71 protein-coding genes, 1 pseudogene and 1 other annotated feature (1 of these 73 running past the window's edge) are annotated in these 54,284 nt (G+C 56.6%); of the genes and pseudogenes, 69 read left to right on the top strand and 3 right to left on the bottom strand.

The features are described from left to right. From radA to pssA, 3 genes are all read left to right on the top strand, one after another. Window positions 1-130 carry the final stretch of a DNA repair protein RadA gene (radA, locus tag IDH44_RS06085; protein WP_190915709.1) on the top strand. It extends 1,238 nt beyond the left edge of the window, so only the last 130 of its 1,368 coding nucleotides appear in the window; the start codon falls outside the window, past its left edge; its stop codon occupies window positions 128-130. 14 nt (window positions 131-144) lie between these two features. Continuing rightward, entirely contained in the window at window positions 145-1,227 is a 1,083-nt protein-coding gene (gene disA / locus IDH44_RS06080) for a DNA integrity scanning diadenylate cyclase DisA (protein ID WP_190915708.1), read from the top strand. Window positions 1,228-1,368: 141 nt separating this feature from the next. Next, a complete protein-coding gene (pssA, locus tag IDH44_RS06075; protein ID WP_190915706.1) occupies window positions 1,369-2,112 on the top strand; it encodes a CDP-diacylglycerol--serine O-phosphatidyltransferase in 744 nt (247 codons plus the stop codon). A gap of 114 nt (window positions 2,113-2,226) precedes the next feature. Here pssA and IDH44_RS06070 read toward each other — a convergent pair whose 3' ends face one another. After that, window positions 2,227-2,622 carry a nucleoside triphosphate pyrophosphohydrolase family protein gene (locus IDH44_RS06070; protein WP_190915705.1) on the bottom strand — a complete coding sequence of 132 codons (396 nt, stop codon included), beginning with the start codon at window positions 2,620-2,622 and terminating at the stop codon, window positions 2,227-2,229. A gap of 157 nt (window positions 2,623-2,779) precedes the next feature. On the opposite strand from IDH44_RS06070, the gene IDH44_RS06065 reads away from it, so the two are divergent. The 63 genes and pseudogenes from IDH44_RS06065 to IDH44_RS05760 all read left to right on the top strand — a co-directional run bounded on the left by IDH44_RS06065 (window position 2,780) and on the right by IDH44_RS05760 (window position 50,547). Next, complete coding sequence (locus IDH44_RS06065; RefSeq protein ID WP_317890122.1) at window positions 2,780-3,880, top strand: PIN/TRAM domain-containing protein; 1,101 nt, start codon at window positions 2,780-2,782, stop codon at window positions 3,878-3,880. Between the two features lie 50 nt (window positions 3,881-3,930). After that, a pseudogene (ispD, locus tag IDH44_RS26425) lies at window positions 3,931-4,701 on the top strand (2-C-methyl-D-erythritol 4-phosphate cytidylyltransferase); the annotation flags it as partial. A 72-nt stretch (window positions 4,702-4,773) separates the two neighbouring features. Next, window positions 4,774-5,256: a 2-C-methyl-D-erythritol 2,4-cyclodiphosphate synthase gene (ispF, locus tag IDH44_RS26420; protein ID WP_223869430.1), complete on the top strand. Its 483-nt coding sequence runs from the start codon at window positions 4,774-4,776 to the stop codon at window positions 5,254-5,256. A gap of 40 nt (window positions 5,257-5,296) precedes the next feature. Then, a complete protein-coding gene (gltX, locus tag IDH44_RS06055) occupies window positions 5,297-6,754 on the top strand; it encodes a glutamate--tRNA ligase (protein ID WP_190915701.1) in 1,458 nt (485 codons plus the stop codon). Between the two features lie 534 nt (window positions 6,755-7,288). Further along, window positions 7,289-7,981, top strand: a complete 693-nt coding sequence (cysE, locus tag IDH44_RS06050; RefSeq protein ID WP_190915699.1) for a serine O-acetyltransferase — start codon at window positions 7,289-7,291, stop codon at window positions 7,979-7,981. Then, a complete protein-coding gene (cysS, locus tag IDH44_RS06045; protein WP_190915697.1) occupies window positions 7,978-9,396 on the top strand; it encodes a cysteine--tRNA ligase in 1,419 nt (472 codons plus the stop codon). Before cysE ends, cysS begins: the two co-directional genes overlap by 4 nt. Next, entirely contained in the window at window positions 9,393-9,872 is a 480-nt protein-coding gene (locus IDH44_RS06040; RefSeq protein ID WP_190915695.1) for a Mini-ribonuclease 3, read from the top strand. Before cysS ends, IDH44_RS06040 begins: the two co-directional genes overlap by 4 nt. Next, a complete protein-coding gene (gene rlmB / locus IDH44_RS06035; protein ID WP_190915693.1) occupies window positions 9,869-10,639 on the top strand; it encodes a 23S rRNA (guanosine(2251)-2'-O)-methyltransferase RlmB in 771 nt (256 codons plus the stop codon). Before IDH44_RS06040 ends, rlmB begins: the two co-directional genes overlap by 4 nt. After that, on the top strand, window positions 10,636-11,178 hold the full coding sequence (locus IDH44_RS06030) for an NYN domain-containing protein (RefSeq protein ID WP_190915691.1): 543 nt from the start codon (window positions 10,636-10,638) through the stop codon (window positions 11,176-11,178). Before rlmB ends, IDH44_RS06030 begins: the two co-directional genes overlap by 4 nt. Window positions 11,179-11,313: 135 nt before the next feature. Beyond that, a complete protein-coding gene (sigH, locus tag IDH44_RS06025; RefSeq protein ID WP_190915689.1) occupies window positions 11,314-11,964 on the top strand; it encodes an RNA polymerase sporulation sigma factor SigH in 651 nt (216 codons plus the stop codon). A 315-nt stretch (window positions 11,965-12,279) separates the two neighbouring features. After that, window positions 12,280-12,429: a 50S ribosomal protein L33 gene (rpmG, locus tag IDH44_RS06020; RefSeq protein WP_081666981.1), complete on the top strand. Its 150-nt coding sequence runs from the start codon at window positions 12,280-12,282 to the stop codon at window positions 12,427-12,429. Window positions 12,430-12,468: 39 nt separating this feature from the next. After that, window positions 12,469-12,660 (top strand): preprotein translocase subunit SecE, encoded by a 192-nt coding sequence (gene secE / locus IDH44_RS06015; protein ID WP_223869428.1) that lies wholly within the window; start codon window positions 12,469-12,471, stop codon window positions 12,658-12,660. Window positions 12,661-12,683: 23 nt separating this feature from the next. Continuing rightward, a complete protein-coding gene (gene nusG, locus IDH44_RS06010; RefSeq protein ID WP_190915685.1) occupies window positions 12,684-13,217 on the top strand; it encodes a transcription termination/antitermination protein NusG in 534 nt (177 codons plus the stop codon). A gap of 36 nt (window positions 13,218-13,253) precedes the next feature. Further along, the gene (rplK, locus tag IDH44_RS06005) at window positions 13,254-13,679 is read left to right on the top strand and encodes a 50S ribosomal protein L11 (RefSeq protein ID WP_190915683.1); all 426 of its coding nucleotides are present in this window, start codon (window positions 13,254-13,256) and stop codon (window positions 13,677-13,679) included. 126 nt (window positions 13,680-13,805) lie between these two features. Next, entirely contained in the window at window positions 13,806-14,498 is a 693-nt protein-coding gene (gene rplA / locus IDH44_RS06000) for a 50S ribosomal protein L1 (RefSeq protein ID WP_190915682.1), read from the top strand. A gap of 13 nt (window positions 14,499-14,511) precedes the next feature. Continuing rightward, window positions 14,512-14,659 (top strand) — a sequence feature (ribosomal protein L10 leader region). Between the two features lie 149 nt (window positions 14,660-14,808). Further along, window positions 14,809-15,318 carry a 50S ribosomal protein L10 gene (gene rplJ / locus IDH44_RS05995; RefSeq protein WP_190915680.1) on the top strand — a complete coding sequence of 170 codons (510 nt, stop codon included), beginning with the start codon at window positions 14,809-14,811 and terminating at the stop codon, window positions 15,316-15,318. Between the two features lie 78 nt (window positions 15,319-15,396). Further along, window positions 15,397-15,759 carry a 50S ribosomal protein L7/L12 gene (gene rplL, locus IDH44_RS05990; RefSeq protein WP_190915678.1) on the top strand — a complete coding sequence of 121 codons (363 nt, stop codon included), beginning with the start codon at window positions 15,397-15,399 and terminating at the stop codon, window positions 15,757-15,759. Between the two features lie 86 nt (window positions 15,760-15,845). After that, complete coding sequence (locus tag IDH44_RS05985) at window positions 15,846-16,448, top strand: class I SAM-dependent methyltransferase (RefSeq protein ID WP_190915676.1); 603 nt, start codon at window positions 15,846-15,848, stop codon at window positions 16,446-16,448. Between the two features lie 343 nt (window positions 16,449-16,791). Further along, window positions 16,792-20,355: a DNA-directed RNA polymerase subunit beta gene (gene rpoB / locus IDH44_RS05980; RefSeq protein ID WP_190915674.1), complete on the top strand. Its 3,564-nt coding sequence runs from the start codon at window positions 16,792-16,794 to the stop codon at window positions 20,353-20,355. A gap of 62 nt (window positions 20,356-20,417) precedes the next feature. After that, window positions 20,418-24,044: a DNA-directed RNA polymerase subunit beta' gene (rpoC, locus tag IDH44_RS05975; protein WP_190915672.1), complete on the top strand. Its 3,627-nt coding sequence runs from the start codon at window positions 20,418-20,420 to the stop codon at window positions 24,042-24,044. Window positions 24,045-24,264: 220 nt separating this feature from the next. Then, a complete protein-coding gene (locus IDH44_RS05970) occupies window positions 24,265-24,495 on the top strand; it encodes a ribosomal L7Ae/L30e/S12e/Gadd45 family protein (protein ID WP_190915670.1) in 231 nt (76 codons plus the stop codon). Window positions 24,496-24,639: 144 nt separating this feature from the next. Next, window positions 24,640-25,059: a 30S ribosomal protein S12 gene (rpsL, locus tag IDH44_RS05965; protein WP_190915668.1), complete on the top strand. Its 420-nt coding sequence runs from the start codon at window positions 24,640-24,642 to the stop codon at window positions 25,057-25,059. Window positions 25,060-25,109: 50 nt separating this feature from the next. Further along, window positions 25,110-25,580 (top strand): 30S ribosomal protein S7, encoded by a 471-nt coding sequence (rpsG, locus tag IDH44_RS05960; protein ID WP_190915666.1) that lies wholly within the window; start codon window positions 25,110-25,112, stop codon window positions 25,578-25,580. A 27-nt stretch (window positions 25,581-25,607) separates the two neighbouring features. Further along, on the top strand, window positions 25,608-27,683 hold the full coding sequence (fusA, locus tag IDH44_RS05955; RefSeq protein WP_190915664.1) for an elongation factor G: 2,076 nt from the start codon (window positions 25,608-25,610) through the stop codon (window positions 27,681-27,683). 122 nt (window positions 27,684-27,805) lie between these two features. Next, window positions 27,806-28,996, top strand: a complete 1,191-nt coding sequence (gene tuf, locus IDH44_RS05950; protein WP_190915663.1) for an elongation factor Tu — start codon at window positions 27,806-27,808, stop codon at window positions 28,994-28,996. A gap of 244 nt (window positions 28,997-29,240) precedes the next feature. Further along, window positions 29,241-29,549 (top strand): 30S ribosomal protein S10, encoded by a 309-nt coding sequence (gene rpsJ / locus IDH44_RS05945; protein ID WP_006037947.1) that lies wholly within the window; start codon window positions 29,241-29,243, stop codon window positions 29,547-29,549. A gap of 45 nt (window positions 29,550-29,594) precedes the next feature. Further along, window positions 29,595-30,218 carry a 50S ribosomal protein L3 gene (gene rplC / locus IDH44_RS05940; protein ID WP_190915661.1) on the top strand — a complete coding sequence of 208 codons (624 nt, stop codon included), beginning with the start codon at window positions 29,595-29,597 and terminating at the stop codon, window positions 30,216-30,218. A 27-nt stretch (window positions 30,219-30,245) separates the two neighbouring features. Continuing rightward, on the top strand, window positions 30,246-30,869 hold the full coding sequence (rplD, locus tag IDH44_RS05935; protein WP_190915659.1) for a 50S ribosomal protein L4: 624 nt from the start codon (window positions 30,246-30,248) through the stop codon (window positions 30,867-30,869). Next, window positions 30,869-31,162, top strand: a complete 294-nt coding sequence (gene rplW, locus IDH44_RS05930; protein WP_190915657.1) for a 50S ribosomal protein L23 — start codon at window positions 30,869-30,871, stop codon at window positions 31,160-31,162. The genes rplD and rplW overlap by 1 nt, the downstream gene beginning before the upstream one ends. Window positions 31,163-31,175: 13 nt before the next feature. Beyond that, entirely contained in the window at window positions 31,176-32,006 is an 831-nt protein-coding gene (rplB, locus tag IDH44_RS05925; RefSeq protein ID WP_190915655.1) for a 50S ribosomal protein L2, read from the top strand. Window positions 32,007-32,087: 81 nt separating this feature from the next. Then, window positions 32,088-32,369: a 30S ribosomal protein S19 gene (gene rpsS / locus IDH44_RS05920; RefSeq protein WP_190915653.1), complete on the top strand. Its 282-nt coding sequence runs from the start codon at window positions 32,088-32,090 to the stop codon at window positions 32,367-32,369. Window positions 32,370-32,412: 43 nt separating this feature from the next. Continuing rightward, window positions 32,413-32,748: a 50S ribosomal protein L22 gene (gene rplV / locus IDH44_RS05915; RefSeq protein WP_190915651.1), complete on the top strand. Its 336-nt coding sequence runs from the start codon at window positions 32,413-32,415 to the stop codon at window positions 32,746-32,748. A 13-nt stretch (window positions 32,749-32,761) separates the two neighbouring features. Further along, window positions 32,762-33,427 carry a 30S ribosomal protein S3 gene (gene rpsC, locus IDH44_RS05910; protein WP_190915650.1) on the top strand — a complete coding sequence of 222 codons (666 nt, stop codon included), beginning with the start codon at window positions 32,762-32,764 and terminating at the stop codon, window positions 33,425-33,427. A 2-nt stretch (window positions 33,428-33,429) separates the two neighbouring features. Further along, complete coding sequence (rplP, locus tag IDH44_RS05905) at window positions 33,430-33,864, top strand: 50S ribosomal protein L16 (protein ID WP_190915649.1); 435 nt, start codon at window positions 33,430-33,432, stop codon at window positions 33,862-33,864. After that, window positions 33,854-34,054, top strand: a complete 201-nt coding sequence (rpmC, locus tag IDH44_RS05900) for a 50S ribosomal protein L29 (RefSeq protein ID WP_190915648.1) — start codon at window positions 33,854-33,856, stop codon at window positions 34,052-34,054. The genes rplP and rpmC overlap by 11 nt, the downstream gene beginning before the upstream one ends. Before the next feature lie 51 nt (window positions 34,055-34,105). Beyond that, complete coding sequence (rpsQ, locus tag IDH44_RS05895; RefSeq protein ID WP_190915647.1) at window positions 34,106-34,369, top strand: 30S ribosomal protein S17; 264 nt, start codon at window positions 34,106-34,108, stop codon at window positions 34,367-34,369. 63 nt (window positions 34,370-34,432) lie between these two features. Next, window positions 34,433-34,801 carry a 50S ribosomal protein L14 gene (gene rplN, locus IDH44_RS05890; RefSeq protein ID WP_190915646.1) on the top strand — a complete coding sequence of 123 codons (369 nt, stop codon included), beginning with the start codon at window positions 34,433-34,435 and terminating at the stop codon, window positions 34,799-34,801. A gap of 69 nt (window positions 34,802-34,870) precedes the next feature. Continuing rightward, window positions 34,871-35,221: a 50S ribosomal protein L24 gene (gene rplX, locus IDH44_RS05885; RefSeq protein ID WP_223869420.1), complete on the top strand. Its 351-nt coding sequence runs from the start codon at window positions 34,871-34,873 to the stop codon at window positions 35,219-35,221. Window positions 35,222-35,251: 30 nt separating this feature from the next. Beyond that, on the top strand, window positions 35,252-35,794 hold the full coding sequence (gene rplE, locus IDH44_RS05880) for a 50S ribosomal protein L5 (protein ID WP_190915645.1): 543 nt from the start codon (window positions 35,252-35,254) through the stop codon (window positions 35,792-35,794). Window positions 35,795-35,817: 23 nt separating this feature from the next. Then, complete coding sequence (locus IDH44_RS05875; RefSeq protein ID WP_013312154.1) at window positions 35,818-36,003, top strand: type Z 30S ribosomal protein S14; 186 nt, start codon at window positions 35,818-35,820, stop codon at window positions 36,001-36,003. Between the two features lie 33 nt (window positions 36,004-36,036). After that, the gene (rpsH, locus tag IDH44_RS05870) at window positions 36,037-36,435 is read left to right on the top strand and encodes a 30S ribosomal protein S8 (protein WP_190915644.1); all 399 of its coding nucleotides are present in this window, start codon (window positions 36,037-36,039) and stop codon (window positions 36,433-36,435) included. Between the two features lie 31 nt (window positions 36,436-36,466). Further along, window positions 36,467-37,009 (top strand): 50S ribosomal protein L6, encoded by a 543-nt coding sequence (gene rplF, locus IDH44_RS05865; RefSeq protein WP_190915643.1) that lies wholly within the window; start codon window positions 36,467-36,469, stop codon window positions 37,007-37,009. 85 nt (window positions 37,010-37,094) lie between these two features. Further along, entirely contained in the window at window positions 37,095-37,460 is a 366-nt protein-coding gene (rplR, locus tag IDH44_RS05860) for a 50S ribosomal protein L18 (protein WP_190915642.1), read from the top strand. Window positions 37,461-37,490: 30 nt separating this feature from the next. Further along, window positions 37,491-37,988 carry a 30S ribosomal protein S5 gene (rpsE, locus tag IDH44_RS05855; protein WP_190915641.1) on the top strand — a complete coding sequence of 166 codons (498 nt, stop codon included), beginning with the start codon at window positions 37,491-37,493 and terminating at the stop codon, window positions 37,986-37,988. A 13-nt stretch (window positions 37,989-38,001) separates the two neighbouring features. Then, entirely contained in the window at window positions 38,002-38,187 is a 186-nt protein-coding gene (rpmD, locus tag IDH44_RS05850; protein ID WP_190915640.1) for a 50S ribosomal protein L30, read from the top strand. A gap of 51 nt (window positions 38,188-38,238) precedes the next feature. Beyond that, complete coding sequence (gene rplO / locus IDH44_RS05845; RefSeq protein WP_190915639.1) at window positions 38,239-38,679, top strand: 50S ribosomal protein L15; 441 nt, start codon at window positions 38,239-38,241, stop codon at window positions 38,677-38,679. Then, window positions 38,680-39,978: a preprotein translocase subunit SecY gene (secY, locus tag IDH44_RS05840; protein WP_190915638.1), complete on the top strand. Its 1,299-nt coding sequence runs from the start codon at window positions 38,680-38,682 to the stop codon at window positions 39,976-39,978. 92 nt (window positions 39,979-40,070) lie between these two features. After that, window positions 40,071-40,724 (top strand): adenylate kinase, encoded by a 654-nt coding sequence (locus tag IDH44_RS05835; protein ID WP_190915637.1) that lies wholly within the window; start codon window positions 40,071-40,073, stop codon window positions 40,722-40,724. After that, window positions 40,721-41,473: a type I methionyl aminopeptidase gene (map, locus tag IDH44_RS05830; protein WP_190915636.1), complete on the top strand. Its 753-nt coding sequence runs from the start codon at window positions 40,721-40,723 to the stop codon at window positions 41,471-41,473. Before IDH44_RS05835 ends, map begins: the two co-directional genes overlap by 4 nt. A gap of 4 nt (window positions 41,474-41,477) precedes the next feature. Then, a complete protein-coding gene (locus tag IDH44_RS05825) occupies window positions 41,478-41,768 on the top strand; it encodes a KOW domain-containing RNA-binding protein (protein ID WP_190915635.1) in 291 nt (96 codons plus the stop codon). Window positions 41,769-41,771: 3 nt separating this feature from the next. Continuing rightward, window positions 41,772-41,987, top strand: coding sequence for a translation initiation factor IF-1 (gene infA, locus IDH44_RS05820; RefSeq protein WP_190915634.1), 216 nt, complete (start codon window positions 41,772-41,774; stop codon window positions 41,985-41,987). A gap of 40 nt (window positions 41,988-42,027) precedes the next feature. After that, window positions 42,028-42,141 (top strand): 50S ribosomal protein L36, encoded by a 114-nt coding sequence (rpmJ, locus tag IDH44_RS05815; protein ID WP_003333770.1) that lies wholly within the window; start codon window positions 42,028-42,030, stop codon window positions 42,139-42,141. A 23-nt stretch (window positions 42,142-42,164) separates the two neighbouring features. Continuing rightward, window positions 42,165-42,533: a 30S ribosomal protein S13 gene (gene rpsM, locus IDH44_RS05810; RefSeq protein WP_190915633.1), complete on the top strand. Its 369-nt coding sequence runs from the start codon at window positions 42,165-42,167 to the stop codon at window positions 42,531-42,533. Window positions 42,534-42,552: 19 nt separating this feature from the next. Next, the gene (gene rpsK, locus IDH44_RS05805) at window positions 42,553-42,948 is read left to right on the top strand and encodes a 30S ribosomal protein S11 (RefSeq protein ID WP_190915631.1); all 396 of its coding nucleotides are present in this window, start codon (window positions 42,553-42,555) and stop codon (window positions 42,946-42,948) included. A gap of 127 nt (window positions 42,949-43,075) precedes the next feature. Then, on the top strand, window positions 43,076-44,020 hold the full coding sequence (locus IDH44_RS05800) for a DNA-directed RNA polymerase subunit alpha (protein ID WP_190915629.1): 945 nt from the start codon (window positions 43,076-43,078) through the stop codon (window positions 44,018-44,020). Between the two features lie 68 nt (window positions 44,021-44,088). Then, window positions 44,089-44,460 carry a 50S ribosomal protein L17 gene (gene rplQ, locus IDH44_RS05795; protein ID WP_190915628.1) on the top strand — a complete coding sequence of 124 codons (372 nt, stop codon included), beginning with the start codon at window positions 44,089-44,091 and terminating at the stop codon, window positions 44,458-44,460. A 126-nt stretch (window positions 44,461-44,586) separates the two neighbouring features. After that, window positions 44,587-45,354, top strand: coding sequence for a tRNA pseudouridine(38-40) synthase TruA (gene truA / locus IDH44_RS05790; protein ID WP_190915626.1), 768 nt, complete (start codon window positions 44,587-44,589; stop codon window positions 45,352-45,354). A 203-nt stretch (window positions 45,355-45,557) separates the two neighbouring features. After that, window positions 45,558-45,995 carry a 50S ribosomal protein L13 gene (gene rplM / locus IDH44_RS05785; RefSeq protein WP_190915624.1) on the top strand — a complete coding sequence of 146 codons (438 nt, stop codon included), beginning with the start codon at window positions 45,558-45,560 and terminating at the stop codon, window positions 45,993-45,995. An 18-nt stretch (window positions 45,996-46,013) separates the two neighbouring features. After that, on the top strand, window positions 46,014-46,406 hold the full coding sequence (gene rpsI, locus IDH44_RS05780) for a 30S ribosomal protein S9 (protein WP_190915623.1): 393 nt from the start codon (window positions 46,014-46,016) through the stop codon (window positions 46,404-46,406). A 142-nt stretch (window positions 46,407-46,548) separates the two neighbouring features. Then, window positions 46,549-47,241, top strand: a complete 693-nt coding sequence (locus tag IDH44_RS05775) for a phosphoadenylyl-sulfate reductase (RefSeq protein ID WP_190915621.1) — start codon at window positions 46,549-46,551, stop codon at window positions 47,239-47,241. Window positions 47,242-47,257: 16 nt separating this feature from the next. Beyond that, window positions 47,258-48,424: a sulfate adenylyltransferase gene (gene sat, locus IDH44_RS05770; RefSeq protein ID WP_190915619.1), complete on the top strand. Its 1,167-nt coding sequence runs from the start codon at window positions 47,258-47,260 to the stop codon at window positions 48,422-48,424. 180 nt (window positions 48,425-48,604) lie between these two features. After that, window positions 48,605-49,369, top strand: a complete 765-nt coding sequence (gene cwlD / locus IDH44_RS05765) for an N-acetylmuramoyl-L-alanine amidase CwlD (RefSeq protein WP_190915618.1) — start codon at window positions 48,605-48,607, stop codon at window positions 49,367-49,369. A gap of 86 nt (window positions 49,370-49,455) precedes the next feature. Then, on the top strand, window positions 49,456-50,547 hold the full coding sequence (locus tag IDH44_RS05760) for an Mrp/NBP35 family ATP-binding protein (protein ID WP_190915616.1): 1,092 nt from the start codon (window positions 49,456-49,458) through the stop codon (window positions 50,545-50,547). Window positions 50,548-50,601: 54 nt separating this feature from the next. Here IDH44_RS05760 and gerD read toward each other — a convergent pair whose 3' ends face one another. After that, complete coding sequence (gene gerD, locus IDH44_RS05755) at window positions 50,602-51,261, bottom strand: spore germination lipoprotein GerD (RefSeq protein ID WP_223869418.1); 660 nt, start codon at window positions 51,259-51,261, stop codon at window positions 50,602-50,604. 208 nt (window positions 51,262-51,469) lie between these two features. On the opposite strand from gerD, the gene IDH44_RS05750 reads away from it, so the two are divergent. Continuing rightward, the gene (locus IDH44_RS05750) at window positions 51,470-52,096 is read left to right on the top strand and encodes a KinB-signaling pathway activation protein (RefSeq protein WP_190915615.1); all 627 of its coding nucleotides are present in this window, start codon (window positions 51,470-51,472) and stop codon (window positions 52,094-52,096) included. On the opposite strand, the gene pdaB is transcribed toward IDH44_RS05750, so the two are convergent. Continuing rightward, window positions 52,097-52,885, bottom strand: a complete 789-nt coding sequence (gene pdaB, locus IDH44_RS05745) for a polysaccharide deacetylase family sporulation protein PdaB (protein WP_190915613.1) — start codon at window positions 52,883-52,885, stop codon at window positions 52,097-52,099. 138 nt (window positions 52,886-53,023) lie between these two features. On the opposite strand from pdaB, the gene IDH44_RS05740 reads away from it, so the two are divergent. Further along, window positions 53,024-53,641 carry a stage II sporulation protein M gene (locus IDH44_RS05740; RefSeq protein WP_190915611.1) on the top strand — a complete coding sequence of 206 codons (618 nt, stop codon included), beginning with the start codon at window positions 53,024-53,026 and terminating at the stop codon, window positions 53,639-53,641. Window positions 53,642-53,729: 88 nt separating this feature from the next. Then, the gene (locus IDH44_RS05735; RefSeq protein WP_190915609.1) at window positions 53,730-53,969 is read left to right on the top strand and encodes a hypothetical protein; all 240 of its coding nucleotides are present in this window, start codon (window positions 53,730-53,732) and stop codon (window positions 53,967-53,969) included. Window positions 53,970-54,284: the final 315 nt, after the last annotated feature.

The following is a 54,284-nucleotide window of genomic DNA, read 5'->3' as shown; positions in this document are numbered from 1 at the left end:
AGCGCAAAAGCTCGGCTTTGGACGCGTCATCATGCCGGAAAAAAGCTTGAAGGGTTGGAAAAAGCCGAAAGGCATCGAGATTGTGGGCGTGAGCACCGTATCAGAAGCGCTCGCAGCCGCGCTTGGATAGGGGGCCATTGAAGAATGAACGGAGAAGAACCGACCAAACAGGAAATTACGAACCAACTGCTGCAGCAGGTTGCGCCCGGCACGGCATTTCGGGCGGGATTGGAAAATGTACTGCGGGCCAAAACCGGCGCGTTGATTGTCGTCGGGTATAGTCCTGAGGTGATGGCGGTGGTGGACGGGGGATTTTCCATCAATTGCGATTTCTCCCCCAACTATTTATATGAACTGGCGAAGATGGACGGGGCGATTATTTTGAGCGAAGACTTTCGCCGGATTTTGTTCGCCAACACCCAGCTGATCCCCGACAGCTCGATCGCGTCCATCGAGACGGGCATTCGTCACCGCACGGCGGAGCGGGTCGCCAAGCAGACGGGTCAGCTCGTCGTCTCGATCTCCCAGCGTCGCAATATCATTACGTTGTATCAAGGCGACCTGCGGTACTCGCTCAAGGAGATGGGCGCGATTCTCACCAAGGCGAACCAGGCGATTCAAACGCTGGAGAAATACAAGGCGGTGCTCACCCAGGGCTTCACCAACCTGTCGGCAGCCGAATTCGAGGAGCTCGTCACCTTGCAGGAGGTCGCCGGCGTCATGCAGCGCGTCGAGATGGTGCTGCGCATCAAGACCGAGATCAAACGCTATGTCAACGAGCTCGGCACGGAAGGTAGGCTGATCAGCATGCAGATGGAGGAGCTGGTGGGCGGTGTCGAGGAGGACGCGTGGTTCCTGATGAAGGATTATGCCCGCGACAATCATGACGACAAGCTGCGCGACATTCGCGCCGGCCTGAAGCGCTCGAGCTCGGAGGAACTGCTCGATATCCACCACATTATCCGGCTGCTCGGCTATCCCTATTCCAGTACGATATCCGACGAGGCAATCCAGCCGAGAGGCTACCGCATGCTGCACAAAATTCCTCGTTTGCCGGTTATTATCATGAACAATCTGGTGGAACGCTTTCTTCATCTGCGGCAGATCGTCGCCGCCTCGATCGAAGAGCTGGACGACGTCGACGGCATCGGCGAGGTCCGCGCGCGCGCAATTCGCGAAGGCTTGAAGCGGATCCGAGAGCAGGTATTCATTGACAGACAAATTTAAATCCCATACAATGTTAGAATGCTTGCGCTTTCGCGCGGTTATCAGGCGTCTTGCTGCGCGATGCGAACGGGATAAGCGAATTTGGCCGGTTCATGCTTGTGCGGCCGAATTTGGGGTAAAGTAAAGATGAGGTGGAATCCGATGATCACAAAGTCGATCCCGAGTCTTTTTACGGTAGGCAACTTGTTTCTCGGCGTGCTTGCCATTATTCTCGTCTTCGACGAGAAGCCGGACATTGCGGCGATGATGGTCATCGCAGCGATGCTGTTGGATGGCGTGGACGGGCGAGTGGCGCGTGCGCTGGGCGTACAGAGCGAATTTGGCAAGGAGCTCGACTCTTTGTCGGACGTGATCTCTTTCGGCGTAGCGCCGGCTTTTATTATGTATGTGGTGGCTTTTCAAGACCTCAGTCCCGCAGCGGCCTGGATTGTGACGGCGTTGTTTCCGATTTGCGGCGCGTTGCGCTTGGCCAGATTCAACGTCATTTCCGGTACGCCGGGGTATTTTATCGGACTTCCGATTCCGGCGGCAGGCGGGGTGCTCAGCACGCTGGCCTTATTTTATGAAGAGATTCCGGTGGCGGTGCTGCTCGGGAGCTCGCTCGTGCTTTCCTTCCTGATGGTTAGCAATATCAAATATCCAAATTTCAAAAAAGTCGGCATCCCCCGCGGCTCCGTTTGGGTTATTCCTCTCATTGTCGTCGTTACGGTCGTGCTCGGCATCGTTTTTCGCAACCACTTGTCTAAAATCTTGTTTGTGCCGCTTGTGCTTTATGCGCTCTACGGGCTAAAAAAAAACGGTAGGCGGCGGCTGTTCGGCAAAGGGCGGAAGCGCCGCAAGGCGACGGCGCAAGATGAGGAGCCTCAGTCGGAGCACAGCGCATAAGCCGCGAACCGACCAGCATGCAACGCCAAAAACAGGAGTCGTGCCTTCCACTGCGAAGGGCGGCTCCTGTTCGCATGCACATCATGCATCTTCATCATTAATAATAGCCGAATCTTACGTCAAATTGAACAAGCCGAGGGTCGAGCATTTTTTGGACTCGTCTTGTACGACCTCGTCAAGACTGATGTTGAGCAAGTTGCAGAGCGAGGACATGTAAAACAAATTCTTGCCCAGCTCGGCCTTCAACACATCCTTGCAATTTTCGCACAAGTCGCCTTGCATGTGGGTTTCCAGCGAATGCTTGGCCTGCTCCAATTCAAGGTGTTCGGTATACTCCTGGCGCTTGGCATTCAGCTCGATGCAGCCGCACTCGGTGACCGCTTTGGTCACGGCACGGTTGACGGCGGCACCCGTCTGGCCATACTTGGACAGGACATCCAGCAGACTGCGGTGACGCAGCAGTAATTCCGATACTTGATGCTGCAATTGCTCCAACGTGGGGGCGCTCATCGATTCCACCTCGTTTCCTGATTTGCTTGCACCTCCTCATTATAATTCATCGTCTCGTCAAATTACAAAAGGCTTTGGGATCAGATTGCCTTAAAATTCCTTCTCTCGCGATTAGGTTCCAGTGAATTGGATCATAATTGTAATGGAGGTGAATCCCGTGGAAAAGAAATGGATACAAGTACTGGGTCTGATCGCGGGCGGGTGGGTAGGTGCAGAGTTTAGCGCCGCGCTTCGTCCGACGGTGTCATGGATGGAATCGTCACAACCTTTTTTCCAGCAATCCGGAGCCTATTATTCGGGAATCGCGCTCGGCGCGGTGGGCGGCCTGGCGGCGGCAACGGCGCTGGCGGGCCCGCTGACACGTCAGTTGCGGCGTGTTGCGGAGCGCGCAGCCGCGCAGCCGACAGCCGATCTGATTAGCGGCGGGCTGGGACTGTTGTGCGGTCTGGCAATCGCGGCGCTTCTCGTGCCGGCTGCAGGTGGGCTCGGCGGGGGGATCGGCGCGCTGCTGTGGGCGGTGTTGACGTTGTTGTGCGGGTATATGGGCTTGCGTATCGGCTTGCTCAAAAAGGACGAATTGGCCGCTGGCTACGCGGCTTATGTCAAAGCGCATGTCGCTCCCGCCCCTGCGGAGGAGGAGCGCTGGTTCGAGGAACACAAGATCCTCGACACAAGCGTCATCATCGACGGCCGAATCGCCGATATTTGCAAGACGGGCTTCATAGAGGGGACGCTCGTCATCCCGGAATTCGTGCTGGAGGAGCTGCAGCATATCGCCGACTCCTCGGATCTGCTCAAGCGCAACCGCGGCCGGCGGGGGCTCGACATCCTCAACAAGATTCAGAAGGAGCTGGACGTGCGCGTGTTGATTTACGAGGGCGACTTCGAGGAGATCGGCGAGGTGGACAGCAAGCTGGTTAAGCTCGCCAAGGCGCTGCAAGGCAAGGTCGTGACCAACGACTTTAACCTGAATAAGGTGTGCGAGCTGCAGGGCGTCTCCGTGCTGAATATCAACGATCTGGCCAATGCCGTCAAGCCGGTCGTATTGCCCGGCGAGGAGATTGTCGTCCAGGTTATCAAGGACGGCAAGGAGCACGGCCAGGGCGTCGCTTATCTGGACGACGGGACGATGATCGTCGTCGAAGGCGGCCGCGACTACATCGGCACGATGATGGAGGTGCTGGTGACGAGCGTGCTGCAGACATCCGCCGGCCGAATGATTTTTGCCAAGCCCAAGCTGCTGGAGAAGGCGCAGTAGCGCCGGCCGGAGCTGCCGGGGCGAGGAAACCCATATAGAGCTGGGGCCCGATGTATGATAGGATTAACGAGAATGGCCGTTGCGTGCAGCGGCTCATTTTCGCGGGCGGCGGCGCCATCTCGGGCCGGGCCCAGCATGCAGACGAGGCGGGTAAGGGCATGGACAAGCAGGCTTGGGGCGCGGTGGTGGTGGCTGCGGGTCGCGGCACGCGCATGGGGACCCCGGTAAGCAAACAATATCTGGAGCTGCTCGGCAAGCCGGTGCTGCTGCACACGCTCGCCATCTTCGAGCGTATGCCGGAAATTACCGAAATCGCGCTGGTCGTCGGCGAAGGCGATCGCGCGCGCTGTGCGGCATGGAGCGCGGACGAGGGGCTGACCAAGCTGCGGTACGTGCTGGCCGGCGGCGCGGAGCGCCAGGATTCGGTGCGCATCGGCGCGCAGGCGCTGACGACGCCGTGGGTGCTCGTGCACGATGGCGTGCGTCCGCTCGTCAGCGAGGCTGCGGTGCGGCGCTGCTGCCAGGCGGCGCAGGCGCGCGGCGCAGCCGTATTGGCCGTGCCGGTCAAGGATACGATCAAGCAGGTTGACGAGGCAGGGACAATCATCGCTACGCCGGACCGGCGCAGCCTGTGGGCCATTCAGACGCCGCAGGCTTTTCGGCGCGCCGATCTGCAGGAGGCGCACACGCGGGCGCTCCGCGACGGCTTCGTCGGCACGGATGATGCGGCCGCGGTGGAGCGCATGGGCATTCCGGTGGCGGTAGCCGAAGGCGAGTATACGAATCTGAAGATTACGACGCCCGAGGATCTGCCGCTGGCTGCGCTGTGGCTGGACGAGGCCGCTCGCGCCGCCGCGGACGGAGATACGGCGAAGACAATAGGGGGTCAAGGCATGATACGAATCGGACAAGGCTATGATGTGCATCAATTGGTCGAAGACAGGCCGCTCATTGTCGGGGGCGTGACCATTCCGCATGAGCTGGGCTTGCTCGGGCATTCGGATGCGGATGTGCTGCTCCATGCGGTGGCCGACGCCGTGTTGGGCGCGCTCGCGCTCGGCGACATCGGCCGGCATTTTCCGGATACGGACGAGGCGTTCAAGGATGCGGACAGCCTGCACTTGCTGGAGCGGGTGTGGTCGATGGCGCGGGAGCGCGGCTACCGGCTCGGCAATGTCGATGCGGTCATCATCGCGCAGCGACCGAAGATGGCGCCGCATATCCCGCAGATGGTGGACAAGATCGCCGGCGCGCTGGGCGGCGACGCCTCGTGCGTCAATGTGAAGGCGACAACGACCGAGCGGCTCGGATTCGCCGGGCGCGGCGAGGGAATCGCGGCGCAGGCGGTTGTCTGTCTGATTCGGGATATGGTATGATGGGGAGCAAACTTGAGGAGAGCGGGAGGAAAGACAAGCGATGAGCAATGACGTGCGTGTGCGCTATGCACCGTCCCCTACAGGGCATCTGCATATCGGCAATGCAAGAACGGCCTTATTCAATTATTTGTTCGCTCGCAGCCAGGGCGGGCGCTTCATCGTGCGAATCGAGGATACAGATACAAAGCGCAATGTCGCCGGCGGCGAGGAGAATCAGCTGGCCTATCTGAAATGGCTCGGCATCGATTGGGACGAGAGCATCGATATCGGCGGCGGCTACGGCCCGTACCGCCAGACCGAGCGGCTCGAGCTATACCGGGCCAGCTACGAAGAGCTGCTGGAGCGGGGCCTGGCCTACCGCTGCTACTGCACGGAGGAGGAGCTCGAGCAAGAGCGCGAGGCGCAGCTCGCCCGCGGCGAGACGCCGCGCTATTCCGGCGCGCACCGCAATCTGAGCGACGAGCAGCGGACGGCGTATGAAGCCGAAGGACGAGTGCCGAGCATCCGCTTCCGCGTGCCCGACGGCAAGGCGTACGCCTTCGACGACATGGTCAAGGGTACGATCCGCTTCGAGGCCGGCGAATTCGGCGACTTCGTCATCGTCAAGAAGGACGGCATCCCGACGTACAACTTCGCGGTGGCGGTCGACGATCATCATATGAAGATTTCACACGTGCTGCGCGGCGAGGATCACATCACGAATACGCCCCGGCAGCTCATGATCTACGAGGCGCTGGGCTGGGAGCCGCCGCGCTACGGCCACATGACGCTGATCGTCAACGAGCAGCGTAAAAAGCTCAGCAAGCGCGACGAATCGATCATCCAGTTCATCGAGCAGTACGACGAACTGGGCTATCTGCCGGAGGCGCTGTTCAACTTCATCGCGCTGCTCGGCTGGTCGCCGGAGGGCGAGCAGGAGGTCTTCACGCGCGAGGAGCTGGTGCAGGCCTTCGACGCGGCCCGCCTGAGCAAGAGCCCGGCGGTATTCGATACGAACAAGCTGGCCTGGATGAACGGCGAATACATCAAGGCCGCCGATCCGCTGCGCATCGCCGAGCTGTGCCGGCCGCATCTGCAGCGTGCCGGCCGGATCGGCGCGGAGCAGGATGCCGGGCAGCGGGCGTGGACGGACGAGCTGGTGGCGCTGTATCAGGACAAGCTGCGCTGCGCGGCCGACATCGTGCCGCTGACGGCGCTGTTCTTCGCGGCGGAGACGACAGACGAGCCCGAAGCGCGCGAGGTGCTGGGCGAGGAGCAGGTACCGCAGGTGCTGCGCGCCTTCCTGGCGCAGATCGAGCAGGCGACGGCGCTGGCCGAGGGCGATGTGAAGGCGATGGTCAAGACGGTGCAGAAGGAAACCGGCTGCAAGGGCAAGCAATTGTTCATGCCGATCCGCGCCGCCGTGACCGGTCAGACGCACGGGCCGGATCTGAACCGGACCATCGCGCTGCTGGGCGCGGACAAGGTCGCGGCCCGGCTGCGCGCCCGACTGGCCTGAGCCGGACATCCCCGGCGGGCGTCTGGAAGCATAGTGGAAAAGTGCCGGGGTGGCCGAAAATGCGTTGGAAAACCACGTAGGCTGCCGCGCCTTGTCAAGCGCGGCGCCGCGGCGTATACTGGATAGCATAAGAAACGGCGTTGAACAGGAGCGTGCAGCTCTGAAGCGGAACAACCAGAGAAGACAATCTACGCGCCGCTCGTACTCGGGCGGCGCGAATGGCTGAGAATTGTCTTGTCCCGCATGCGGCACGTTGCGCCTGGGAGCCGTGCTCCGAGCCAGCGGCACGGAAGGCGCTTCGCGCGGCAAGCCGCGCGCGAAGCGACGGTCCGGCTGCCTGGGGTAGGCGGCACCGTGTGCCCGCGTTAAGGGCTTAGTCAGAGTGGGTGCCGGCTGTCGTCCGGGCAGCGGCGCCAAGCAGAGTGGGACCGCGTATACTACGTCTCTGCAGCCAGCGAGCTGCAGGGATTTTTTTGATTGCGGGCGCACCGCCGCCGTCACGGCCGGAGCGCAGCCGCAAGAGGGGGGGCAACGATGGGCAGCCATTTCAAATCGGATATTCGCGCCGTGTTCGAAAACGATCCGGCCGCGCGCAGCGTGTTCGAGGTCGTCTTCACCTACTCGGGCCTGCACGCGATCTGGGCGCATCGCATCGCGCATGCCTTGTTCCGCAAGCGCTGGTTCACACTGGCGCGCATGATCGCGCAGGTGAGCCGCTTCTTCACGGGGATCGAGATTCATCCCGGCGCCCGCATCGGCAGCCGTCTGTTCATCGACCACGGCATGGGCGTGGTCATCGGCGAAACCTGCGAGATCGGCGATGACGTGGTGATCTACCAGGGCGTGACGCTGGGCGGGACCGGCAAGGAGAAGGGCAAGCGGCATCCGACGATCGGCAACAACGTCGTCATCGCCTCGGGGGCGAAGGTGCTCGGCTCGTTCCGGGTGGGGGACAATTGCAATATCGGCGCCAATTCGGTCGTGCTGCGACCGGTGCCGGACGGCAGCACGGTCGTGGGCATTCCGGGACGGATCGTCAAAACGAACGGGCAGCGGGTGGGAGATCGGCTTGACCATACGAAGCTGCCGGATCCGATCATCGAGATGTTTCGGACGATGCAGCGCGAGATCGACGCGCTCAAGGCGGAGCTGGAGCGCACCCGCCGCGCCGCCGAGTCGGCAGACGGCAGGCAACCGGTAGGATACGGAGGCGAAAAAGGACAATGACAGTGCACATTTACAATACGCTATCGCGTGAAAAAGAAGCTTTTGTGCCGCAGGAGGCGGGCCGGGTCAAAATGTACGTCTGCGGGCCGACGGTGTATGACTACATTCATATCGGCAACGCGCGGCCGGTCATTTTTTTCGACGTCGTGCGCCGTTATCTGGAAGCGACGGGGCTGGATGTCGATTATATCGTCAACTTCACGGACGTCGACGACAAGCTGATCCGCAAGGCCGAGCAGACCGGCATGACGGTGCCGGAGGTGGCGGAGAAATATATCGACGCCTTCAACTCGGACATCGAGGCGCTCGGCGTGCGGCCGGCAACGCGCAATCCCCGCGTCACCGAGCATATCGACGAGATTGTCGGCTTCATCCAGGGGCTCGTCGACAAGGGCTTCGCGTACCCGAGCGGCGGGGACGTGTACTTCCGCACAGCCCGATTCGACGACTACGGCAAGCTGTCGCACCAGAACCTGGAGGAGCTGCAGTTCGGAATCCGGATCGGCGTCGACGCGCGCAAGCAGGACGCTCAGGACTTCGTGCTGTGGAAGGGCGCCAAGCCGGGTGAGATCAAATGGGACAGTCCGTGGGGCGAAGGGCGGCCGGGCTGGCACATCGAGTGCTCGGCGATGGCCCGGGTCTACCTCGGCGATACGCTGGATATTCATGGCGGCGGGCATGATCTGACCTTCCCGCATCACGAGTGCGAGGTGGCACAATCCGAGGCGCTCACCGGCCGGCCGCTGGCCAACTATTGGATGCACAACGGCTACATTCACATCAACAACGAGAAAATGTCGAAATCGCTCGGCAACGGCATCACCGTGCAGGAGCTGCTGAAGCGGGTCAATCCGCGCGCCGTGCGTTACTTCATGCTGGCGACGCACTATCGCAGCCCGCTTAATTTCAGTGCCGACACGGTTGCGCAAGCGGAGAACAGCGTCGAACGAATCCGCAATTGCGCCGACAATTTGCGTCACCGTCTCGGTGCGTTGCCGCCGGAGCCGCTGCAGCCTTCGGGCGAGGCCGAGGCCGCGCTCGGACCGCGGCTCGCGGCGCTGAGGACGCGCTTCCACGAACGGATGCGCGACGATTTTGCCACGCCGGACGCCATTACCGTGTTGTTCGAGCTGGTCAGCGAGGCCAATCAGTACCTGCAGCGCGACGCAGTCCGCGGGGAAGCGCTGCAGGCGCTGCTCGAGTTGCTGGGCGAGCTCGACGACGTGCTCGGCCTGCTGCCTGTCGCCGAGACAGCGGAATTGGCAGACGCGCACGTCGAGCAACTGCTCGAGGAGCGCGCGGCCGCCCGCAAGGCCAAAAATTGGGCCCGCGCCGATGAAATACGGGATCTGCTGACTGCGCAAGGCATCGTCCTGGAAGATACGCCGCAAGGGCTGAGGTGGCGGCGCAAATGACAGTGAGGCAAACCGGCGGCGAGCATGCCGGCGCTGCGCCTGATGAGTCGGGGCGGGGGCTGTGGCACTACGACCCGGGTAAGCCGCCCGAGCACATGAATCCGGTGGCCCTGGCTTATCTGGGCGACGCGGTATTCGAATTGCTGGTCCGTCAATATCTGCTTTCCAGGGCCAACCATCGGCTGCATGAGCTGCATCGTCAGGCGACAAGCTATGTCTCGGCGAAGGCCCAGGCCGAGCTGCTGCGGCGCTGGCAGCCGCTGCTGACGGAGGAGGAGGCGGACCTGGTGCGACGCGGCCGTAATGCCAAAAGCGGCGGGCCGACCAAAAACGCGGATCCCGCGGCGTACCGTCTGGCAACGGGGCTAGAATGCCTGGTGGGCTATTTGTATTATCATAAGCGCAGCGAGCGGCTGCACGAGCTGCTGGAGCTGGCCTTTGCCGGCGAGCAGCCCGAGAAGGAGGATGAAAGGTGAGCGATCACGATAACCGGGAGGAATGGATTGCGGGGAAGCACCCGGTCCTGGAGGCGTTGCGCTCCGGCCGGGAGATCAACAAGCTATGGGTAGCCGAAGGTGCACAAAAAAACATGCAGCCCCTGCTCGGCGAAGCCAAAAAGCAAGGCATCGTCGTGCAGCAGGTGGACAAGCGCAAGCTGGATCAGCTGGCGCCCGGCATTCAGCATCAAGGGGTGCTGGCGCAAGCGGCGCCGTACCGCTATGCGGAGGTGGATGAACTGCTCGCGCGCGCCCAGTCGCGCGGAGAGACCCCGCTGCTGCTCGTCCTCGACGAGATCGAGGATCCGCACAATCTGGGTTCGATTATTCGGACTGCCGAATGCACCGGCGTGCACGGCGTCATCATTCCGAAACGGCGCTCGGCGATGCTGACCGCGACGACACTCAAAACATCGGCCGGTGCCGCGGAGCACGTGCCCGTCGCCCGCGTCACGAATCTCGTGCAGACGATCGAACGGCTTAAGCAGGACGGGGTGTGGATTGCAGGGGCGGATGCAACCGCGCCGCAGAATGTCTATCAGACCGATCTGCAGCTGCCGCTGGCGATCGTGATCGGCAGCGAGAGTAAGGGGCTTGGCCGATTGATTCGGGAAAAATGCGACTTCCTCGTGCGGCTGCCGATGCGGGGGCGGCTCAATTCGCTGAACGCTTCGGTCGCGGCCGGCGTGCTGATGTACGAGGCGCTCCGCCAGCGCGAGGCAGCGGCCGCGAGCGGCCAAGGATGACCGGGCGTCGCGGCGGCCATGGCGATGTGCTGCTGGTGGACGGCTACAACATCATCGGCGCATGGCCGGAGCTGCAGCGGCTCAAAGAGCTGGGGCTGGAGGAGGCGCGCGACCGCCTGCTCGATCTGCTCGCCGACTATCAGGGTTTCACCGGCATGGAGGTCATCGTCATTTTTGACGCGCACCAGGTGCCGGGGCTGGGCAAGACGTTTCGTCAGCACAAGCTCACCGTGCTCTACACGAAGGAAAAGGAGACGGCGGACGAATGCATTGAGCGCCAGGTCATCGCGATGGCCCGGCGCAGCCGGGCCATTTACGTGGCCACGTCGGATCTTGTCGAGCAGCATGTCGCATTCGGCAAGGGGGCGCTGCGCATCTCCGCCCGCGAGCTGCTGATCGGCATTCAGCAGAATCGGCGCGCCATCGAGCGCCAGGTGGAGGCCGAGCAACGGGCGCAGGCCAGGCGGAATCCGCTGGACAGCAAGCTCGGCGACAGCGTCCGCGAGCGCTTGGAGCGGATGCGGCGAGGCGAGGACTGAAGCGTCGCGAAGGCAGCCCGCGCAATTACAGTCGTTGTTGACGGTGTCAGATTACATAATGTATACTGATTCTATGTTTCAGCGACTATGCCGGAATCTAGCAATGTACGCCTAAGCAGGCCGGGGGGAATAATCTTGAGCATCGACCTCAAAGATATGTTATTGCACGGCTACGACTGCAGGACGGACGAAGACGTAGTGGATGCGGTCCGCGAAGGCGACGGAGAAGCTTTGGAGTATCTGATCAACAAGTACAGAAACTTTGTACGCGCCAAAGCCCGCTCCTATTTTTTGATCGGGGCAGACCGCGAGGATATTGTGCAGGAAGGCATGATCGGCTTGTACAAGTCGATTCGCGATTTCAAAGGGGACAAGCTGGCCTCCTTCAAGGCATTCGCCGAGTTGTGCATCACCAGACAAATCATTACCGCGATCAAAACCGCCACCAGGCAAAAGCATATTCCTCTCAATTCTTATGTGTCCCTGGACAAGCCGATCTACGACGAAGATTCGGACCGCACGCTGCTGGACGTCATCTGCGGCTCGCGGGTGTCGGACCCGGAAGAATTGATTATCAACCAAGAGGAATTTGTCGGACTCGAGGACAAGATGTCCGAGATATTGAGCGACTTGGAGCGCAAGGTGCTCATGTTGTATCTGGACGGACGATCATATCAAGAGATTGCAGTGGATCTAAGTCGTCATGTGAAGTCGATCGACAATGCCCTTCAACGCGTAAAGCGCAAGCTGGAGCGGTATTTGGAAGTGCGGGATATCAGCGGTTAACGGCAGCGGCAGCGTCCATGAAGGCTCCTTGGCGAGTCTTTTTTCACCGTCGGAATTGATAACGCTTACAAATCAACTGCCCCACACGCGGTTTGAAAGCGGCGCGGACTGGCAACAATGAAAAAGACCGTCTCGATCCCGATGGTTCCCTCAGACAGCGCGCTGCCCGCGTTCCAGCCGTCCGTCCATCAATAAATTTCGTTGACACCCAATATCGCGTGTGCTAAAGTGTTTTAGGTAGGCCTTAAAATTGCGTACGGTATATGCATCGCTACCCGTGTGCGACGAATAGGTTAGTCCGGGAGGTGTACATCAATGCGGGTAATCATTACGTTGGCTTGCACGAACTGCAAACAGAGAAACTACACGACCAACAAGAACAAACGGAATCACCCCGACCGCATCGAGATGAAGAAGTTCTGCAAGTTTTGCAACGAGCATACTCCTCATCGCGAGACCCGATAGTAGTGTAATGGAGGTGTGGACGTGGCGATTTTGTCGAGGATGAAGCAGGGCTTTGGCTCGGCCTTCGCTTTCTTTGCGGACAGCTGGGCGGAGCTCAAGAAGGTGCGTTGGCCCACGCGCAAGGAACTGACAAGCTATACAATCGTCGTTATGGTGACGATTGTGTTTGTGACGATTTACTTCTGGCTTCTTGACATCGGGATCTCGGAACTGGTCGAACTGATTGTTTAAGAAGGGTCCAAAGGTGGCTTGTTATGGAAAAAAGATGGTATGTCGTGCATACGTATTCCGGATATGAGAACAAGGTGAAAGCCAATCTGGAAAAGCGCGTAGAATCGATGGGCATGGAGGATAAGATTTTCCGCGTGCTCGTGCCGATGGAAGAAGAATTGGTGAACAAGGACGGGAAGAAAAAAACCGTCATGCGCAAGGTTTACCCTGGCTATGTGCTTGTCGAGATGGTCCAGACGGACGATTCCTGGTACGTCGTGCGCAATACGCCCGGTGTGACGGGGTTTGTCGGATCTACCGGCTCCGGCTCCAAGCCGACGGCGTTGCTGCCGGATGAGGTCGAGCAGATTCTCAAGCATATGGGCATGGAAGAACCAAAACCGGTCATGGAATTCGATCTGAAGGAAACCGTTCGTGTCAAGGTCGGGCCTTTTGCCAACTTTGTCGGCACCGTCGAAGAGGTGCTGCTCGACAAAAGCAAGCTGAAGGTCCATGTCAACATGTTCGGGAGGGAGACGCCGGTCGAACTGGATTATACCCAGGTTGAAAAGGTGTAGCCCGAGTCCTTACTCTAGGGCAAGGAGGTGTGCAACATGGCAAAAAAAGTGATGAAATTGGTGAAGCTGCAGGTACCGGCTGGCAAAGCGAATCCGGCACCGCCTATCGGTCCCGCGCTGGGTCAAGCAGGCGTCAACATTATGGCGTTCTGTAAAGAGTTCAACGCGCGTACCGCCGATCAGGCAGGTCTCGTCATCCCGGTCGTCATCTCGGTATTCGAGGACCGTTCGTTCACGTTCGAGACGAAGACGCCTCCGGCCGCAGTGCTGCTCCGCGTAGCTGCCGGCATCGAAAAAGGCTCCGGCGAACCGAACAAAAAGAAAGTTGCCTCGGTTCCGCGTGCAAAAATCCGCGAAATCGCCGAGCAAAAAATGCCCGATCTGAATGCAGCGTCCGTTGAAGCGGCGATGCTGATGATTGAGGGCACGGCCCGCAGCATGGGCGTCACGGTTACCGACTAATCCGGCATTATGCCGGCAGGGACGCATGATGCGTTCCGCTCGCATGGACATTCGTCCGGGCGAAGGTGGGAGGATCATCCGAAACGGAGGATTTTCCGCTAGTACCACACAAGGAGGAGAAGACAATTGGCTAAGCATGGCAAGAAGTACCAAGACGCTGCCAAGCAATTTGACAGCGAAGCGACGTACGAGCCGTTGCAGGCGATCGAGCTTGTGAAAAAGACGGCATCGGCCAAATTCGACGAGTCCGTCGAAGTCGCAGTACGCCTCGGCGTGGACCCGCGCAAGCAAGACCAAGCCGTGCGCGGCGTAGTCGTCCTGCCGCATGGCACAGGTAAAACGAAACGCGTGCTCGTATTTGCCAAAGGCGATAAAGTGAAGGAAGCGGAAGCGGCCGGAGCGGATTACGTCGGAGATGCGGACATGATCAACAAAATTCAACAAGGCTGGTTTGAATTCGACGTTTGCGTCGCGACGCCGGACATGATGGCGGAAGTGGGCAAGCTGGGTCGGATCCTCGGCGGCAAAGGCCTTATGCCGAACCCGAAAGCCGGCACGGTTACGTTTGACGTATCCAAAGCCGTGCAGGAAATCAAAGCGGGTAAAATCGAGTACCGCCTTGACAAAGCAGGTCAAATCCACGCGCCGATCGGCAAAGTGTCGTTTGATGCAGACAAACTCAACGAGAACCTCAAAACGTTGGTTGATGCATTGAACCGGGCGAAGCCGGCCGCTGCGAAAGGCATTTACCTGAAAAACATTGCAGTTTCCTCGACGATGGGGCCGAGCGCTCGCGTGAGCACGGCGGTTTACCGTTAAGGTTTCTTGCGCCAACACTTGAATATGCATGCCGTAGACAGTAGGTGCCGCAAGGCTTAATTTCCTACCGAGGTGTTATGATATAACGTTATCCCGCGATCGGGATAAAGGAATCATGGCCTTCGCACGGAATCTGCGCGAAGGCCTTTCTCATGAAAGTATAGAATGTATATGATTTCGCCTATATTTGTCTAACTTTCTCGGAACGAAATTCGCATCGCCGTCAAAAAAACGGCGATAGCCGTTTCACCTTACTCGGCTACGGATCACGCTTTACGGGATGCAGATTAATCTACAGGAGGTGTAAAGTTTGGCAAACGCAAAGGTCATCGAAAGTAAGCAGCAGGCAGTCGAAGAAATCGCGCAAAAGCTGCGCGAAAGCAATTGTGCCGTCGTGGCGGACTATCGCGGTCTGAATGTTGCGCAAGTGACGGAGCTGCGCAAGCAGCTGCGCGAAGCGGGCATCGAGTTCCAAGTACTGAAAAACGGACTCGTTCGCCGCGCAACCGAAGCGACCGGGTTGACCCAGCTTGACGAGGTGCTGGTCGGACCGACTGCCATCGCATTTGGCAAGGACGATGTGGTCGCACCGGCCAAAATTTTGAACACTTTTGCCAAGAGCAACGATGCGCTGGAGCTGAAGGGCGGCGTGCTGGAAGGGCAAGTCGTCGGCGTAGCGGAGATCAAAGCGCTGGCGGACCTCCCTTCGCGCGACGGTTTGCTCTCCATGCTGCTCAGCGTGCTGCAGGCACCGGTTCGCAATTTCGCGCTCGCGGTCAAAGCGGTCGGGGAAAAGCAAGAGCAAGAACAAGGCGCGTAAACAGCGTTTGCACGCTGGCTAACCGGCATTGAAAATAAGGAAACCCAATATCCTATACCCAATAATGGAGGTTTAACCATGAGTAAAGAGCAAATCCTTGAAGCCATCAAAGAGATGAACGTGCTTGAGTTGAACGAGCTTGTTAAAGCAATCGAAGAAGAATTTGGCGTCACAGCTGCTGCACCGGTAGCAGTAGTTGGCGGCGGCGGCGGCGCGGAAGCAGCCGAGCAAAGCGAATTCGACGTCATCCTGACGAGCCCCGGCGGTTCGAAAATCAACGTCATCAAAGTCGTGCGCGAAATCACGGGTCTCGGCCTGAAAGAAGCAAAAGAACTGGTTGATAACGCACCGAAACCGATTAAAGAAAAAGTGGCGAAGGAAGACGCCGAAGCGGTCAAAGCGAAGCTGGAAGAAGCAGGCGCTTCTGTCGAAGTGAAGTAAGACGGCTCGATTCCTGTCAAACCCCTTGAAGCGCTGCTTCAAGGGGTTTGTTCAAATTATAAAGCGTATAAAAAAGGAGCGAAAGCATGGCGGATCATTATTACTCGCGTCAGCCGCAGACGGACAGCGCGCGCCGTGTTGTCGAAATGCAGCTGCGCGGCTTGCGGCTGCGTCTGGCGACCGACAGCGGCGTTTTTGCCAAAGCCGGTGTCGATTACGGCAGCCGCCAGCTCATCGAAGCGATGGTGATTCCTCCGGGTGCGCAAGTGCTCGATGTCGGTTGCGGATACGGACCGATCGGCATCAGTGCCGCGTTGTTGGAGCCGAGCAGTTCCGTCACGATGGTGGATGTGAACGAGCGCGCGGTCGAGCTCGCCTCCGAAAATGCAGCAAATAACGATGCGCGCAATGTCGAGGTGCTGCAGAGCGATCTCTTCGAGTCGGTGCAAGGCAGGCAATTTGACGTCATTGTAACGAACCCGCCCATTCGGGCGGGAAAAGCGGTCGTCCATCGCATTTTCGAGGAAGGGGCTTCGTTGCTGACGGCGAACGGGAGCATGTGGGTCGTCATTCAAAAAAAACAAGGCGCCCCCTCGGCCAAGGCCAAGCTGGAACGGTTGTTCGGCGAGGTGGAGGAAGCGGCGAAAGCCGGCGGCTACAAGGTGTTGCGGGCAAGCCGCAAGAAGTGAAGGGCGCTTCGGCGAATGCTAGAAAATTGATGGATTAAGGTTGACTTGGGCGCAGCTCTGTGATATTATTGTAAAATGTCAGCCTTAAAAAGGCGAAAAAGATCTTTAGTGCATTAAAATGTCAAGCGATTTTTTTCGTTGCAGCATGCATAGAAATATCGGGTTTGACGTATAATGTTTAGATTTTGGGCAAAATTACTTGATATGAGGAGAGATGCGGCCGCAGGCCGGATCGAACGCCGGGAACACGCTCTTTTTTCGAATCGCTTCGATAAGGGCTTTTCTTTATTGTGTCAAACGCTCGGGGGCAGGTAGTACGGGCTCCTTGCGCGTTGAAGCAGATATGAGGGGTGAGGTAAAGTTGGCAGGACAACTTGTTCAGTATGGTCGGCGCACACGCAGAAGCTATGCCCGCATTGATGAAGTGCTCGACGTTCCTAACCTGATTGAGATCCAGCAAAAATCGTATGAAAAGTTTTTGGAGCGCGATTTGCTTGAGCTATTCCAGGACATTTCACCGATTCAGGATTTCACGGGCAACTTGTCGCTTGAATTTATCGACTACAGTCTTGGCGAGCCGAAGTATTCAGTGGACGAATCGAAGGAACGCGACGTCACGTATGCGGCACCGCTGCGCGTCAAGGTGCGTCTTATCAACAAAGAGACGGGTGAAGTGAAGGAGCAGGAAGTGTTCATGGGCGACTTCCCGCTAATGACCGAGACCGGGACCTTCATTATCAACGGCGCCGAACGGGTTATCGTCAGTCAATTGGTACGCTCGCCCAGTGTCTACTTCAGCACGAAGGTTGACAAAAACGGCAAAAAAGCGTACACCGCGACTGTCATTCCGAACCGCGGCGCATGGCTCGAGCTGGAGACAGATGCGAAGGATATCGTCTATGTCCGCATCGATCGCACGCGCAAAATTCCGGTAACGGTGTTGCTGCGCGCACTCGGCTTCGGTACAGATGCCGAAATTATCGATTTGCTCGGAGACGACGAGTACATTCGCAACACGCTCGACAAAGACAATACCGACTCGACGGAGAAAGCGCTGATTGAGATCTACGAGCGCCTTCGCCCGGGCGAGCCGCCGACGCTCGACAACGCCAAGAGCTTGCTCGTGGCGCGCTTCTTTGATCCGAAGCGCTACGATCTGGCGAATGTCGGACGCTACAAAATGAACAAAAAGCTTCATATAAAGAACCGCTTGTTCAACCAGCGCCTCGCTGAGACGCTCGTGGATCCGTCGACGGGCGAAATCATCGCCGAGAGCGGGCAAATGATCGACCGCAGATTGCTCGACGAGATCTTGCCGCTATTGGAGAACAACGTCGCGTTCAAAACGTATCATGTCGCCGGCGGCGTTATGGATGCCAGTAGTATTCCACTACAAACCGTAAGTATATTCTCGCCGGATGAAGACGGCAAGATCATCAAGATCATTGCGAACGGTCAGATTGACAAGGCCGTCAAGCATATTACGCCGGCGGATATTATCGCTTCCATTAATTACTTCCTGAATCTGCTGCGCAGCGTGGGAAGCACCGACGATATCGACCATCTGGGCAACCGCCGCCTGCGTTCGGTCGGGGAGTTGCTGCAGAATCAGTTCCGGATCGGCCTCTCGCGCATGGAGCGCGTCGTGCGCGAGCGGATGTCGATTCAGGACGCCAATGCGATCACGCCACAGGCGCTGATCAATATTCGGCCGGTCATCGCTTCGATCAAGGAGTTCTTCGGCAGCTCGCAGCTGTCGCAGTTCATGGACCAGACGAATCCGTTGGCCGAGCTGACGCATAAGCGCCGCTTGTCCGCGCTCGGTCCGGGCGGTCTGACGCGGGAACGCGCAGGCTTCGAGGTGCGGGACGTGCATAACTCGCACTACGGCCGCATGTGTCCGATCGAGACGCCTGAGGGACCGAATATCGGGCTGATCAACTCGCTGTCTTCCTTCGCCCGGATCAACGAATACGGCTTCATCGAAGCGCCGTACCGCTGGGTCGATCCGAAGACCGAGACGGTCACGGGCCAGATCGCGTATCTGACGGCCGACGAAGAAGACAATTACGTCATCGCGCAGGCCAATGCCGAGCTGACCGACGAGGGCAAATTCGCCGACGATTCCGTCATTGTCCGGTACAATAAGCAAAAGGACAACATTCTGACCATGCCGAGCAGCCGCGTCGATTACATGGACGTCTCGCCGAAGCAGGTCGTATCGGTCGCCACGGCGCTCATTCCGTTCTTGGAGAATGACGACTCCAACCGCGCGCTCATGGGATCCAACATGCAGCGGCAGGCCGTGCCGCTCCTGATTCCGAAGTCGCCGCTCGTCGGCACCGGCATGGAGCACAAGTCGGCCAAGGATTCGGGCGTCTGTATCGTTGCCAAGCACGACGGCATCATCGAACGCGTCACGGCCGACGAAGTATGGCTGCGCCGCGTCGAGGAAATCGACGGCAAGCAGGTGACGGGCGATCTGATCAAGCACAGGCTGCACAAGTTCATGCGCTCGAATCAGGGCACTTGCATCAACCAGCGGCCAATTGTCGGCAAGGGTGAATTCGTGCGCAAGGGCACGATTCTCGCAGATGGTCCGTCCACCGAGCTGGGCGAGCTGGCGCTGGGACGCAACGTCGTCGTCGCCTTCATGACCTGGGAAGGCTACAACTATGAGGATGCGATCCTGCTGAGCGAAAAGCTGGTCAAAGAGGACGTCTATACCTCCATCCACATCGAGGAATACGAATCCGAAGCCCGCGACACGAAGCTCGGACCGGAGGAAATTACGCGCGATATCCCGAACGTCGGGGAAGAAGCGCTGAAAAACCTCGATGAGCGCGGCATTATCCGCGTTGGTGCAGAAATCAGCGCGGGCGACATCCTCGTCGGCAAGGTGACGCCGAAAGGGGTCACGGAGCTGACGGCCGAGGAGCGCCTCTTGCACGCGATCTTCGGCGAGAAGGCGCGCGAAGTGCGCGATACGTCGCTGCGCGTGCCTCACGGCACCGACGGCATCGTCGTCGATGTCAAGGTGTTCACGCGCGAGAACGGCGATGAGCTGCCGCCCGGCGTCAACCAACTGGTGCGCGCCTATATCGCGCAGAAACGGAAAATTTCCGAAGGCGACAAAATGGCCGGACGCCATGGCAACAAGGGCGTCATCGCGCGCATCCTGCCGGAAGAAGATATGCCGTTCCTGCCGGACGGCACGCCGGTCGAGGTCGTGCTCAATCCGCTCGGCGTACCGTCGCGGATGAACATCGGGCAGGTGCTCGAGGTCCATCTCGGGATGGCCTGCAAGCAGCTCGGCATTCATGCCGCCACGCCTGTATTCGACGGCGCGCGGGAGTACGACGTCTTCGATACGATGGAAGAAGCCGGCATGCAGCGCAACGGCAAGACCCGCCTATTCGACGGCCGCACGGGCGAGTCGTTCGAGCGCGAGGTCACCGTCGGCGTCATGTACATGATCAAGCTCGCGCACATGGTCGACGACAAAATCCATGCCCGCTCCACCGGGCCGTACTCGCTCGTCACCCAGCAGCCGCTGGGCGGCAAGGCGCAATTCGGCGGACAGCGGTTCGGGGAGATGGAAGTATGGGCGCTCGAGGCCTACGGCGCCGCCTATACCCTGCAAGAGATTCTGACTGTCAAGTCTGACGACGTCGTCGGACGCGTCAAAACGTACGAATCGATCGTCAAAGGCGAGAACGTGCCGGAACCGGGCGTGCCGGAATCGTTCAAGGTTCTGATCAAAGAACTGCAAAGCCTGGGGATGGACGTCAAGATCCTCACCGAAAACGAGGAAGAGATCGAAATGAAAGAAATTGACGACGAAGACGACGGCACGAGCGACAAGCTCAACCTGAATCTGGAAGGCGCGGAAGTCGGCGTGGAATAGTGGCGGGCACCGCTGCCGTCCGTAAGGATAAGGATTGACACAGAATTAAGGAGGGCTGCTCCTTGTTGGACGTTAACAACTTCGAGTATATGAAAATCGGTTTGGCTTCGCCGGACAAAATCCGTTCGTGGTCGCGCGGAGAAGTGAAGAAGCCGGAAACCATTAACTATCGTACGCTGAAGCCGGAGAAGGAAGGGCTTTTCTGCGAGAAAATTTTTGGGCCGCAAAAGGACTGGGAGTGCCATTGCGGCAAGTACAAGCGCGTGCGCTACAAGGGCGTCGTCTGCGATCGCTGCGGCGTCGAAGTGACGCGGGCCAAAGTGCGCCGCGAGCGGATGGGACACATCGAGCTCGCCGCTCCGGTCTCGCACATCTGGTACTTCAAGGGCATCCCGAGCCGGATGGGGCTGGCGCTCGACATGTCGCCGCGCTCGCTGGAGGAGATCATCTACTTCGCCTCCTACGTCGTTACCGATCCGGGCGAGACGCCGCTGGAGAAAAAGCAACTGCTCTCCGAGAAGGAATACCGCAGCTACCGCGAGAAATACGGCTACGGCTTCCAGGCCGGCATGGGCGCCGAGGCGGTCAAGCGTCTGCTGCAGGACATTGACGTCGAGCGCGAGCTGGCATCGCTGAAGGAAGAACTGCGTACGGCCCAAGGCCAGCGCCGCAACCGCGCCATCAAACGGCTGGAGGTCATCGAGGCCTTCCGCAACTCGGGCAACGAGCCGGAGTGGATGATCCTCGACGTGCTGCCGGTCATTCCGCCGGAGCTGCGGCCGATGGTGCAGCTCGACGGTGGACGCTTCGCCACGTCCGACCTGAACGACCTGTATCGCCGCGTCATCAACCGCAACAACCGCCTCAAGCGGCTGCTCGATCTCGGCGCGCCGGACATCATCGTGCAGAATGAGAAGCGCATGCTGCAGGAAGCGGTCGACGCGCTGATTGACAACGGCCGTCGAGGTCGTCCGGTCACAGGGCCCGGCAATCGTCCGCTCAAGTCGCTCAGCCATATGCTGAAGGGCAAGCAAGGTCGATTCCGTCAAAATTTGCTCGGCAAGCGCGTCGACTATTCCGGCCGCTCCGTTATCGTTGTCGGACCGAGCCTGAAGATGTACCAGTGCGGCCTCCCCAAGGAAATGGCGCTGGAGCTGTTCAAGCCCTTCGTCATGAAGGAGCTCGTCAACAAGGGCCTGGCGCATAACATCAAGAGCGCCAAGCGCAAGGTCGAGCGCGTAAGCGCCGAAGTGTGGGATGTGCTGGAGGAAGTGATCAAGGAGCATCCGGTGCTGTTGAACCGGGCGCCTACGCTTCACCGTCTCGGTATTCAGGCATTCGAGCCGATCCTGGTGGAAGGTCGTGCGATCAAGCTGCATCCGCTCGTCTGTACCGCCTACAATGCCGACTTTGACGGCGACCAGATGGCCGTGCACGTGCCGCTGTCCGCGGAAGCGCAGGCCGAGGCGCGCCTGCTCATGCTCGCTTCGGGCAACATTCTTAATCCGAAGGACGGCAAGCCGGTCGTCACGCCTTCGCAGGATATGGTGCTGGGCAGCTTCTATCTGACGATGGACAACAACGAAGCGCAAGGCAGCGGCTCCGTGTTCTCCAACATCAACGAAGCGATCTCCGCCTACCAGCGCGGTATCGTCTCGCTGCATGCGCGCATCTTCATTCCGACCAAGGTGCTGGGCAAAAAGACGTTCACCGAGGCGCAGCAGGAAGCGCTGCTGTCGACGACGGTGGGCAAGGTCATCTTCAACGAAATTTTCCCGGATTCGTTCCCTTACATCAATGAAGCCACCAAGGCCAACTTGATGGGCGGAACGCCGGACAAATATTTTGTGCATGAGAAGGGCGCCGATCTGCAAGCCTTCATGGATGAGATCGCGACGGCGAGCGCAGTGGGCAAGGAGTACCTCGGCACGATCATCGGCGAGTGCTTCCGCTTGTACCATACGACGCAGACGTCGGTCATTCTCGACAACATCAAGCAGCTCGGTTTCACGTATTCGACGAAGGCCGGCATCACCATTGCCGTCTCCGACGTCATCGTGCCGCAAGAGAAGCAAAAAATTCTCGACGCGTCGGATGAGAAGGTTAAAGTCGTGTCGAATCAGTATCGCCGCGGCCTGATCACCAACGACGAGCGCTACGATCGCGTCATCGGCATCTGGAGCAAGGCGAAGGACGAGATTACTGATATCCTGATGAAGTCGATGGATCGCTATAATTCGATCATGCTGATGGTCGATTCCAAGGCGCGGGGCAACAAGTCGCAGATCACACAGCTCGGCGGCATGCGGGGCCTGATGGCGAATCCGTCCGGTCGCATCATCGAATTGCCGATCAAGTCGAACTTCCGCGAGGGGCTGACCGTCCTGGAGTACTTCATCTCTACGCACGGCGCGCGGAAAGGTCTGGCCGACACCGCGCTGCGGACGGCGGATTCGGGCTACCTGACCCGCCGCCTGGTCGACGTCGCGCAGGACGTCATCGTACGCGAGGACGACTGCGGGACAGACAAAGGCTTCACGGTAGGGAAGATTCAGGACGGCAAAGAGGTCATCGAGGATCTGTTCGACCGCATCGAGGGCCGTTATTCCTTCGAGACGGTGCGGCATCCGAAGACGAAAGAAGTCATCGTGAACCGCAACGAGCTGATCGATTCCAACAAAGCCGACGCAATCATCGAGGCGGGCATCGAAAAGCTGCAGATCCGCTCCGTGCTGAGCTGCCGCGCCCGTCACGGCGTATGCAAAATCTGTTATGGCCGCAATCTGGCCACCGGCAAGCACGTCGAGATCGGGGAAGCGGTTGGCATCATCGCCGCGCAATCGATCGGCGAGCCGGGAACCCAGCTGACGATGCGCACGTTCCATACGGGCGGCGTCGCCGGCGACGATATTACCCAAGGTCTGCCGCGGATCCAGGAGCTCTTCGAAGCCCGGAATCCGAAGGGGCAGGCGATCATCACCGAGCTCGAAGGGGTGGTCAAGGAAATCCGCGAGGCGAAGGACCGCCGCGAGATCGAGGTGCAGGGCGAAGCCGAATCCAAGGTGTATTCGGTCACGTACGGCTCGCGCATCCGCGTCGCCGTCGGCCAGCAGATCGAGGCCGGCGACGAGCTGACCGACGGCTCGATTGATCCGAAGGATATGCTGCGCATCAAGGGCATCCGCGGCGTGCAGAACTACATCCTGCAAGAAGTGCAGCGGGTCTACCGCAACCAGGGCGTAGAGATCAATGACAAGCACGTCGAGGTCATGATCAAGCAGATGCTGCGCAAAATCCGCATCGTCGATGCCGGCGGCACGACGCTGTTGCCGGGCGCGTTCGTGGATATCCACGAATACGAATCGGCCAACGGCGAAGCGATCTTCTCCGATCGGGAGCCGGCTGTCGCCAAGCCGGTGCTGCTCGGCATCACGAAAGCTTCGCTGGAGACCGACTCGTTCCTTTCGGCGGCCTCCTTCCAGGAGACGACGCGGGTATTAACCGATGCCGCCATCAAAGGCAAGGTCGATCAGCTGCTCGGCCTCAAGGAGAACGTCATTATCGGCAAGCTGATTCCGGCGGGCACGGGCATGAACCGTTACCGCAGCATCCGTTTTGCCGGTATGGAAGAGGAAGAGCTGGAGCAGCAGGAAGATCAGCTGGAGACGGTGCCGGTCGAAACGACCTGATTGGATGGCACAGGCACGAGGGGGCGGCTGCCGCATACAGCGGCAGTGCCGCCCCCTTTTTCTTGCGTCGCCAAAGGACGGCTTGCCCGTTTCGCCTTGGTGTAAAAAGCAAGCGAACGTGCTTGACACATAGGCTAGCGGAGTGCTACTATATCTGAGTGCGCCTGCATGATAGGCTGTATGTCTGGGTCAAATCTGCTTGTTCAAAGGATGCGATTCCATGCCGTACAAGATTGGCACGAAGCAGACGACGAAGATGGTAGAGCAAGGCCTGGCTACCACCGTCTATGTGGCTGAGGATGCAGATTCGCGGATTACGGAAAAGATTGTCCAGCTGTGCACAAGAGCGGGCGTCGATGTGACCTGGGTGGACACGATGGCTAGTCTCGGCAAGACCTGCGGGATCGATATCGGAGCTGCCATGGCCGCATATGTTCCGGATCAACCATAAGTATGCGCGTTTTTACAGACCGGGAGACCGGTCGGTAAAAATTTTTGTTTGCTTCTTTATGAACCGCCTGGATCTGTGGGCTTAAAAAAAGAAGAACCGAAATGAAATGCGCAGTGAACAAACGCAAGGGAAGGAGGTGGCAGCATGCCAACAATCAATCAGCTCGTACGCAAAGGTCGTCAGGCGAAAGTCGTAAAATCGAAATCGCCGGCTCTGCAACGGGGCTTCAACGCGCTCAAGCGCGAGGAGACCGGACAAAGCTCGCCGCAAAAACGCGGCGTGTGCACGCGTGTAGGCACGATGACGCCGAAAAAACCGAACTCCGCACTGCGGAAATACGCGCGGGTACGTCTGACCAACCGTGTCGAGGTTACCGCTTATATCGGCGGGATCGGCCACAATCTGCAAGAGCATAGCGTCGTACTCGTACGCGGCGGCCGGGTGAAGGATCTTCCGGGTGTCCGTTACCACATCGTACGCGGCGCGCTCGATACCGCAGGCGTCAACAACCGGATGCAAGCTCGTTCCAAATACGGCACGAAGCGTCCGAAAGCGAAAAAATAAGACCCGTCTCCGGGCTCTTGCACCATCATTAACAGGAAAGGGGGATAACCATGCCACGCAAAGGTCCAGTTACAAAACGCGATGTGCTGCCGGATCCGGTGTATAACAGCAAGCTTGTAACCCGTTTGATCAACCGCATCATGATCGACGGCAAACGCGGCGTCGCGCAGACGATCCTGTATGACGCCTTCAACATGATTCAAGAGCGCACCGGCAAGGAGCCGATGGAGGTGTTCGAAGCCGCCATCAAAAACATCATGCCTGTACTCGAGGTCAAAGCTCGCCGTGTCGGCGGCGCCAACTATCAGGTGCCGATCGAGGTGAAGCCGGAGCGCCGTACGTCGCTCGGTCTTCGTTGGCTCGTGAACTACTCCCGCAACCGCGGCGAGAAGACGATGGAAGAGCGGCTCGCCGCCGAAATCATCGACGCGTCCAACAACACCGGCGCTTCTGTGAAGAAGCGGGAAGACACGCACAAAATGGCGGATGCCAACAAAGCGTTTGCCCATTACCGCTGGTAGGATTGATACTAGGAAGGAGACAAATTCATGGCTAGAGAGTTCTCCTTGAAAGATACGCGCAACATCGGGATCATGGCGCATATTGACGCCGGTAAAACGACCACGACGGAGCGAATCCTGTTCTATACGGGCCGTACCCACAAAATCGGCGAGGTGCATGACGGCGCCGCGACGATGGACTGGATGGAACAGGAGCAGGAGCGCGGTATCACAATTACGTCTGCCGCGACGACCGCTGAGTGGAAGGGTCACCGCATCAATATCATCGATACCCCGGGTCACGTTGACTTCACCGTTGAAGTCGAACGCTCCCTGCGCGTACTTGATGGAGCTGTAGGCGTGTTCAGCGCAAAAGAAGGCGTCGAGCCTCAATCCGAGACGGTATGGCGTCAAGCCGACCGTTACGGCGTACCGCGCATCGCCTACATCAACAAAATGGACATCATCGGCGCGGACTTCCTGAATGTCATCAAAGACATGCGCGAGCGTCTGCAAGCCAACGCCGTAGCCATCCAATTGCCGATCGGCGCAGAGAACGACTTCGTCGGTCTGATCGATCTGGTCGAGCAAGTGGCTTACCGCTACAAGGACGACCTGGGTAAAGAGCCGGAGCAAATCGAGATTCCGGAGGAATACAAAGCCCAGGTCGAAGAACTGCGCAGCGAGCTGGTCGAGAAGGTCGCCGAGCTGGACGAGGACCTCACGATGAAGTACCTCGAAGGCGAAGAGATCACGATCGACGAGCTCAAAAAAACGCTGCGCAAAGGCGTCTGCGACGTCAAAATCTTCCCGGTCATCTGCGGCTCGTCCTATCGCAACAAGGGCGTGCAAATGATGGTCGACGCCGTCGTCGACTATCTGCCTGCTCCTGTTGATGTCCCGGACATCAAAGGCATGCTGGAGGACGGCACGGAAACGACTCGCAAATCGGGAGACGATCAACCGTTCGCCGCGCTGGCCTTCAAAATCGCCACCGACCCGTTCGTCGGCAAGCTGACCTTCTTCCGCGTCTACTCCGGCGTGCTCGCTTCGGGCTCGTACGTGTTGAACGCTACGAAGGGCAAGCGCGAACGCGTAGGCCGGATCCTGCAGATGCACGCCAACAGCCGTCAAGAAATCGCGGAGGTCTACTCCGGCGATATCGCGGCCGCTGTCGGACTGAAGGATACGATTACGGGCGATACGCTCTGCGACGAGAAGTCGCCGGTTATCCTGGAATCGATGAACTTCCCGGAGCCGGTCATCCAGATTGCGATCGAGCCGAAAACAAAGGCCGACCAAGACAAAATGGGCGTCGCGCTCTCGAAGCTGTCTGAGGAAGATCCGACCTTCCGTGCCTACACGGACGAGGAGACGGGCCAAACGATCATCGCCGGTATGGGCGAGCTTCACCTCGAGATCATCGTAGACCGCATGGTTCGCGAGTTCAAGGTCGAGACGAGCGTCGGCAAGCCTCAGGTTGCTTATCGCGAGACGTTCCGCACACCGGCCAAGGTCGAAGGCAAGTTCGTTCGTCAGTCCGGCGGACGCGGCCAATACGGCCATGTCTGGATCGAGTTCGAACCGCAAGAAGCCGGCGAAGGCTTTACGTTCGAGAACAAGATCGTCGGCGGTGTCGTACCGCGTGAGTACATTCCGGCCGTACAGGCAGGTATCGAGGAAGCGATGAAAAACGGCGTGCTCGCCGGCTATCCGCTCGTCGATATCAAAGCCCGTATCGTGGACGGTTCGTACCATGACGTCGACTCCTCGGAGATGGCGTTCAAAATCGCCGGATCGATGGCGCTCAAGGCGGGTAAAGACAAGTGCAACCCGATCATCCTCGAGCCGATCATGAAGGTCGAAGTTACGGTGCCGGAAGAGTACATGGGCGACGTGATGGGCATGCTCAACTCCCGTCGCGGACGCATCGAAGGCATGGATGCGCGCGCAGGCGCGCAAATCATTCGTGCGAAGGTGCCGCTCGCAGAAATGTTCGGCTACTCGACGACGCTTCGTTCGGGTACGCAGGGCCGCGGCGTATTCGCCATGGAACTGTCGCACTACGAAGAAGTGCCGAAGTCGATCGCCGAAGAGATCATTGCCAAAAACAAAGGCGCCTAAGCCAGGCTCCCGACACGTACCAAGCATGGTTTCCGGCCAGTCTCGGTCCGGGTTCGCTCCGGCGGACACGAGCCGCTGGCCAACACATATAATTTCCATTTGATTAAGGAGGAATAAGTTCAATGGCTAAGGCAAAATTTGAACGTACAAAACCGCACGTTAATATCGGTACGATTGGTCACGTCGACCATGGTAAAACGACGCTGACAGCTGCCATCACCACTGTACTTTCCAAAAGATATGGCGGCGCAGCAGTCGCATTCGACCAAATCGACAAAGCGCCGGAAGAGCGCGAGCGCGGCATCACGATCTCGACGGCACACGTCGAGTACGAAACGCCGAATCGTCACTACGCGCACGTCGACTGCCCTGGTCACGCCGACTATGTGAAAAACATGATCACCGGCGCAGCGCAAATGGACGGCGCCATCCTCGTCGTCTCCGCTGCTGACGGCCCGATGCCGCAAACGCGCGAGCACATCCTGCTCTCCCGCCAAGTCGGCGTACCTTACATCGTCGTATTCCTGAACAAATGCGACATGGTGGAAGACGAAGAACTGCTCGAGCTGGTCGAAATGGAAGTACGCGACCTGCTGTCCGAGTATGAATTCCCGGGCGACGACACGCCGATCATCCGCGGTTCCGCTCGTGAAGCGCTGATGAACACGGACGGCGAATGGGCCGACAAAATCGTCGAGCTGTTCGAGCAAGTCGACACGTACATCCCGACGCCTGAGCGCGACACTTCGAAGCCGTTCCTGATGCCGGTCGAGGACGTGTTCACGATCACGGGCCGCGGTACCGTTGCTACGGGCCGTGTCGAGCGTGGTACGGTCAAAGTCGGCGACGAAGTCGAAATCATCGGTCTGGCCGAAGAGAGCCGCAAATCCGTATGTACGGGTGTGGAAATGTTCCGCAAGCTGCTCGACTCCGCGCAAGCCGGCGACAACATCGGCGCCCTGCTGCGCGGCGTAGAGCGTAAGGACATTGAGCGCGGCCAAGTTATCGCGAAGCCGGGTTCGGTTAAGCCGCACACGAACTTCACGGCGCAAATCTACGTCCTGACCAAAGAAGAGGGCGGCCGTCACAAGCCATTCTTCTCCGGTTACCGTCCGCAGTTCTACTTCCGGACGACGGACGTAACGGGCATCATCGCGCTTCCGGAAGGCAGCGAAATGGTTATGCCTGGCGACAACATCACCGTTACGGTTGAACTGATCGCTCCGATCGCAATCGAAGAAGGCACGCGCTTCTCGATCCGTGAAGGCGGTCGTACGGTTGGCGCTGGCGCCGTTGCTACGATTCAGAAGTAATTCGGACACATTCCGAATCACATAAAGGGACTGCCCCAAGGTCTTCGACCGGGGGGCGGTCCCTTTTCGATATTTCTCTTGCAATTGTCTTTATAGTTATGTATAATGGTGGACGTTGGTCTGTGACTGTGCGATGATGTGAGAGGTTGCCGACACACCCGGCCCCTTTGCCATGGGTGGGCAGGTCGGGTTTTCTCACGGAGTATGTCCGATACTAAATTGGGCGATAGAAGGAGGGAATTACATGGCAAAGCAAAAGATCCGTATTCGTTTGAAAGCTTACGATCACAGAATTCTTGACCAATCCGCAGAGAAAATCGTTGAAACTGCGAAACGTTCCGGGGCAGGCGTATCCGGGCCGATTCCGTTGCCGACGGAAAAGCAAATCATCACCGTTTTGCGTGCGGTACACAAGTACAAGGATTCGCGCGAGCAATTCGAAATGCGTACGCACAAGCGTCTGATCGACATCGTCAATCCGACGCCGCAAACGGTTGATGCTTTGATGCGCTTGGACCTGCCGTCCGGTGTAGATATCGAAATCAAACTGTAATTCCAAACTAGAACGCTCAAGTAAGAAAGGAAATGAGGTGTCAACATGAAAGGTATCTTAGGAAAAAAACTGGGCATGACCCAAGTTTTCTCCGCCGAAGGCACCGTTATTCCGGTCACGGTCATCGAAGCGGGCCCTTGCGTCGTGCTGCAGAAGAAGGACCAGGAGAATGACGGCTACGAAGCGATTCAGCTCGGCTTCGCGGACAAGAAGGAAAAGCGTGCCACCAAGCCTGCGATCGGTCATGCGAAGAAGGCTGGCGCCGCGCCTAAGCGCTACATTCGTGAAATCCGCGGCATCGACCTCGGCGCTTACGAGCTGGGTGCTGAAGTAAAAGCGGATCTTTTCGCCGAAGGCGAATATGTTGACGTGACGGGGATCTCCAAAGGCAAAGGCTTCGCCGGCGTCATCAAGCGTTGGGGACAAAGCACGGGACCAATGTCCCACGGCTCCCGCTATCATCGCGGTCCCGGTTCGATGGGCTCGATCCAGGCGAACCGCGTACCGAAGGGCAAGCGTCTGCCGGGTCACATGGGCAGCGACACAAAAACGATCCAGAACCTGGAGATCGTACGGATCGACAACGAGCGTAACGTACTGCTCGTGAAAGGGTCCATTCCGGGAGCGAAGAACAGCTTCGTCAAAATCAAATCCTCGGTGAAGAAATAATCGCTGACAGGAAAGGAGGAGCAAGCAATGCCGAAAGTAACCGTATATAACGTGAGCGGCTCGCAGGTAGGCGAACTGGAACTGGCTGACAGCGTGTTCGGCGTCGAGCCCAACAAGCATGTCATGCACAGCGCGGTCGTACTTCAACAGGCAGCCGTGCGTCAAGGCACGCACAAGACGAAAGGGCGCTCGGAAGTTCGCGGCGGCGGCCGCAAGCCCTGGAAGCAAAAAGGCACCGGACGTGCCCGTCAGGGTAGCATCCGCTCGCCGCAATGGGTCGGCGGCGGCACGGTATTCGGTCCTACGCCGCGCAGCTACGGCTTCAAGCTGCCGAAGAAGGTTCGCCGTCTGGCGATCAAATCGGCCTTGTCGTCGAAGGTGCAGGGCAACGAACTGATCGTGCTCGACCAGTTGACGCTGGCCCAGCCGAAGACGAAGGAATTCGTCGGCATTCTGGCCAATCTCAAGGTCGGCCGCAAGGCGCTTGTCGTAACGGCGGGCTACGAGGATAACGTCGCGCTGTCCGCGCGCAACATCCCGGGCATCAAGTTCGTCGAAGCAAGCGGCATCAACGTGCTTGACGTGCTGGCGCATGACCAGCTCATCATCACGAAGGAAGCGGCTGAGAAAGTACAGGAGGTGCTTGCGTAATGAAGAATCCGCGCGATCTGATCAAGCGGCCGGTCATTACCGAACGCACGAGCGAATATATGGCCGACAAGCGCTACGTATTTGAAGTAGACATTCGTGCCAACAAAACTCAAATCAAGCAAGCCATCGAAGAGATCTTCAAGGTCAAGGTGGTTAGCGTCAATACGATGCGCGTACCCGGCAAGCCGAAGCGGCAAGGCCGCTACAACGGCTACACGTCGGAGTGGAAAAAGGCGATCGTACTGCTGAGCGAAGACAGCAAGGAACTGGAATTCTTCGAAGCTTCTGTATAAGGAGGGAATAGACGTGCCAATCAAGAAGTATAAACCGACTTCTCCGGCACGGCGGGCCATGTCGGTCTCGACTTTCGAAGAGATCACGACGAGCACGCCGGAGAAATCGCTGCTGGCGCCGCTGCACAAAAAAGCGGGCCGCAACAACCAGGGTAAAATCACCGTTCGTCATCAAGGCGGCGGCCACAAGCGTAAATACCGTATCATCGACTTCAAGCGCAACAAGGACGGCGTGCCGGCTAGCGTGGCGACGATCGAATACGATCCGAACCGCTCGTCGAACATCGCCTTGCTGCACTATGCCGATGGCGAGAAGCGCTACATCATCGCGCCGAAGGGCATGAAGGTGGGCGATCAAGTCGTATCCGGACCCGAAGCGGACATCAAAGTCGGCAACGCGCTGCCGTTGACGAACATCCCGGTCGGTACGATTATCCACAATATCGAGATGAAGCCGGGCAAAGGCGGTCAGCTCGTACGAGCTGCCGGCACGGAAGCTCAGCTCCTCGGTAAAGAAGAAAGCTACGCGGTTATCCGCCTCTCCTCCGGTGAGGTTCGCCGCATTCTGAAAGCTTGCCGCGCGACAATCGGTTCGGTCGGCAACGGAGACCACGAACTGATCAAGATCGGCAAAGCCGGCCGCTCGCGCTGGCTCGGCCAACGTCCGGAAGTTCGCGGCTCGGTCATGAACCCGAACGATCACCCGCACGGCGGCGGCGAAGGCCGTTCCCCGATCGGACGCAAGTCGCCGATGTCGCCTTGGGGCAAACCAACCCTCGGCTTCAAGACGCGCAAGAAGAAAAAGGCATCCAGCCAATATATCGTACGTCGCCGTACGAAGTAATAGCCAGACGCATGGGGGCATGGCTGCCGGACAACGGCGTCGCCCTCACATGGCACGATCAGCCTGAAGGGAGGAACACATATGGGTCGCAGCTTGAAGAAAGGGCCGTTTATCGACGGTTACCTGCTTAAAAAGGTCGAGGATCTGAATGAAACGAACAAGAAAGTCGTGATCAAAACGTGGTCGCGCCGCTCCACGATTTTCCCGCAATTCATCGGACATACGTTTGCTGTCTACGACGGACGCAAGCACGTGCCGGTCTATGTGACGGAAGACATGGTCGGACACAAGCTCGGCGAATTCGCCCCGACGCGCACCTACAAAGGCCACGCTGCCGACGATCGCAAAACCGGCAGAAGGTAAGCGGTCCTTGCTACGTTAATTGTTACCGAGAGGAGGTTCTACCATGCAACAAGCCAAAGCCGTTGCCAACTTCATCCGCATTGCACCGCGCAAAGCGCAGCTCGTGATCGATTTGATCCGCGGCAAGGAAGTCGGCGAAGCGATCGCAATTTTGCGCCATACGCCGAAGGCGGCGTCTCCGGTGGTGGAGAAGCTGCTGAACTCGGCCATTGCCAATGCGGAGCATAACTACCAGTTGGACGTGAACAAGCTGGTCGTCGCGCAAGCATTTGTCAATCAAGGTCCGACGATGAAACGGTTCCGTCCGCGCGCCATGGGCCGCGCTAGCCGGATCAATAAACGAACGAGCCACATTACATTGGTGGTAACCGAAAAATAAGGAGGGAGAACGTGTGGGTCAAAAGGTAAATCCAGTAGGTCTCCGTATTGGAGTCATCCGTGATTGGGAATCGAAATGGTACGCTGGCAAAGACTTTGGCGATCTGCTTCTGGAAGACGTGAGAATTCGCGACTACCTGAAAAAGAAGCTGAAGGACGCAGCGGTATCGAAGATGGAAATCGAACGTGCGGCGAACCGCGTCAACGTGACGATTCATACAGCCAAGCCGGGCATGGTCATCGGCAAAGGCGGCTCCGAGGTCGAGAATCTGCGCAACGAGCTGGCCAGCCTGACCGGCGGCAAAAAGATTCATATCAATATCTCTGAAATCAAGCAAGCTGATCTGGACGCCATCCTGGTGGCCGAGAGCATCGCGGCTCAGCTCGAGCGCCGGACTTCGTTCCGCCGCGCCTTGAAGCAAGCCCTTCAACGCTCGCAGCGCGCAGGCGCAAAAGGCATCAAGGCTTCGGTCAGCGGCCGTCTGGGCGGCGCTGAGATCGCCCGTACGGAAGGCTACAGCGAAGGAACGGTTCCGCTCCACACGCTGCGTGCCGATATCGATTATGGAACAGCGGAAGCACACACGACGTACGGCCGGATCGGTGTCAAAGTCTGGATCTATCGTGGTGAAATCCTTCCGGCTGCCAAGAAGAGAGCTCCCCAGGAAGGAGGCAACTAATCATGTTGGTGCCTAAGCGCGTCAAACACCGCAAGGAACATCGCGGCAAAATGAAAGGCCGTGCCAAAGGCGGAACCGAGGTTCATTTCGGGGAATTCGGCCTGCAAGCGCTGGAGCCGGCCTGGGTCACGAACCGTCAGATCGAGGCCGCTCGGATCGCGATGACCCGCTACATCAAGCGGGGCGGTAAAGTCTGGATCAAAATTTTCCCGGCGAAGCCGATTACGCAAAAGCCGCTCGAAGTTCGGATGGGTAGCGGTAAAGGTAACGTGGAGAAATGGGTCGCGGTCGTAAAACCGGGCAAAGTGATGTTCGAGCTTGCCGGAGTTTCGGAAGAGATCGCCCGCGAAGCAATGCGTCTTGCAGCCCACAAGCTCCCGGTAAAAACGAAGTTTGTGAAACGCGAAGAAGTGGGTGGTGAAGCAAATGAAAGCTAGTGAAATTCGCAACCTGACCTCTGCTGAGATTGAACAGAAAATCGCCGGCTTCAAGGAAGAGTTGTTCAACCTACGTTTTCAATTGGCCACCGGACAACTCGACAACCCGACGCGCATTCGTGATGTGCGCAAGGAAATCGCCCGCGCCAAAACGGTGCTGCGCGAAAGAGAGCTCGGAATCAGCAGCTAATATGACCCTAATGCCTGCAGGTTCACAAGGGCCGCAGGAAGGAGGAAAAACATGAGCGAACGCAATGCCCGCAAGGTACAGATCGGTAAAGTCGTAAGCGACAAAATGGACAAAACGATCGTGGTAGCCGTGGAAACGTACAAAAAGCATGAACTGTACCACAAACGCATCCGCTACACGAAAAAGTTCAAGGCGCATGACGAAAACAACCAATGCAAAATTGGCGATACGGTAAAAATCATGGAGACTCGCCCGCTGTCCAAAGACAAGCGCTGGAGACTCGTGGAAGTCGTCGAAGAAGCAATCGTGTTGTAAGCTTGCGCTGCCTATAAAGCAGCCTAGCAAGACTAACGATTTTTCCGAAAGGAGGAGCATTCCGTGATTCAACCCTTTACACGTTTGAAGGTGGCCGACAACTCCGGCGCCAGAGAGCTGATGTGCATTCGCGTCCTGGGCGGAACCGGGCGCCGCGTAGGCCATATCGGCGACATGATCGTATGTTCTGTCAAACAAGCAACACCCGGTGGCGTTGTCAAAAAAGGCGATGTTGTACGCGCGGTAATCGTGCGCACGAAGCGCTCGGTTCGCCGCAAGGACGGCTCGTACATCGCATTTGACGAAAATGCGGCAGTTGTCGTGAAGGATGACAAAAGCCCGCGCGGCACGCGGATTTTCGGACCAGTAGCTCGCGAGCTGCGCGACCGCGACTTCATGAAAATCGTATCGCTTGCACCGGAAGTTATCTAAAACCAATACGCTCCGCGCCGCGGGCGCCCAGGAGCTTCAACTTATCGCAGTCGAAATGAGGTGTGAAAATTGCCAAGACTGAAAAAAGTGCTCGAATCCCACAACAATAAGCTGCATGTGAAAAAGGACGACAACGTCATCGTGATCAGCGGCAAGGACAAAGGGAAAAAGGGACGGATCATCGCTTCCTACCCGCGTGAAAATCGCGTCCTGGTCGAAGGTGTGAACATGGTGAAAAAACATGCGCGTCCGTCGCAGCAAAACCCGCAGGGCGGCATCCTCGAGCAAGAGGCGCCGATTCATGCGTCGAACGTCATGCTGATCGATCCGAAATCCGGCAAGCCGACTCGCATCGGCTACAAGGTGCTCGACAACGGCAAAAAAGTGCGTGTCGCCAAATCTGGCGCTACGATCGACTAATCAGGCAATCGGAAAGGAGGTCCATGATTCATGGCTGCAAGAATGAAAGATCGTTTCTTGAACGAAATTACGCCTGCGCTGATGCAGAAATTCAACTACTCGACGGTTATGCAAGTGCCGAAGGTAGAGAAGGTCGTCATCAACATGGGGGTCGGCGAAGCGGTATCGAACTCCAAGGTGCTCGACGTAGCCGTCGAAGAGCTGCGTCGCATCTCCGGTCAAAAGCCGGTCATCACGCGCGCCAAAAAATCGATCGCAGGCTTCAAGCTGCGCGAGAATATGCCGATCGGGGTAAAAGTAACGCTGCGCGGCGAGCGCATGTACTATTTCCTCGACAAATTGTTCAACATTGCGCTGCCTCGCGTCCGCGACTTCCGCGGCATCTCGAACAAAGCGTTCGACGGACGGGGCAACTACACGCTCGGACTGAAAGAGCAGCTGATCTTCCCGGAGATCGAGTACGATCAGGTGGACAAAGTCCGCGGTATGGACGTCGTCATCGTCACGACGGCAAAAACGGACGAAGAATCTCGTGAGCTGCTGGCCCAGCTGGGCATGCCGTTTGCGAAGTAAACCACAGGAGGTGTAAATACCAAGTGGCAAAAACTTCGATGAAAGTCAAGCAACAGCGCACGCCGAAGTTCAAGGTGCGGGCGTATACCCGCTGCGAGCGTTGCGGCCGTCCGCATTCCGTTTTGCAAAAGTTTAAAATTTGCCGGATTTGTTTCCGCGAATTGGCATACAAAGGCCAGATCCCTGGCGTGAAGAAGGCAAGCTGGTAAACGGCTTGAGTATCGGGAAGGAGGTTCACACGAATGGTTATGTCTGATCCGATTGCAGATATGCTGACACGGATTCGCAATGCGAATATCGTCCGTCACGAGACCGTAGAAATGCCCGCTTCGAAGATCAAGAAGCAAATTGCCGAGATTCTGAAGCGCGAGGGCTTCATCCGCGATGCGGAATACATCGAAGACAACAAGCAGGGGATGATCCGCATCTTCTTGAAATACGGTCCGAATAACGAACGCGTTATTACGGGACTGAAGCGCATCAGCAAGCCTGGTCTGCGCGTCTACACGAATAGCTCGGAAGTTCCGCGCGTGCTGGGCGGACTTGGAATCGCGATTATTTCCACGTCCAAGGGCGTTGTCACGGACAAGGAAGCGCGCCAGTCCAAAGCCGGCGGCGAAGTTGTTTGCTACGTATGGTAAGCTAGATTTCTGAAACGATTGGAGGTGCAACATGTCCCGTATTGGTCGTAAGCCCATCCAAGTGCCCTCGGGCGTGAACGTGAGCTTGGATAACAGCGTGATTACCGTTAAGGGTCCAAAAGGCACGCTTACTCGCACGCTGCATAAGGACATGAAAGTTGCGATTGCAGAAAACGAAATTACGATTGAGCGTCCTTCGGACAACAAGGCGCATCGCTCGCTGCACGGTACGACGCGCAGCGTCGTGGCGAACATGATCGGCGGCGTGACCGAGGGCTATGCGAAATCGCTCGAGCTGGTCGGCGTCGGTTACCGCGCCAACAAAACCGGCGAAAAGGTCGTCCTGAACGTCGGCTACTCTCACCCGGTGGAAATCGTGCCTGAAGGCGGCATCGAGTTCGAAGTCCCTTCGAACACGAAGATCATCGTCAAAGGGATCGACAAGGAGCGCGTAGGCGCAACTGCGGCGAAAATCCGTGCGGTACGCGAGCCTGAGCCGTACAAAGGCAAAGGCATCAAATACGAAGGCGAACGCATCCTGCGCAAGGAAGGCAAAGCCGGCAAGAAGAAGTAAGCTGCGCATCGCCTAGCAAGGCGAGAGGCCGGCGGTCCCGCCGGCGCATAGGCGCTTGAAGAAGCGGAAGGGAGTGAACCTGAAGATGATTACCAAAGGTGATAAAAATAAAGCGCGTCTGAAACGCCATCTGCGCGTGCGCAAAAAAATCAACGGCACGACTGAGCGTCCGCGCCTGTCCGTGTTTCGTTCCGCCAAGCACATCTATTGCCAGCTGATCGACGACGTGCAAGGCGTAACGGTAGCGGCGGCGTCGACCCAGGACAAATCGCTTGCCGATATCGGCAACGGCGGCAACGTCGAAGCGGCTCGCAAGGTAGGCGCTCTGATCGCAGAGCGCGCCAAGGAGAAAGGCGTCAGTTCGATCGTATTCGATCGCGGCGGCTACCTGTATCACGGACGTATCCAAGCTCTGGCCGACGCAGCACGCGAAGGCGGACTCGAATTTTAAACCATTTTGCGACAAAGGAGGTCAAACAATTTGCGTATAGATCCGAATGCATTGGAACTGACTGAAAAAGTCGTCAATATCAACCGTGTAGCAAAGGTTGTGAAAGGCGGACGTCGCTTCAGCTTCAGCGCTCTGGTTGTCGTCGGCGACGGAAAAGGCATCGTCGGCATGGGGATCGGCAAAGCGGCTGAGGTGCCGGAAGCGATCCGCAAAGGCATGGAAGATGCGAAGAAAAACCTTGTGGAAGTTCCGCTCGTCGGAACGACGATTCCGCATATGGTCGTGGGCCATTTCGGCGCAGGCAAGGTGCTGCTCAAGCCGGCATCCGAAGGTACCGGTGTCATCGCCGGCGGCCCGGTCCGTGCAGTGCTCGAGCTGGCAGGCGTAGGCGACATCCTGACGAAGTCGCTCGGCTCGTCCAACTCGATGAATATGGTCAATGCGACCCTGGAGGGGCTCTCGCGCCTGAAGCGTGCCGAGGACGTAGCGAAGCTGCGCGGCAAAACCGTCGAAGAGCTCTTAGGGTAAGGGGGTATAGACAATGGCTAAATTGCAAATCACCCTCGTGCGCAGCTTGATCGGTCGCAACGAAAAGCAGCGGGCAACGGTTCAAGCGCTCGGCTTGCGCAAGCTGAACCATTCGGTTGTCCAATCGGATAACGAAGCCGTTCGCGGCATGATCAATCGCGTGTCGCATCTGGTTAAAGTCGAAGAAGTGCAAGGTTAACCCACAACAAGGTTTCCTTTCTATCCAATGCTTAAGGAGGTGCAACAATCGATGAAACTGCATGAGCTCTCACCAGCCCCGGGTTCGACGCATGTACGCAAACGCAAAGGCCGCGGCATTGGCTCCGGCAACGGCAAAACGGCCGGCAAAGGCCATAAAGGTCAAAATGCGCGTTCCGGCGGCGGTGTTCGTCCAGGTTTCGAAGGTGGCCAGAATCCGTTGTACCGTCGTTTGCCAAAACGCGGTTTTAACAACCCGTTCCGCAAAGAATACGCGGTTGTTAATGTTGAAGAACTGAACAGCTTTGCTGCAGAAAGCGAAATTACGCCCGAGTTTTTGAAAGAAAAGGGTATCGTGAAAAATGCGCTTGATGGCATCAAGATTTTGGGTAACGGTGAAATCAACGTGAAGCTTACTGTCAAAGCCAACAAGTTCTCTCAATCTGCGGTAGAAAAGATTCAGGCTGCCGGCGGTCAAACCGAGGTGATCTAATTGTTGAAGACGATCTCCAATATTTGGAAGGTGAATGATCTTCGTACGCGGATATTATTCACGCTGTTCATATTGCTGATCTATCGGATCGGTTCCTTTATCCCGGTGCCGAATATTGATAAGTCCGTTTTTGAAACCATTGACGCTTCGGGTACCGATTTGTTTGGCATGCTGAACACGTTCTCGGGCGGCGCGCTGTTTCAATTTTCGATTTTTGCGATGAGCATCTTCCCGTATATCACGGCTTCCATCATCGTGCAGTTGTTGACGATGGACGTCATTCCGAAGTTCGCGGAATGGGCGAAGGAAGGCGAAGCGGGGAAACGCAAGCTCGCGCAGATCACCCGTTACGGAACGATTGTGCTCGGTTTGATTCAGGCGTATGCCACGGCGATCGGCTTCAACCGCCAGTATCAGTTTCAATTCGTCATTGATCCGTCCTTTGCGACGTACACGATGATTGCGCTTGTGCTGACGGCGGGTACAGCCTTCTTGATGTGGCTCGGCGAGCAGATCACTGAAAAAGGCATCGGCAACGGCATCTCGATCATTATCTTTGCCGGCATAGTAGCCGGTATTCCGGGGCATATCCGGACGATCTATGCCGATCAATTCGTCGACGCCAGCCAACTGTTCCTGAACATTCTCAAAGTTGTGCTGATCGTCCTTGCGGTCGTGCTCATTATCGTCGGCGTTATTTTCGTACAGCAGGGGATTCGCAAGCTTCCCGTGCAGTATGCCAAACGTGTCGTCGGTCGTAAAATGTACGGCGGTCAATCCACGCACATTCCCCTCAAGGTGAATGGCGCGGGCGTCATTCCGGTCATCTTTGCAGTGTCCCTGCTGATGTTCCCGGTGACGCTGGCCGGCTTCTGGTCGGATCGGGCGTGGGCGCAATGGGTCATGGCCAATCTGTATTACGACAAGCCGCTTGGCATGGTGCTGTATGTGATCCTGATCATCGGATTTACGTTCTTCTACACCTTCGTGCAGATCAATCCGGTGCAGATGGCGGATCAGATGAAGAAGAACGGCGGGTACATCCCGGGCATACGTCCTGGCAAGCCTACGTCTTCGTACATCACAAAGGTCATGTCGCGCATTACGCTCGCAGGGGCGTTGTTCCTGGCAGCGATCTCGATCCTCCCGATCGGCTTCGGCGCACTCGCCGGCTTGCCGCGTTCGGTACAACTGGGGGGCACCTCGCTGCTTATCGTGGTCGGCGTTGCGCTGGATACGATGAAGCAGATCGAGACGCAGCTCATCAAGCGTCACTACAAAGGGTTCATCAATAAATGACAATAGGTTCATGTGCGGGCCCTGCGGCTGCGCATCCTCCGGGTGCGTGACGCGCCCGCCCGAACCTATTGTGCTTAAAGCGAGGAACACGAATGAATATTCTTTTTATGGGTCCTCCCGGGGCAGGCAAAGGAACGCAGGCGGAACGCATTGTGGCGGAATTCGGAATTCCCCATATTTCTACCGGCGATGCCTTTCGGCTTGCGATGCGAGAGGGTACGCCGCTCGGCCAAAAGGCCAAGGAATATGTGGACCAGGGCTTGCTTGTTCCCGATGACGTGACCAACGGCATCGTGCGCGAGCGTCTGCAGCAGGACGATTGCAGTCAGGGCTTCCTGCTTGACGGATTCCCGCGCACGCTGTCGCAGGCCGAAGCGCTGGATCAGATGCTGAGCGCGATGGGCCGCAAGCTGGACCATGTAATTAACCTGAAGGTCGATCGGAGTCTGCTGCTGGCGCGTCTGACGGGACGCCGGATCTGCAAGTCGTGCGGTGCGACGTACCATGTGCTGTTCAACCCGCCGAAGCAAGAAGGCGCATGCGACAAATGCGACGGCGAGCTGTACCAGCGCTCGGACGACACCGAAGAAAAGGTCGGAACGCGGCTTGACGAGTACATCTCCAAGACCGCCCCGCTGCTCTCGTATTATGCAGACAAAGCGCTGCTGCGCGAGGTGGATGGCGAGAAGGAGATCGACACGGTGACTGCCGACGTTTCAAATTTGCTGCGGGGGCGTGGCGAATGATCATCTGCAAATCCGAAGTGGAACTTCGTTTCATGAGGGAAGCAGGTCGCATCGTCGCCGACACGCACCGATTGCTGGCGCAAGCGATCAAGCCCGGCGTTACGACGATGGAGCTTGATAAGCTGGCCGAACAATATATCCGCAGTCAGGATGCCGTGCCTTCTTTCAAGGGCTACAATCAATTCCCTGCCAGTATATGCGCGTCGGTCAACGACGAGCTGGTGCATGGCATTCCCGGTCCGCGCAAGCTCGAGGACGGGGACATCATCAGCATCGATATCGGTGCGCAGTACAAGGGCTACCACGGAGATTCCGCCTGGACGTACGGCGTCGGGCAAATCTCGGAGGAGGCCGCCAGACTTCTGCAGGTCACTGAGCAGTCGTTATACGCCGGATTGCAGCATGTGAAGCCGGATAATCGGCTGTACACCATCTCGCACGCCATTCAGCGCTGCGTGGAGGATGCCGGATTTTCCATCGTGCGCGAATATGTCGGGCACGGGATCGGCGAGAAGCTGCATGAAGAGCCGCAGATTCCCAATTACGGTCTGCCCGATCGCGGACCGCGCCTGAAGCCGGGTATGGTACTGGCGATCGAGCCCATGGTCGTCATCGGCGAGCGCTATGTGCGCACGCTGGAGGACAATTGGACGGTCGTCACCGAGGATGGCACCTGGTGTGCGCACTTCGAGCATACCGTAGCGGTGACGGAGGACGGGTACGAGATCCTGACCCGTTCGCACGAATAGGACGATGTTCCGGGTGGAGGAGCTTCCAGCGCTCGGCCAGGTGGTTCAGGTGACGCGAGGCAAGGATGAAGGGACGTATGCGGTTGTGATCGGGCTCGAAGACGATCGGCTGGTATGGATCGCCGACGGGCACAAGCGCAGGTTCGCTCAGCCCAAGCGCAAAAATCGAAGCCACTTGGAGCTGCTGCCCTATGTCAGCAGCGAGGTTGCGGATAGCCTGCGCGAGACCGGAAGTGTAACGAACGGAAAGCTGCGCTACGCCATTGCGAAGTATTTGAGGCGGAAAGGAGAATGACTGTTGGCCAAGGAAGATGTGATTGAAGTTGAAGGCACGGTAATCGAACCGTTGCCCAATGCCATGTTCAAGGTGGAACTGGAAAACGGACATCAAATTCTTGCCCATGTGTCCGGCAAGCTCAGAATGCACTTTATCCGTATTCTGACCGGAGACAGAGTGGTAATCCAATTGTCGCCTTACGATTTAACTAGAGGTCGTATCACCTATCGGAAATAGGGCAAGTGCCCGTTTCAGAAGGATTCGGGAGGTAATCACAATGAAGGTCAGACCTTCGGTCAAGCCGATTTGCGAGAAATGCAAAGTCATTCGTCGCAAAGGCAACGTTATGGTGATTTGTGAAAATCCGAAGCACAAACAAAAGCAAGGTTAAGGATAAAGGAGGGATAACGTACTATGGCACGTATAGCTGGAGTTGACTTGCCGCGCGACAAGCGTACGGAAATCGCCCTGCAGTACATTTTCGGAATCGGCAAAACGACCGCTTCGAAAATTTTGGCTGAAACGGGAATCGATCAAGCGACCCGCGTTCGCGACCTGACGGAAGACGAAGTCAGCCGCCTGCGTGATGTCATCGACAAGTCGGTCAAGGTCGAAGGCGACCTGCGCCGTGAAATCTCGCTCAACATCAAGCGTCTGACGGAGATCGGCTGCTACCGCGGCATTCGTCATCGCCGCGGGCTGCCTGTGCGCGGCCAGCGCACGAAAACGAACGCTCGCACACGTAAAGGTCCGCGCCGGACTGTTGCGAACAAGAAGAAGTAAGAAGGGAGGAAATTAAACGATGGCCAAACCGAAAAAAGTCGTCCGTACAAAGCGTCGCGACCGGAAAAATATCGAGACGGGGGTCGCGCATATCCGCTCGACGTTCAACAATACGATCGTCACGATTACCGATCCGCACGGCAATGCCGTATCGTGGGCCAGCTCGGGCAACATGGGCTTCAGAGGCTCGCGCAAAAGCACGCCGTACGCTGCGCAAATGGCAGCTGAAACGGCTGGCAAGGCGGCAATGGAGCACGGCATGAAATCCCTTGAAGTTATGGTAAAAGGCCCTGGCGCCGGACGCGAAGCTGCGATTCGTTCGCTGCAGGCTGCCGGTCTTGAAGTAAACCTGATTAAAGACGTCACTCCGGTTCCGCATAACGGATGCCGTCCGCCGAAGCGTCGCCGCGTGTAGTTTGCGCGGGTGTGGTATCAAATATCCGCAACTTGTGAATAATGGTTGTGAAGGTTAGGCATACTACATGGTTTGACCCCCGGAACGGATGGTTACGGAGCGACGCTTTGAAGGAGGGTTTTCATTCGTGATTGAGATCGAAAAGCCGAAAATCGAGACCGTGGTACTGAATGAAGAAGGCACATACGGACGTTTCGTGGTGGAGCCGCTGGAACGCGGCTACGGAACGACGCTTGGCAATTCGCTGCGGCGCATATTGCTTTCGTCGTTGCCGGGTGCGGCAGTTACTTCGGTGCAGATCGACGGAGTGCTTCATGAGTTTTCGACAATCGCCGGTGTGATTGAGGATGTGACCGAGATCATTCTCAATCTGAAGGGTCTTTCGCTGAAGATTCATTCCGACGAGGAGAAAGTGTTGGAAATTGATGCGGAAGGCGAAGGCGCGATTACTGCAGGCGATATTCGTGCGGATAGCGACGTCGAAATTCTCAACCCTGATCTCCATATCGCAACATTGGCCCCCGGCGCACGGCTGCATATGCGGATCTTCGCTGGCCGCGGCCGAGGGTATGTACAGGCGGACCGCAACAAGCGGGAGGATCAGCCGATCGGCGTCATTCCGATCGATTCGATCTATACGCCGATTACGCGCGTGAATTACAGCGTTGAGAATACGCGGGTCGGACAAGTGACCAACTACGATAAGCTGACGCTCGAAGTCTGGACGGATGGCAGCATTCGGCCGGAGGAAGCCGTTAGCCTGGGCGCAAAAATTTTGACCGAGCATCTGGACCTGTTTGTCGGCTTGACCGACGAAGCAAAAGATGCGGAAATCATGGTCGAAAAAGAAGAGGACAAGAAGGAAAAGGTGCTCGAGATGACGATCGAGGAGCTGGATCTTTCAGTACGTTCGTACAACTGTCTGAAGCGCGCAGGCATCAATACGGTGCAAGAGTTGATCACCAAGACGGAAGAGGACATGATGAAGGTCCGGAATCTGGGCCGCAAGTCTCTGGAAGAGGTGCAAGAAAAGCTCGAGGAGCTTGGCTTGGGCCTGCGCATGGAAGACTAGCATCATGAGATCGGCGGCGGCGCGTTGGCCGTCAGCCGTTAGCGAATGGTTTGAAGGAGGGGAAATCAATGGCATATCAAAAATTGGGCCGTGACTCGAGCGCACGCAAAGCCTTGTTCCGCGATCTGGTTACGGATCTGTTCTTGTATGAGCGAATCCAGACGACTGAAGCAAAAGCAAAGGAAGCGCGCTCCATCGCCGAAAAGCTCATCACGCTCGCAAAACGCGGAGATCTGCATGCACGCCGTCAGGTGGCGGCTTTTGTTCGTCGTGAGACGATCGATGGCGAGCAGGATGCAATTCAAAAGCTGTTCTCCGAACTGGCTAGCCGCTATTCGGAGCGTGCGGGCGGATACACCCGCATTCTGAAGCTGGGGCCTCGCCGCGGCGACGCTGCACCGATGGTCTACCTGGAACTGGTTGACCGCGCAGAGGCCTAAGATCGCTCTGCTATCATTCGGAAGCGCGTCATGATAGACGGCTTGGCATTCCACGCAAAGCTCCCTTGGCCTATGAGATGCCAAGGGTGTTTTTGCGCGGAAGCGAAAACGGGAGGCTGAGAAAGGTTGCGCAACCTATGCATGACGGTCAGCTATGACGGCACTGCCTACAATGGCTTTCAGATTCAACCGATCGGCAAAACCGTTCAGGGTGAAATTGAACGCGCGATGGCGATGCTGACCGGAGAGGACGTCAAAATTCATGGCTCCGGCCGTACCGACGCCGGGGTGCATGCGCGCGGCCAAGTTTTTCATGTGCATACGAATGCCAGCATTCCGGTGTCCAAGTGGCCAGTCGCGCTCAACTCCCGCTTGCCTCAGGATATTGTCGTACTCACGGCGATCGAGGTGCCGCTTCTTTTTCATTCACGCCGCTCGGCCAAACGAAAAACGTATCGCTACTCCATCCGCACCGGCAAATATCCGGATGTCTTTCGCCGCAACTATGAGTTCCACCATTATAATCCGCTTCGTGTCCATGCCATGCGAGACGCCATGAGCGCGCTGGTGGGGGAGCATGATTTCACCACCTTCACCTCGATCCATTCGACCAAACGGAGTCACGTCAGAACCATCTACAAAGCATGGCTCGAGGAAGAAGGAGACGTGCTGCATTTTTATTTCACGGGCAATGGTTTTTTGTACAATATGGTCCGGATTATTATGGGGACCCTGATGCGAATCGGGGAAGGAAAAATGGAGGCGGCGCGCATGGCGGCTATTCTGGCGGCACGAGATCGGAGCCTGGCTGGACCAAAGGCGATGGCGCACGGATTGACGCTATGGAGCGTAGAATATGAAGAACTTGATTTTGAGCGCGAAGCGAGGCAATAAATTGTTTTTCTTGCTATGTGAAGCTATCTGTAGTAAAATATAACTTGTGCCTTCTTAGTGGCTATCCCACGGCCCCGGCTAAGTTTGGCGCAAAACTTGCTTTGCATAACTGGATTACAAACGAATATTCAATACGCTTCGTTAACCATACACAAGCGATTTGCACGATTGAAATGCTGGATTGAAATGAAGGAGGATCATTCATGCGTACCACGTACATGGCCAAGCCGAATGAAGTTGAGCGTAAATGGTATATCATTGATGCTGAAGGCAAAACGCTCGGCCGCTTGGCAAGCGAGGCGGCCGCATTGATTCGCGGCAAGCATAAGCCGCAATTCACGCCGCATGTTGACACTGGTGACTTCGTCGTTGTCATTAACGCCGAAAAAATTGTTTTGACAGGCAACAAAATGCGCGACAAAAAATACTATCGCCATTCCCTTCATCCGGGCGGCCTGAAGGTCATGTCCGCAGAAGAGATGATCGAGCGTAAGCCGGAGCGAGTTTTGGAGCGTGCAATTCATGGCATGCTGCCACACACGCGTCTGGGCAACAAAATGCGCTTGAAGCTGAAAGTATATGCTGGATCGGAGCACCCGCACGCAGCACAAAAACCGGAAGTCTACGAACTTCGCGGCTAATACAAGGAGGACGGTTTCATGGCTCAAGTACAATACTATGGAACAGGTCGCCGGAAACACTCGGTCGCACGTGTGCGTCTCGTGCCGGGTGAAGGGCGAATTGTTATCAATAAGCGTGATTTGAACGAATATTTTGGTCACGAGACACTGAAGCTGATTGTTAAGCAGCCTCTGGCATTGACGGACACGCTGACCAAATACGATATTATTGTATTGGCAGACGGCGGCGGCACGACTGGTCAAGCTGGCGCAATCCGCCACGGCATTTCCCGGGCCTTGCTCAAAGCAGACCCCGAATACCGTCCCGCACTGAAGCGTGCAGGTTTCCTGACTCGCGATCCGCGTATGAAAGAGCGGAAAAAATATGGACTCAAGGCTGCGCGTCGCGCGCCTCAGTTCTCCAAACGTTAAGCTTGTCCCAAATACCTTCTCCGGTTTCGGAGAAGGTATTTTTTATCGTTTTGCACAAATGGGGATTGCTCTAAACTGGGAGAAGTCGTATAATTAATATAAAGCATATTAATTTACTCGGAATTGAACGGAGGCCATTCAAATGAATTTGTTTGAAAAGGAAGCGTTGATTGCCCAGCAGGCGGAGGCGTTGGAAGCGGCGACGCCGGAGGCCGTGATTGCATATGCGGTTCAGACGTTCCCCAATCTTACATTGGCTTGCAGCTTCGGCGCGGAGGATGTCGTGCTGGTCGATATGCTGCAAAAAATTAGCCCGTCCTCGGATATTTTTTATCTCGACACAGACTTTCACTTTAAGGAAACCTACGAGACGCGGGATCGGCTGGCTGCGCACTACAATCTCAAGTTTGTGGAAGTCAAGCCTGAGCTCACACCGGAAGAACAGGCAGAGAAGCATGGTGCGGAATTGTGGAAGAGCGAGCCGAATGCCTGCTGCAACATTCGCAAGGTCGAGCCGCTCACCCGAATTTTAACCCAATACGAAGCTTGGATCACCGGCATTCGCCGCGATCAAGCGCCTACGCGGGCCAACGCAAAAAAAATTGAATACGACGCCAAATTCGGACTTGTCAAATTCAATCCGATCGCAAGCTGGACCTCTGACGATGTATGGCACTACATCCGCACGCATAATTTGATCTACAATCCGTTGCATGATCAGAACTACCCGAGCATTGGCTGCGAGTATTGCACGCGCAAGGTCATGCCTGGCGAGGATCCCCGTGCGGGACGCTGGTCCGGCAACGAAAAAACCGAGTGCGGGCTGCACAAATAAGGAGGGCAACAAGCATATGACGCAAATTTTACCGCATGGCGGGACACTGGTTAATCGCCTGGCGGAGGGAGTCGAGCGGGAAAAGCTGCTTGCCGAAGCGGCAGGTCTAGCTACAATTACGATTAATGCATGGACGATTTCCGATCTCGATCTTATTGCGGTAGGCGCATTCTCTCCGCTGACGGGATTCATGAACGAAGCCGATTACCAAGCGGTGGTCCAAACGATGCGCCTGGCCGATGGCACGGTGTGGAGCATTCCGATTACGCTTGCCGTTGACGAGGCCAAGGCTGCCGAGCTGACCGGAGTCGGGCGGGCAGCGCTTGTCGGCGAGGATGGCGTCGTGTATGGCTTGATTGATGTGCAGGACGTCTACAAGGTTGATCAGAAGGTTGAGGCGGTGCAAGTCTTCAAAACGGACGATGCGGAGCATCCGGGCGTTCAGAAGCTGCTGTCCAAGCCGGACCATTACGTGGGCGGAACGGTAATTGTGCTGAATCGGCCGCAGCCGGATCGATTTGGCGAGTATTATTTTGATCCTGCGCAGACGCGCAAGCTCTTCGCGGACAGAGGCTGGCGGACAGTGGTCGGCTTCCAGACCCGCAACCCGGTACACCGCGCCCATGAATACATTCAAAAAAGTGCGATGGAGGTCGTAGATGCGCTTTTTCTCAATCCGCTTGTCGGCGAAACCAAATCGGATGATGTGCCAGCCGCAGTGCGAATGAGAAGCTACGTCGCGCTGCTTGAACATTATTACCCGGCTGATCGGGTGTTCCTCGGCGTTTTTCCGGCGGCGATGCGTTATGCCGGTCCGCGCGAGGCTATTTTCCACGCAATGGTTCGCAAAAATTACGGCTGTACACACTTTATTGTCGGGCGCGATCATGCCGGGGTAGGCGATTATTACGGCACCTATGAAGCCCAGGAGTTGCTGCGGAGCTTCTCTGCAGAGGAATTGGGGATCACGCCATTGTTTTTTGAACACAGCTTTTATTGCAAGACATGCGGCAACATGGCGTCGAGCAAGACGTGCCCGCATGACAAGAGCGAGCATCTGACCTTGTCTGGCACGAAGGTGCGCGCGATGCTGCGCGAAGGCGTGTGCCCGCCACCGGAGTTCTCGCGTCCAGAAGTCGCGCAAATTCTGATTGAAGGCATGTCGGAGCATTATATATTGTAGACGCCAGGAAGACCAAGCGCTGCCCCATGCTAGTCGGGGCAGCGCTTGTTTCTATATCCGATTGCTTGATTGTCCGCATGCCCATGCGCATAATGTCCCTCCCTGTCCCATATAGTGAATAATGGACAGGGCCGTAACTCAGAACGGTCCAGAGACATTGCTTGAGATGGGGGAATCGGGATGCGGCGACGTGCAAGGCGCAAGCTAGTCATTGTTATGAATGCCCGTGGCGGCGTCAGATTGGCAGTAGGCGTACTTCTCCTCATGCTGACAGCCTTGTTGATGACGCAGGATGTACCGGCATCGCGGACTTGGTCGTATTGGACCCTGCCGCTGTCGGGAAAAATCGTGGTTATTGACGCAGGGCACGGCGGTATAGATGGGGGGGCCACTAGCCAGTCCGGTCTGGTTGAGAAGGATTTGAACTTGACCATAGCGCTGCAGGTCCGCGACTTTCTGCAAGAGGCGGGGGCATTGGTGTATCTGACGCGAGAAGGAGATTACGATCTTGCCGGCGCGGATACTGCCGTCATTCGCCGTCGCAAGACGGAGGATCTGCTGAAGCGTGTGGAGCTGATCAAAGACCGGCGGGCAAACCTGGTCGTCAGCATTCACATGAACAGCATTCCGCAGCAGCAATGGTCGGGCGCGCAGACCTTCTACTATCCGAACCACCCGGATAATTTTGCGTTGGCCGCACTCATCCAAGAGGAGATTCGGCGCAATATGGAGAATACGAGCCGGCAAGCCAATACGGCCAATACGGTTTACTTGCTTAAGGCGCTTGAGGATATGCCGACCGCGCTGGTGGAGGTCGGATTTTTGTCCAACCCCGGAGAGGCGCAGCAGCTCGGCAACCCGGATTATCAGCACAAAATGGCCGCTTCCATTTACCAGGGCATTTTGCGCTTCTCTTCGGGAGAACGTCTCCAGGCCGCGCCCTAACAATGAATTCCGACTGTGGTATAATGGGGACAAGATTGCAAGGAGCACTGCTTCCGAGCAGGGCTCTGTAAAAGGTGGGAATCAACATGTTGACGAGAGAACAGGTGCTGGGGCGCGTCCAGCCGATTGTAAAAGCGGCTGCCAAAGGGACAGCGGTGCGGGATATTATGGTGAAGGAATTGAGCGTATCCATGACGGTGCTGGTACCTGATCAAGAGTCCCAGCCAGTTATGGAGAAGGCGTTGCAGGCCGCGATTGCAGATCTGGGGGCGGAGCGCGTACACGTGCGCTTCCGTCCGGCATCGGAGCCGGCAAGCGGCGCAGCTGAAGAGGCCTCGGGGAGAGCGGCAAGCACCGGGCAAAGCAATGAGCCCGTAAAAGGACACGGCGCCGGAATGGAGGTGCATCCGTTATTGGGGCCTGACAGCACGGTAGAATTTGTGGCCGTCGCCAGTGGAAAGGGCGGCGTCGGAAAATCTACCGTCACGGTAAATTTAGCTGCCGCGTTGGCTAGATTGGGGCAGCGCGTCGGTATCATCGATGCCGACATTTATGGCTTCAGCGTACCGGACATGATGGGCATCGAAGAGCGGCCCGACATTGTTGACGAGCGGGTCATTCCAATTGAGAGGTTTGGCGTGAAGGTGATTTCAATGGGCTTTTTTGTCGAAGACAACAGCCCGGTCGTATGGCGGGGACCAATGCTCGGGAAAATGCTCCGCAACTTTTTTGCAGAAATTGAATGGGGCGAGCTGGATTATATGCTGCTTGACCTGCCGCCGGGTACGGGCGATGTCGCGCTCGACATTCATCAAATGATTCCGCAAAGCAAAGAGATCATTGTGACCACCCCGCACGCGACTGCGGCCTTCGTCGCAGCGAGAGCGGGTGCTATGGCACTCAAGACAAAGCATGCAATTCTGGGTGTGGTCGAGAATATGTCTTATTACGAAACAAAAGACGGTGAGCGCGATTATGTATTTGGCCGAGGCGGCGGAGCCCGGCTGGCCGAGACGCTTCATACTGATTTGTTGGGACAAATTCCGCTGGGCGCGCCCGACAATCATCCCTCCGAGCCGGATTTCTCTCCTTCCGTCTACAAGGAAGATTCGTCGACCGGTCAGCTCTATACACAGATGGCGCAGCAGTTGATTCGCAAGCGCAGCGGTTCCATGTAACCTCCCATTTTCAGGTCAAAAGGGCTCCGGTAACGGAGCCCTTATCTTTGCTGGCTATGAGCTCATCTCTTCGCTTGCGCCGTCTTCCGCATTTTTATCGTCGGAGTTCTGGGACTTATCCACTTTTTCATCCGGTTTGACGCGAAGCTCCTCCTTCACCGCTTGCCGAAGCAAATCAAGAATTTGCAGCCGCACAAGCGGACTTTGCAAGCTTTCTTGCATCATTGTCGTCACTTGCTCCCGGTATTGGGTGCTTTGCAGCACGTCGAGGATCATGCGGTCCATTTCCGGACTTTTCATGACGGTGACCAGATCTTTTTGATACGAAGGATCCTTTAACAAATCTTTGTGAATCTGTTTATTCTGCTTATTGACGGCCTTGGCAAATTCACCGGCAAATCGTACGTCCGTCATTAGCGTTTCAATCACTTTGTCGTATTCCGGTGAAACAAGCACTTCCTTGACGGCCAATCGCACCTGTTCTTGGTCGTCTACAGAGAGCATGCCCATTTGACTGCCGACTCCGCCTGTCATTTGTATGGTCGATTCCTGAAGCGCCTTTTGTGCATCTTCGGTCTTCAGTATATCGATCACCATCGATTTCATGTCCTTGTAGCTGGGCTGTCCTCCGGAAGCGGGCTCGGCGCCGCAGCCGGCTAACATCAATAAGAGGAGAGCGGGGATCAGCAGCAAGGGCCTTCGCATTCGCTTCATACGCAGATCTCCCTTCAAATCGTTCGCGCTGTACTTGTGCAAACGCCGCTGGCATTTGTTCAAATTTTATTCGTCTTGATGTGTAGTATGCGCCATTGTTCACGCGATTATCATTTGTGCCGCGTAGGCTTTTTGTTGGATAAGTGGTAAAATAGGGGGGATGGGGGCGAGGTCGAAAGTGCGCCGCAAAAGTGGGAGGTTTAAAAGCGTGAATTTGCGAAAATGGTTTTTTTTGTTTTGGACCACACTGGCAGTGGGGGCAGTAACAACTGCCGTGTCAGGCTTAATTATGCAGATCACCGACAGTGAATTTGGATTTTTGGGGATAGAGGCCACCGGTTTTAATGCCTTGATGATGGCGCTGGTCGGCACCATGATTGGCGCATTTAGCCACATGGGCTTTTTTGCTTACTTAACCCTCAATTATATTGCGCTCAGTATTCTGCGTAAAAAATATTTGTGGAACACGCTACAGGCTTACACCACGTTGTTTGTGCTCCTCGGGCTCGGATATATACTGTACGAGAACAGGGAGCAGGTGGGCGGATGGTTATTTTACGTGCTCCCCGTGGTCCTTTTCGCCTTGTCTTGGGCAGTTAGCGTCATCAAGGTCAAGCGCACCAATCAGAGTGCGCTGGTTCCGACACTCTTCTTAATGGTGGTGGCCACGGTCATCGAAGGATGGCCGGCCCTGAGCGGCGAAGAGAGCAATGCCAATGCGGTAATTTTTATGTTTATTCCGTTGTTTGTTTGCAATGCGTACCAGATTTTGCAGCTCCATCGCATCTTGAAGCAACCGGAAGCCGACTCCGCTGTGACGAAGTCGGTCTCGTAATTACAATTCGGTTGGCAGCATGGCCGATTTGTCTTGGATGGTCTTGCCGCTCACTTCCGTCCCGCTGATCAGCCGGCTGACCGATACGAAGGAATAGCCCTTCGCTCGCAATTGGTCAATAATGACGGGTAAAGCTTCATGGGTTTGTTTGCTGGAATCGCTGGCATGCATAAGCACGATGTCTCCGGGATGCGCCTTGCTGACGACTCGATTTACAATTTTGTCTGTGCCGATATTCATCCAATCCATAGAGTCGGTATCCCATTGGATGACTTTGTAATTCAGTTCTTCAGCAATACGCAGCACCCGTTTGTCGAAGTCGCCGTTGGGCAAGCGAATCAGACTTGGCGTCTTTCCGGATACGTCCGAAATAATGGCGTGGGCCGTTTGAATTTGTTTGCGAATTTCCTCGTCGCTCAGCTTGGTATAGAAGTCATGCTTGTGCCCGTGACTACCGATTTCATAGCCGGCTTCTACGATTTTCTGAACCAATTGCGGGTGAGACTCGCTCCAAGGAGAGGATACGAAAAAGGTTGCTTCCTCTACGCCTTTTTCCTTCAAAACGTTTAGAATCGGCTCGGCTCGTGTATCCCCCCAACTGATGTCAAAGGTCAGAGCCAGTACCTTCTTTTCAGTAGGCACACTGTAAATGGCGGCTGGTTGCTGAGGGGAGAATACCGTGATATTATCTCTTTCCGCATATACGACACCGGCCGTGAAGAGGAGAGCAACCACGATTAAAAAATAGCGCTTGACGCGGCGGCCATTAATGACATAAAACATGTTCATAAGAGTCGGCGCTCCTTTCGCTCTGGGCTTGTTTTATAAAATGTATGGCCTGTACGCTCAAGTTATGCGTCATGGGCGAACAAATAAGCAGTAAAATCTGCGGCATCAAAAGCCGCCAAGACAATAAGGGGGGCGTCCATGTTTTCCTATCGCGCCATAGTGGCCCATTTAAAAGCGATGAAGGGATACTTTGCCTTCGCTACGATTTTGTTTTTCGCTGGCATGGTAGTCGGCGGCACGAATGTGCAATTGGAATCGTTCATGAATAGTCAGATCGAAGGGCTCCGCCAGCTTGTGGACACCGCGGAGAGCTCCAGTAACCCGGGGCTGGCCATGTTCGGCATTATTTTTCTAAACAATGCCGTTAAATCGGTTGTGATTATGTATCTTGGGGTGCTGTTCGCTGTAGTGCCCATTTTTTTCATGCTCGTCAACGGCATGGTATTGGGGTATTTATTTACGCACATGCAACCGCAGCAAGGCACGTTGTTTGAACTTATCGCAAAGGGAATACTGCCCCATGGCATTATTGAAATTCCGGCTCTTGTGGTCGCATGCGCATACGGTATTCGCTTTGGAATACTGTCTTTTAAAGGGATTGGGGCGCTTTTTGGAAAATCACCGGACTTAGGCAAGCAATACGAAGCGTTCGTCATACGAACAGTGCCGATTATGGTGATATTAGTCGTTTCCTTGCTTCTTGCGGCAGTAATCGAAAGCACAGTCACGGTATGGCTGGTTAATACGATAAATTAAAGTAATAAAACTTCCAGAATCTGAGCATACCATATAGAGTGGCGCACAAGACGCCGTGGTGATTCTGGAAAGGGGCGCGGTTTAAAGCATGCTCGGGATACTGTTTAACGATAAGGAATGCAAAGAATTGGACTATGTGCTGCGAAAAGAGCTGGATGAAATGCTGCTCGATCTGGAAGACGGTCGAATGGATGGGGAAATAAAAGCCGCGATTACCAAACGGTACAAAGTCATTTTTCGAATGTATGCCCGTATTGCCTCGCCTAAAGACTTGTCGCGCTATGCTCTTTCATCCAGAGTCCCCCGTAAAAGCAAGGGAAATAGTTGACACTTTTCGATTATTGTGTTATTCTATCAATCGTCCCATTTGAGGGGCAACATATTCATGTTTTGAGGCAAGAAAAAAACACTTGCTTTCTGAATTGCCTATGTGTTAAATTATTAGAGTCGCCGCTTGAGAGAGCGGAGGCGAGCAAGACGAACAAAATGGTTCCTTGAAAACTGAACAACGAGCGTAAAGCCCCAGATTCTCTCGGGAATCTGGAAGAGCAAAAACAACGAATGAGCTAACCAAGCTCCTTCAATAAAACGCATCTTCGGGTGCACTTTTATGGAGAGTTTGATCCTGGCTCAGGACGAACGC

It is taken from the genome of Paenibacillus sabuli (assembly GCF_014705605.1).
Classification (GTDB): domain Bacteria; phylum Bacillota; class Bacilli; order Paenibacillales; family Paenibacillaceae; genus Paenibacillus_D; species Paenibacillus_D sabuli.
The sequence above is the reverse complement of the archived record's forward strand: the minus strand, read 5'-3'. Positions and strand labels throughout refer to the sequence as shown.

What these genes read in the sequence shown, in the direction of transcription:
- rplD (WP_190915659.1), top strand. Translation starts at nt 30,246, where the DNA reads ATGCCGAAAGTAACCGTATATAACGTGAGCGGCTCGCAGGTAGGCGAA.
- ispF (WP_223869430.1), top strand. Translation starts at nt 4,774, where the DNA reads ATGATACGAATCGGACAAGGCTATGATGTGCATCAATTGGTCGAAGAC.
- IDH44_RS05985 (WP_190915676.1), top strand. Translation starts at nt 15,846, where the DNA reads ATGGCGGATCATTATTACTCGCGTCAGCCGCAGACGGACAGCGCGCGC.
- rplV (WP_190915651.1), top strand. Translation starts at nt 32,413, where the DNA reads ATGCAACAAGCCAAAGCCGTTGCCAACTTCATCCGCATTGCACCGCGC.
- tuf (WP_190915663.1), top strand. Translation starts at nt 27,806, where the DNA reads ATGGCTAAGGCAAAATTTGAACGTACAAAACCGCACGTTAATATCGGT.
- sat (WP_190915619.1), top strand. Translation starts at nt 47,258, where the DNA reads ATGACGCAAATTTTACCGCATGGCGGGACACTGGTTAATCGCCTGGCG.
- IDH44_RS05760 (WP_190915616.1), top strand. Translation starts at nt 49,456, where the DNA reads ATGTTGACGAGAGAACAGGTGCTGGGGCGCGTCCAGCCGATTGTAAAA.
- IDH44_RS06030 (WP_190915691.1), top strand. Translation starts at nt 10,636, where the DNA reads ATGACCGGGCGTCGCGGCGGCCATGGCGATGTGCTGCTGGTGGACGGC.
- gerD (WP_223869418.1), bottom strand. Translation starts at nt 51,261, where the DNA reads ATGAAGCGAATGCGAAGGCCCTTGCTGCTGATCCCCGCTCTCCTCTTA.
- rpsI (WP_190915623.1), top strand. Translation starts at nt 46,014, where the DNA reads ATGGCTCAAGTACAATACTATGGAACAGGTCGCCGGAAACACTCGGTC.
- IDH44_RS05825 (WP_190915635.1), top strand. Translation starts at nt 41,478, where the DNA reads ATGTTCCGGGTGGAGGAGCTTCCAGCGCTCGGCCAGGTGGTTCAGGTG.
- gltX (WP_190915701.1), top strand. Translation starts at nt 5,297, where the DNA reads ATGAGCAATGACGTGCGTGTGCGCTATGCACCGTCCCCTACAGGGCAT.
- rpsL (WP_190915668.1), top strand. Translation starts at nt 24,640, where the DNA reads ATGCCAACAATCAATCAGCTCGTACGCAAAGGTCGTCAGGCGAAAGTC.
- IDH44_RS05740 (WP_190915611.1), top strand. Translation starts at nt 53,024, where the DNA reads ATGTTTTCCTATCGCGCCATAGTGGCCCATTTAAAAGCGATGAAGGGA.
- rplO (WP_190915639.1), top strand. Translation starts at nt 38,239, where the DNA reads ATGAAACTGCATGAGCTCTCACCAGCCCCGGGTTCGACGCATGTACGC.
- rpsK (WP_190915631.1), top strand. Translation starts at nt 42,553, where the DNA reads ATGGCCAAACCGAAAAAAGTCGTCCGTACAAAGCGTCGCGACCGGAAA.
- cysE (WP_190915699.1), top strand. Translation starts at nt 7,289, where the DNA reads ATGGGCAGCCATTTCAAATCGGATATTCGCGCCGTGTTCGAAAACGAT.
- rpsJ (WP_006037947.1), top strand. Translation starts at nt 29,241, where the DNA reads ATGGCAAAGCAAAAGATCCGTATTCGTTTGAAAGCTTACGATCACAGA.
- IDH44_RS05835 (WP_190915637.1), top strand. Translation starts at nt 40,071, where the DNA reads ATGAATATTCTTTTTATGGGTCCTCCCGGGGCAGGCAAAGGAACGCAG.
- cwlD (WP_190915618.1), top strand. Translation starts at nt 48,605, where the DNA reads ATGCGGCGACGTGCAAGGCGCAAGCTAGTCATTGTTATGAATGCCCGT.
- rplQ (WP_190915628.1), top strand. Translation starts at nt 44,089, where the DNA reads ATGGCATATCAAAAATTGGGCCGTGACTCGAGCGCACGCAAAGCCTTG.
- cysS (WP_190915697.1), top strand. Translation starts at nt 7,978, where the DNA reads ATGACAGTGCACATTTACAATACGCTATCGCGTGAAAAAGAAGCTTTT.
- rplE (WP_190915645.1), top strand. Translation starts at nt 35,252, where the DNA reads ATGGCTGCAAGAATGAAAGATCGTTTCTTGAACGAAATTACGCCTGCG.
- rplL (WP_190915678.1), top strand. Translation starts at nt 15,397, where the DNA reads ATGAGTAAAGAGCAAATCCTTGAAGCCATCAAAGAGATGAACGTGCTT.
- rpsG (WP_190915666.1), top strand. Translation starts at nt 25,110, where the DNA reads ATGCCACGCAAAGGTCCAGTTACAAAACGCGATGTGCTGCCGGATCCG.
- rpmJ (WP_003333770.1), top strand. Translation starts at nt 42,028, where the DNA reads ATGAAGGTCAGACCTTCGGTCAAGCCGATTTGCGAGAAATGCAAAGTC.
- rplF (WP_190915643.1), top strand. Translation starts at nt 36,467, where the DNA reads ATGTCCCGTATTGGTCGTAAGCCCATCCAAGTGCCCTCGGGCGTGAAC.
- IDH44_RS05970 (WP_190915670.1), top strand. Translation starts at nt 24,265, where the DNA reads ATGCCGTACAAGATTGGCACGAAGCAGACGACGAAGATGGTAGAGCAA.
- rpoB (WP_190915674.1), top strand. Translation starts at nt 16,792, where the DNA reads ATGAGGGGTGAGGTAAAGTTGGCAGGACAACTTGTTCAGTATGGTCGG.
- disA (WP_190915708.1), top strand. Translation starts at nt 145, where the DNA reads ATGAACGGAGAAGAACCGACCAAACAGGAAATTACGAACCAACTGCTG.
- secE (WP_223869428.1), top strand. Translation starts at nt 12,469, where the DNA reads ATGAAGCAGGGCTTTGGCTCGGCCTTCGCTTTCTTTGCGGACAGCTGG.
- rplR (WP_190915642.1), top strand. Translation starts at nt 37,095, where the DNA reads ATGATTACCAAAGGTGATAAAAATAAAGCGCGTCTGAAACGCCATCTG.
- IDH44_RS05735 (WP_190915609.1), top strand. Translation starts at nt 53,730, where the DNA reads ATGCTCGGGATACTGTTTAACGATAAGGAATGCAAAGAATTGGACTAT.
- rpsQ (WP_190915647.1), top strand. Translation starts at nt 34,106, where the DNA reads ATGAGCGAACGCAATGCCCGCAAGGTACAGATCGGTAAAGTCGTAAGC.
- rplC (WP_190915661.1), top strand. Translation starts at nt 29,595, where the DNA reads ATGAAAGGTATCTTAGGAAAAAAACTGGGCATGACCCAAGTTTTCTCC.
- rpmD (WP_190915640.1), top strand. Translation starts at nt 38,002, where the DNA reads ATGGCTAAATTGCAAATCACCCTCGTGCGCAGCTTGATCGGTCGCAAC.
- rpsM (WP_190915633.1), top strand. Translation starts at nt 42,165, where the DNA reads ATGGCACGTATAGCTGGAGTTGACTTGCCGCGCGACAAGCGTACGGAA.
- nusG (WP_190915685.1), top strand. Translation starts at nt 12,684, where the DNA reads ATGGAAAAAAGATGGTATGTCGTGCATACGTATTCCGGATATGAGAAC.
- rpsS (WP_190915653.1), top strand. Translation starts at nt 32,088, where the DNA reads ATGGGTCGCAGCTTGAAGAAAGGGCCGTTTATCGACGGTTACCTGCTT.
- fusA (WP_190915664.1), top strand. Translation starts at nt 25,608, where the DNA reads ATGGCTAGAGAGTTCTCCTTGAAAGATACGCGCAACATCGGGATCATG.
- rplK (WP_190915683.1), top strand. Translation starts at nt 13,254, where the DNA reads ATGGCAAAAAAAGTGATGAAATTGGTGAAGCTGCAGGTACCGGCTGGC.
- rplW (WP_190915657.1), top strand. Translation starts at nt 30,869, where the DNA reads ATGAAGAATCCGCGCGATCTGATCAAGCGGCCGGTCATTACCGAACGC.
- rpmG (WP_081666981.1), top strand. Translation starts at nt 12,280, where the DNA reads ATGCGGGTAATCATTACGTTGGCTTGCACGAACTGCAAACAGAGAAAC.
- pdaB (WP_190915613.1), bottom strand. Translation starts at nt 52,885, where the DNA reads ATGAACATGTTTTATGTCATTAATGGCCGCCGCGTCAAGCGCTATTTT.
- rplP (WP_190915649.1), top strand. Translation starts at nt 33,430, where the DNA reads ATGTTGGTGCCTAAGCGCGTCAAACACCGCAAGGAACATCGCGGCAAA.
- rpmC (WP_190915648.1), top strand. Translation starts at nt 33,854, where the DNA reads ATGAAAGCTAGTGAAATTCGCAACCTGACCTCTGCTGAGATTGAACAG.
- IDH44_RS06070 (WP_190915705.1), bottom strand. Translation starts at nt 2,622, where the DNA reads ATGAGCGCCCCCACGTTGGAGCAATTGCAGCATCAAGTATCGGAATTA.
- rpsH (WP_190915644.1), top strand. Translation starts at nt 36,037, where the DNA reads ATGGTTATGTCTGATCCGATTGCAGATATGCTGACACGGATTCGCAAT.
- IDH44_RS06040 (WP_190915695.1), top strand. Translation starts at nt 9,393, where the DNA reads ATGACAGTGAGGCAAACCGGCGGCGAGCATGCCGGCGCTGCGCCTGAT.
- map (WP_190915636.1), top strand. Translation starts at nt 40,721, where the DNA reads ATGATCATCTGCAAATCCGAAGTGGAACTTCGTTTCATGAGGGAAGCA.
- pssA (WP_190915706.1), top strand. Translation starts at nt 1,369, where the DNA reads ATGATCACAAAGTCGATCCCGAGTCTTTTTACGGTAGGCAACTTGTTT.
- IDH44_RS05775 (WP_190915621.1), top strand. Translation starts at nt 46,549, where the DNA reads ATGAATTTGTTTGAAAAGGAAGCGTTGATTGCCCAGCAGGCGGAGGCG.
- rplM (WP_190915624.1), top strand. Translation starts at nt 45,558, where the DNA reads ATGCGTACCACGTACATGGCCAAGCCGAATGAAGTTGAGCGTAAATGG.